The organism is Brevibacterium sp. LAARM2_SD2, assembly GCF_057364785.1.
Window position 1 is genome coordinate 1 of the sequence record NZ_JBNFOM010000029.1, and the last position, 52,614, is coordinate 52,614.

At 67.9% G+C, this 52,614-nt stretch carries 52 protein-coding genes, 3 tRNA genes and 1 pseudogene; 23 read left to right on the plus strand and 33 right to left on the minus strand.

What is annotated here, in order from left to right; translation table 11 throughout:
* The 4 genes from AC2W7K_RS15520 to AC2W7K_RS15535 all read left to right on the plus strand — a co-directional run.
* On the plus strand, positions 1–596 hold a 596-nt coding region (locus AC2W7K_RS15520; RefSeq protein ID WP_486006375.1), incomplete at its 5' end, for an ACP S-malonyltransferase.
* A gap of 8 nt (positions 597–604) precedes the next feature.
* Positions 605–1,606 (plus strand): beta-ketoacyl-ACP synthase III, encoded by a 1,002-nt coding sequence (locus tag AC2W7K_RS15525; RefSeq protein ID WP_137825492.1) that lies wholly within the window; start codon positions 605–607, stop codon positions 1,604–1,606.
* A 120-nt stretch (positions 1,607–1,726) separates the two neighbouring features.
* Positions 1,727–1,978, plus strand: a complete 252-nt coding sequence (locus tag AC2W7K_RS15530; RefSeq protein ID WP_137825491.1) for an acyl carrier protein — start codon at positions 1,727–1,729, stop codon at positions 1,976–1,978.
* 68 nt (positions 1,979–2,046) lie between these two features.
* Positions 2,047–3,288, plus strand: a complete 1,242-nt coding sequence (locus tag AC2W7K_RS15535; protein WP_344251616.1) for a beta-ketoacyl-[acyl-carrier-protein] synthase family protein — start codon at positions 2,047–2,049, stop codon at positions 3,286–3,288.
* Between the two features lie 167 nt (positions 3,289–3,455).
* Here AC2W7K_RS15535 and AC2W7K_RS15540 read toward each other — a convergent pair whose 3' ends face one another.
* Positions 3,456–3,947, minus strand: a complete 492-nt coding sequence (locus AC2W7K_RS15540) for a DUF3145 domain-containing protein (protein ID WP_344251625.1) — start codon at positions 3,945–3,947, stop codon at positions 3,456–3,458.
* Positions 3,948–4,079: 132 nt separating this feature from the next.
* Positions 4,080–4,379 carry a hypothetical protein gene (locus tag AC2W7K_RS15545; RefSeq protein WP_344251617.1) on the minus strand — a complete coding sequence of 100 codons (300 nt, stop codon included), beginning with the start codon at positions 4,377–4,379 and terminating at the stop codon, positions 4,080–4,082.
* Positions 4,380–4,529: 150 nt separating this feature from the next.
* Here AC2W7K_RS15545 and AC2W7K_RS15550 point away from each other — a divergent pair, with 150 nt between their 5' ends.
* Entirely contained in the window at positions 4,530–5,300 is a 771-nt protein-coding gene (locus AC2W7K_RS15550; RefSeq protein ID WP_344251618.1) for an ArsR/SmtB family transcription factor, read from the plus strand.
* Between the two features lie 85 nt (positions 5,301–5,385).
* On the opposite strand, the gene AC2W7K_RS15555 is transcribed toward AC2W7K_RS15550, so the two are convergent.
* The 3 genes from AC2W7K_RS15555 to AC2W7K_RS15565 form a co-directional block, all read right to left on the minus strand.
* A tRNA-Ile gene (locus AC2W7K_RS15555) sits at positions 5,386–5,459 on the minus strand.
* A 122-nt stretch (positions 5,460–5,581) separates the two neighbouring features.
* Positions 5,582–6,838, minus strand: a complete 1,257-nt coding sequence (locus AC2W7K_RS15560) for an EAL domain-containing protein (RefSeq protein ID WP_344251619.1) — start codon at positions 6,836–6,838, stop codon at positions 5,582–5,584.
* Between the two features lie 87 nt (positions 6,839–6,925).
* Positions 6,926–8,389 carry an MFS transporter gene (locus tag AC2W7K_RS15565; RefSeq protein ID WP_344251620.1) on the minus strand — a complete coding sequence of 488 codons (1,464 nt, stop codon included), beginning with the start codon at positions 8,387–8,389 and terminating at the stop codon, positions 6,926–6,928.
* A gap of 216 nt (positions 8,390–8,605) precedes the next feature.
* Between AC2W7K_RS15565 and AC2W7K_RS15570 the strand changes: the two genes are divergently transcribed.
* Both AC2W7K_RS15570 and AC2W7K_RS15575 read left to right on the plus strand, forming a co-directional pair.
* On the plus strand, positions 8,606–9,460 hold the full coding sequence (locus tag AC2W7K_RS15570; RefSeq protein WP_486006376.1) for a CPBP family intramembrane glutamic endopeptidase: 855 nt from the start codon (positions 8,606–8,608) through the stop codon (positions 9,458–9,460).
* Positions 9,461–9,492: 32 nt separating this feature from the next.
* The gene (locus AC2W7K_RS15575; RefSeq protein ID WP_344258183.1) at positions 9,493–10,440 is read left to right on the plus strand and encodes an NADP-dependent oxidoreductase; all 948 of its coding nucleotides are present in this window, start codon (positions 9,493–9,495) and stop codon (positions 10,438–10,440) included.
* A 54-nt stretch (positions 10,441–10,494) separates the two neighbouring features.
* On the opposite strand, the gene AC2W7K_RS15580 is transcribed toward AC2W7K_RS15575, so the two are convergent.
* Positions 10,495–11,547 carry an LLM class flavin-dependent oxidoreductase gene (locus tag AC2W7K_RS15580; RefSeq protein ID WP_486006382.1) on the minus strand — a complete coding sequence of 351 codons (1,053 nt, stop codon included), beginning with the start codon at positions 11,545–11,547 and terminating at the stop codon, positions 10,495–10,497.
* 159 nt (positions 11,548–11,706) lie between these two features.
* Positions 11,707–11,779: transfer RNA gene (locus AC2W7K_RS15585), tRNA-Asn, on the minus strand.
* 255 nt (positions 11,780–12,034) lie between these two features.
* Between AC2W7K_RS15585 and AC2W7K_RS15590 the strand changes: the two genes are divergently transcribed.
* Both AC2W7K_RS15590 and AC2W7K_RS15595 read left to right on the plus strand, forming a co-directional pair.
* Positions 12,035–12,946 (plus strand): DMT family transporter, encoded by a 912-nt coding sequence (locus tag AC2W7K_RS15590; RefSeq protein ID WP_249120863.1) that lies wholly within the window; start codon positions 12,035–12,037, stop codon positions 12,944–12,946.
* A gap of 33 nt (positions 12,947–12,979) precedes the next feature.
* Positions 12,980–14,164, plus strand: coding sequence for a glycosyltransferase (locus AC2W7K_RS15595; RefSeq protein ID WP_344249861.1), 1,185 nt, complete (start codon positions 12,980–12,982; stop codon positions 14,162–14,164).
* A 51-nt stretch (positions 14,165–14,215) separates the two neighbouring features.
* On the opposite strand, the gene gluQRS is transcribed toward AC2W7K_RS15595, so the two are convergent.
* From gluQRS to AC2W7K_RS15655, 12 genes are all read right to left on the minus strand, one after another.
* Positions 14,216–15,163 (minus strand): tRNA glutamyl-Q(34) synthetase GluQRS, encoded by a 948-nt coding sequence (gene gluQRS / locus AC2W7K_RS15600; protein WP_344249595.1) that lies wholly within the window; start codon positions 15,161–15,163, stop codon positions 14,216–14,218.
* A complete protein-coding gene (locus tag AC2W7K_RS15605; protein ID WP_198498688.1) occupies positions 15,160–15,477 on the minus strand; it encodes a GNAT family N-acetyltransferase in 318 nt (105 codons plus the stop codon). Before AC2W7K_RS15605 ends, gluQRS begins: the two co-directional genes overlap by 4 nt.
* 31 nt (positions 15,478–15,508) lie before the next feature.
* Positions 15,509–16,351: an amino acid ABC transporter permease gene (locus AC2W7K_RS15610; RefSeq protein ID WP_198498687.1), complete on the minus strand. Its 843-nt coding sequence runs from the start codon at positions 16,349–16,351 to the stop codon at positions 15,509–15,511.
* Positions 16,348–17,010 (minus strand): amino acid ABC transporter permease, encoded by a 663-nt coding sequence (locus tag AC2W7K_RS15615; RefSeq protein ID WP_211977658.1) that lies wholly within the window; start codon positions 17,008–17,010, stop codon positions 16,348–16,350. The genes AC2W7K_RS15610 and AC2W7K_RS15615 overlap by 4 nt, the downstream gene beginning before the upstream one ends.
* A gap of 92 nt (positions 17,011–17,102) precedes the next feature.
* On the minus strand, positions 17,103–17,999 hold the full coding sequence (locus tag AC2W7K_RS15620; protein WP_344249603.1) for a glutamate ABC transporter substrate-binding protein: 897 nt from the start codon (positions 17,997–17,999) through the stop codon (positions 17,103–17,105).
* Positions 18,000–18,050: 51 nt separating this feature from the next.
* Positions 18,051–18,779: an amino acid ABC transporter ATP-binding protein gene (locus AC2W7K_RS15625; RefSeq protein ID WP_211979286.1), complete on the minus strand. Its 729-nt coding sequence runs from the start codon at positions 18,777–18,779 to the stop codon at positions 18,051–18,053.
* Positions 18,780–18,889: 110 nt separating this feature from the next.
* On the minus strand, positions 18,890–20,584 hold the full coding sequence (locus tag AC2W7K_RS15630; RefSeq protein WP_344249605.1) for an AMP-binding protein: 1,695 nt from the start codon (positions 20,582–20,584) through the stop codon (positions 18,890–18,892).
* Positions 20,585–20,648: 64 nt separating this feature from the next.
* Complete coding sequence (locus tag AC2W7K_RS15635) at positions 20,649–22,442, minus strand: ABC transporter permease (protein WP_344249607.1); 1,794 nt, start codon at positions 22,440–22,442, stop codon at positions 20,649–20,651.
* Between the two features lie 99 nt (positions 22,443–22,541).
* Positions 22,542–22,943 carry a TOBE domain-containing protein gene (locus tag AC2W7K_RS15640; protein ID WP_198498682.1) on the minus strand — a complete coding sequence of 134 codons (402 nt, stop codon included), beginning with the start codon at positions 22,941–22,943 and terminating at the stop codon, positions 22,542–22,544.
* Positions 22,940–23,362, minus strand: coding sequence for a molybdenum cofactor biosynthesis protein MoaE (locus AC2W7K_RS15645; protein ID WP_344249609.1), 423 nt, complete (start codon positions 23,360–23,362; stop codon positions 22,940–22,942). The genes AC2W7K_RS15640 and AC2W7K_RS15645 overlap by 4 nt, the downstream gene beginning before the upstream one ends.
* Positions 23,359–23,790 carry a cyclic pyranopterin monophosphate synthase MoaC gene (moaC, locus tag AC2W7K_RS15650; protein ID WP_376871846.1) on the minus strand — a complete coding sequence of 144 codons (432 nt, stop codon included), beginning with the start codon at positions 23,788–23,790 and terminating at the stop codon, positions 23,359–23,361. The genes AC2W7K_RS15645 and moaC overlap by 4 nt, the downstream gene beginning before the upstream one ends.
* A gap of 35 nt (positions 23,791–23,825) precedes the next feature.
* Positions 23,826–25,040: a molybdopterin molybdotransferase MoeA gene (locus AC2W7K_RS15655; protein WP_344249613.1), complete on the minus strand. Its 1,215-nt coding sequence runs from the start codon at positions 25,038–25,040 to the stop codon at positions 23,826–23,828.
* Between the two features lie 45 nt (positions 25,041–25,085).
* Between AC2W7K_RS15655 and moaA the strand changes: the two genes are divergently transcribed.
* Positions 25,086–26,174: a GTP 3',8-cyclase MoaA gene (gene moaA, locus AC2W7K_RS15660; RefSeq protein WP_344249615.1), complete on the plus strand. Its 1,089-nt coding sequence runs from the start codon at positions 25,086–25,088 to the stop codon at positions 26,172–26,174.
* A gap of 8 nt (positions 26,175–26,182) precedes the next feature.
* The gene (locus tag AC2W7K_RS15665) at positions 26,183–26,461 is read left to right on the plus strand and encodes a MoaD/ThiS family protein (RefSeq protein WP_486006377.1); all 279 of its coding nucleotides are present in this window, start codon (positions 26,183–26,185) and stop codon (positions 26,459–26,461) included.
* 90 nt (positions 26,462–26,551) lie between these two features.
* Here the strand turns inward: AC2W7K_RS15665 and AC2W7K_RS15670 are convergent, their stop codons facing one another.
* Genes AC2W7K_RS15670 through AC2W7K_RS15680 form a run of 3 tightly spaced genes read right to left on the minus strand, consistent with a single transcriptional unit; the run spans position 26,552 to position 28,955 of the window.
* Positions 26,552–27,703 (minus strand): ThiF family adenylyltransferase, encoded by a 1,152-nt coding sequence (locus tag AC2W7K_RS15670; RefSeq protein ID WP_344249619.1) that lies wholly within the window; start codon positions 27,701–27,703, stop codon positions 26,552–26,554.
* 45 nt (positions 27,704–27,748) lie between these two features.
* Positions 27,749–28,681 carry a molybdopterin-binding protein gene (locus tag AC2W7K_RS15675; RefSeq protein ID WP_486006378.1) on the minus strand — a complete coding sequence of 311 codons (933 nt, stop codon included), beginning with the start codon at positions 28,679–28,681 and terminating at the stop codon, positions 27,749–27,751.
* Positions 28,596–28,955, minus strand: coding sequence for a hypothetical protein (locus AC2W7K_RS15680; protein WP_486006379.1), 360 nt, complete (start codon positions 28,953–28,955; stop codon positions 28,596–28,598). Before AC2W7K_RS15680 ends, AC2W7K_RS15675 begins: the two co-directional genes overlap by 86 nt.
* A 132-nt stretch (positions 28,956–29,087) precedes the next feature.
* Between AC2W7K_RS15680 and AC2W7K_RS15685 the strand changes: the two genes are divergently transcribed.
* On the plus strand, positions 29,088–29,927 hold the full coding sequence (locus tag AC2W7K_RS15685) for a CPBP family intramembrane glutamic endopeptidase (RefSeq protein WP_344249623.1): 840 nt from the start codon (positions 29,088–29,090) through the stop codon (positions 29,925–29,927).
* Positions 29,928–30,033: 106 nt separating this feature from the next.
* On the opposite strand, the gene AC2W7K_RS15690 is transcribed toward AC2W7K_RS15685, so the two are convergent.
* On the minus strand, positions 30,034–31,503 hold the full coding sequence (locus AC2W7K_RS15690; protein ID WP_198498673.1) for a peptide MFS transporter: 1,470 nt from the start codon (positions 31,501–31,503) through the stop codon (positions 30,034–30,036).
* 128 nt (positions 31,504–31,631) lie between these two features.
* Positions 31,632–32,900, minus strand: coding sequence for an MFS transporter (locus AC2W7K_RS15695; protein WP_344249626.1), 1,269 nt, complete (start codon positions 32,898–32,900; stop codon positions 31,632–31,634).
* Positions 32,901–33,171: 271 nt separating this feature from the next.
* Between AC2W7K_RS15695 and AC2W7K_RS15700 the strand changes: the two genes are divergently transcribed.
* Together AC2W7K_RS15700 and AC2W7K_RS15705 are read left to right on the plus strand one after the other, a co-directional pair.
* Entirely contained in the window at positions 33,172–33,585 is a 414-nt protein-coding gene (locus AC2W7K_RS15700) for a phage holin family protein (RefSeq protein ID WP_140955080.1), read from the plus strand.
* A 112-nt stretch (positions 33,586–33,697) separates the two neighbouring features.
* Positions 33,698–33,925, plus strand: a complete 228-nt coding sequence (locus AC2W7K_RS15705) for a hypothetical protein (RefSeq protein ID WP_344249631.1) — start codon at positions 33,698–33,700, stop codon at positions 33,923–33,925.
* A 66-nt stretch (positions 33,926–33,991) separates the two neighbouring features.
* Here the strand turns inward: AC2W7K_RS15705 and AC2W7K_RS15710 are convergent, their stop codons facing one another.
* Positions 33,992–34,762, minus strand: a complete 771-nt coding sequence (locus tag AC2W7K_RS15710) for an alpha/beta fold hydrolase (RefSeq protein ID WP_486006383.1) — start codon at positions 34,760–34,762, stop codon at positions 33,992–33,994.
* A gap of 95 nt (positions 34,763–34,857) precedes the next feature.
* On the minus strand, positions 34,858–35,499 hold the full coding sequence (locus AC2W7K_RS15715) for a universal stress protein (RefSeq protein ID WP_486006380.1): 642 nt from the start codon (positions 35,497–35,499) through the stop codon (positions 34,858–34,860).
* Between AC2W7K_RS15715 and AC2W7K_RS15720 the strand changes: the two genes are divergently transcribed.
* The 3 genes from AC2W7K_RS15720 (at position 35,435) to AC2W7K_RS15730 (ending at position 36,931) form a co-directional block, all read left to right on the plus strand.
* Positions 35,435–35,671 carry a hypothetical protein gene (locus AC2W7K_RS15720; RefSeq protein WP_486006385.1) on the plus strand — a complete coding sequence of 79 codons (237 nt, stop codon included), beginning with the start codon at positions 35,435–35,437 and terminating at the stop codon, positions 35,669–35,671. The genes AC2W7K_RS15715 and AC2W7K_RS15720 overlap by 65 nt on opposite strands.
* An 803-nt stretch (positions 35,672–36,474) precedes the next feature.
* Positions 36,475–36,702, plus strand: a complete 228-nt coding sequence (locus AC2W7K_RS15725; RefSeq protein ID WP_344249637.1) for a hypothetical protein — start codon at positions 36,475–36,477, stop codon at positions 36,700–36,702.
* Between the two features lie 156 nt (positions 36,703–36,858).
* A tRNA-Ala gene (locus tag AC2W7K_RS15730) sits at positions 36,859–36,931 on the plus strand.
* A gap of 424 nt (positions 36,932–37,355) precedes the next feature.
* Here AC2W7K_RS15730 and AC2W7K_RS15735 read toward each other — a convergent pair.
* Positions 37,356–37,883, minus strand: a pseudogene (locus tag AC2W7K_RS15735) (DDE-type integrase/transposase/recombinase); the annotation flags it as partial.
* A gap of 366 nt (positions 37,884–38,249) precedes the next feature.
* On the opposite strand from AC2W7K_RS15735, the gene AC2W7K_RS15740 reads away from it, so the two are divergent.
* Together AC2W7K_RS15740 and AC2W7K_RS15745 are read left to right on the plus strand one after the other, a co-directional pair.
* Entirely contained in the window at positions 38,250–39,134 is an 885-nt protein-coding gene (locus tag AC2W7K_RS15740; protein WP_344249639.1) for a HamA C-terminal domain-containing protein, read from the plus strand.
* Positions 39,110–41,251, plus strand: a complete 2,142-nt coding sequence (locus AC2W7K_RS15745) for a DEAD/DEAH box helicase (RefSeq protein ID WP_344249641.1) — start codon at positions 39,110–39,112, stop codon at positions 41,249–41,251. The genes AC2W7K_RS15740 and AC2W7K_RS15745 overlap by 25 nt, the downstream gene beginning before the upstream one ends.
* Positions 41,252–41,751: 500 nt before the next feature.
* On the opposite strand, the gene AC2W7K_RS15750 is transcribed toward AC2W7K_RS15745, so the two are convergent.
* The 4 genes from AC2W7K_RS15750 to yczR all read right to left on the minus strand — a co-directional run bounded on the left by AC2W7K_RS15750 (position 41,752) and on the right by yczR (position 46,270).
* A complete protein-coding gene (locus tag AC2W7K_RS15750; RefSeq protein ID WP_344249643.1) occupies positions 41,752–42,288 on the minus strand; it encodes a methylated-DNA--[protein]-cysteine S-methyltransferase in 537 nt (178 codons plus the stop codon).
* Positions 42,289–42,378: 90 nt separating this feature from the next.
* On the minus strand, positions 42,379–43,833 hold the full coding sequence (locus tag AC2W7K_RS15755) for a DNA-3-methyladenine glycosylase 2 family protein (protein WP_344249645.1): 1,455 nt from the start codon (positions 43,831–43,833) through the stop codon (positions 42,379–42,381).
* 32 nt (positions 43,834–43,865) lie between these two features.
* Positions 43,866–44,822 carry an arsenic resistance protein gene (locus tag AC2W7K_RS15760; RefSeq protein ID WP_344249647.1) on the minus strand — a complete coding sequence of 319 codons (957 nt, stop codon included), beginning with the start codon at positions 44,820–44,822 and terminating at the stop codon, positions 43,866–43,868.
* The gene (gene yczR / locus AC2W7K_RS15765) at positions 44,819–46,270 is read right to left on the minus strand and encodes a MocR-like transcription factor YczR (RefSeq protein ID WP_344249649.1); all 1,452 of its coding nucleotides are present in this window, start codon (positions 46,268–46,270) and stop codon (positions 44,819–44,821) included. The genes AC2W7K_RS15760 and yczR overlap by 4 nt, the downstream gene beginning before the upstream one ends.
* A gap of 112 nt (positions 46,271–46,382) precedes the next feature.
* On the opposite strand from yczR, the gene yczE reads away from it, so the two are divergent.
* Complete coding sequence (gene yczE / locus AC2W7K_RS15770; protein ID WP_344249651.1) at positions 46,383–47,054, plus strand: membrane protein YczE; 672 nt, start codon at positions 46,383–46,385, stop codon at positions 47,052–47,054.
* Positions 47,055–47,206: 152 nt separating this feature from the next.
* Here the strand turns inward: yczE and AC2W7K_RS15775 are convergent, their stop codons facing one another.
* Positions 47,207–48,580: a pyridoxal phosphate-dependent decarboxylase family protein gene (locus AC2W7K_RS15775; protein WP_486006381.1), complete on the minus strand. Its 1,374-nt coding sequence runs from the start codon at positions 48,578–48,580 to the stop codon at positions 47,207–47,209.
* Positions 48,581–48,856: 276 nt separating this feature from the next.
* Between AC2W7K_RS15775 and AC2W7K_RS15780 the strand changes: the two genes are divergently transcribed.
* Genes AC2W7K_RS15780 through AC2W7K_RS15790 form a run of 3 tightly spaced genes read left to right on the plus strand, consistent with a single transcriptional unit; the run spans position 48,857 to position 52,121 of the window.
* Positions 48,857–49,711: a TetR family transcriptional regulator gene (locus tag AC2W7K_RS15780; protein ID WP_344249654.1), complete on the plus strand. Its 855-nt coding sequence runs from the start codon at positions 48,857–48,859 to the stop codon at positions 49,709–49,711.
* On the plus strand, positions 49,708–50,619 hold the full coding sequence (locus AC2W7K_RS15785; protein ID WP_198498662.1) for a beta-keto acid cleavage family enzyme: 912 nt from the start codon (positions 49,708–49,710) through the stop codon (positions 50,617–50,619). The genes AC2W7K_RS15780 and AC2W7K_RS15785 overlap by 4 nt, the downstream gene beginning before the upstream one ends.
* Positions 50,616–52,121 carry a 3-hydroxyacyl-CoA dehydrogenase NAD-binding domain-containing protein gene (locus tag AC2W7K_RS15790; protein ID WP_344249656.1) on the plus strand — a complete coding sequence of 502 codons (1,506 nt, stop codon included), beginning with the start codon at positions 50,616–50,618 and terminating at the stop codon, positions 52,119–52,121. The genes AC2W7K_RS15785 and AC2W7K_RS15790 overlap by 4 nt, the downstream gene beginning before the upstream one ends.
* 1 nt (position 52,122) lies before the next feature.
* On the opposite strand, the gene bioD is transcribed toward AC2W7K_RS15790, so the two are convergent.
* Entirely contained in the window at positions 52,123–52,557 is a 435-nt protein-coding gene (gene bioD / locus AC2W7K_RS15795; RefSeq protein ID WP_486006384.1) for an ATP-dependent dethiobiotin synthetase BioD, read from the minus strand.
* Positions 52,558–52,614: the final 57 nt, after the last annotated feature.

Genomic DNA, 52,614 nt, shown 5'->3' on the forward strand with positions numbered 1-52,614 from the left:
ATGGCCAGGCCGCAGCCGCCACGCCGACCGGCATGTCCGCCGTCGTCGGCGGGGAGCCCGCGGACGTCCTCGCCGCGATCGACGCCGCCGGTGCGGCACCGGCCAACGTCAACGGCGGCGGCCAGACCGTGGCCGCCGGTGCACTGCCGAACCTCGAGGCCCTCGCGGAGAACCCGCCCGAGCGCGCCCGGGTCATCCCGCTGCCCGTCGCCGGAGCCTTCCACACCGAGTACATGGCGCCGGCCGTGCCGACGCTGACGGAGACCGCGGCCGAGCTCACCGTGACCGATCCGAGCCTGCCGATCCTCACGAACTCCGACGGCAGCGTCGTCGACAGCGGCGCCGCCTACGTCGACCTCCTCGTCTCCCAGGTGACCAACCCGGTGCGCTGGGACCTCTGCCAGGAGACGCTGCAGCGCCTCGGCGTCACCGGGCTCATCGAGCTCGTCCCCGGCGGCACGCTCACCGGCATCGCCCGCCGGGCGCTCAAGGGCGTCGAGACCTACCCGATCAAGTCAGCCGCCGACCTCGACGGTGCGCGTGAGTTCGCGGCCGCCCATGCAGGCGCCGCGGCCAACGCCGGAGAAGAAGGATGACCACCGCCATGCCCACACTCAACACCGCACAGACCGGCCGGTTCTCGAAGATCGCCGGGATCGGCGCCTACCGCGCCGAGAACCTCGTGACCAACGACGAGATCGCCGGTCCGATCAACTCCTCGGACGAGTGGATCCGGCAGCGCACCGGCATCGTCACCCGCCGCCGGGCCAGCAAGGACGTCGGCGTGCTCGAGATGTGCGAAGAGGCGGCCCTCGAGGCGATCGCCTCGGCGGGACTCAAGCCCGAGGACATCGGCGGCGTCATCATCTCCACGGTGACCTTCCCCTACTTCACGCCCTCGGCTGCCGCTGCGCTCACCGACCGCATCGGCACCGGACCGGTGCCCGCCTGGGACATCAGCGCCGCGTGCGCCGGCTACTGCTACGGCATCGCCCAGGCCGATGCGCTCGTGCGCGCCGGCACGATGGACAACGTCCTCGTCATCGGCGCCGAGAAGCTCTCCGACGTCATCGATCCCACCGACCGGTCGATCTCCTTCATCCTCGGCGACGGGGCCGGCGCAGTCGTCGTCACCTCGGCCGATGAGCCGGGCATCTCGAAGACCGTGTGGGGGTCGAAGGGCGAGAACTGGTCGACGATCCGGATGACCGAATCGCTCATGGACGTCCGCGACGACCGCGACCTGCCGTTCCCCACCCTGCGCCAGGACGGGCCCACCGTCTTCCGCTGGGCGGTGTGGGACGGCGCCGAGGTGGCCAAGAAGGCCCTCGAGGAATCGGGGGTCGAGGCCTCCGACCTCGCCGCCTTCATCCCCCACCAGGCGAACATGCGCATCATCGACGAACTCGCCAAGCAGCTGGGACTGCCCGAGTCCGTCGTCATCGCCCGTGACATCGCCGACAACGGCAACACCTCGGCGGCCTCGATCCCGCTGGCCACCGAGCGTCTCCTGCGCGAACAGCCCGAACTCAGCGGCGGACTCGCCCTGCAGATGGGATTCGGCGCCGGACTCGTCTACGGCGCCCAGGTCGTTCGCCTGCCCTGAGCGCCCGTGGCGCGGGCGAAATCACCGCGCGAATGACCTAAGATATTCGGCGGGACACTCGTCGATACCGTTCCAATCCGACCGGGGACATCTCGGTTGTCACTAGAAAGTAGGAAAGAAATGGCATTCACCGAAGCTGAAGTCCTCTCCGGACTGGCAGAGATCGTCAACGAAGAGACCGGCCTGGCCGTCGAGGCCGTCGAGCCCTCCAAGTCGTTCACCGACGATCTCGACATCGACTCGATCTCCATGATGACGATCGTCGTCAACGCCGAGAAGAAGTTCGGCGTGAAGATCCCGGACGACGACGTCAAGGACCTCGTCACCGTCCAGGATGCCGTCGACTACATCAACAAGGCCCAAGAAGCCTGAACATCTGAGGACGCACACGGCCCGTCCACCGACGGGCCGTGTCCCACACTATCGACGAGGTTTTCACCATGACACCAAAAGTTGTCGTCACCGGGATTGGTGCGGTGACCCCCTTGGGCGCCACTGCCGATGAGACCTGGCAGGCCCTGCTGGCCGGTCAGTCCGGCGTGTCCACGCTCGACAACGACTGGGCCGAGAAGTACGGCCTGACCGTCGACTTCGCTGCGACGGTCGACCCCGAGGTCGTGCCCGAGAAGCTCAAGCGGGTGCAGGCCAAGCGCCTCGACCCCTCGAGCCAGTTCGCTCTCATCTCCGCCCGTGAGGCCATGGCCGACGCCGGTCTCGAGGAGACCGATCCCGAACGCACCGCGGTCTCCTGGGCCACCGGCATCGGCGGCGTGTGGACGCTGCTCGACGCCTGGGACACGCTCAAGGACGAAGGTCCGCGCAGCGTCATGCCCCTGACCGTGCCGATGCTCATGCCCAACGGCCCGGCTGCCGCGATCGGCATGGAGTTCAAGGCCCGTGCCGGTGTGCAGACGATGGTCTCGGCCTGTGCGTCGTCGACCGAGAGCCTCGGTCACGCCTTCGACCTCATCGCGAACGGCGACGCCGACATCGTCATCGCCGGCGGATCCGAAGCCGCGATCCACCCGATCACCCTGGCGGCGTTCAATTCGATGCAGGCGCTCTCGCGTCGCACGGATTCCCCCGAGACCGCTTCCCGGCCCTACGACGTCGACCGTGACGGCTTCGTCATGGGCGAGGGCGCAGGCGCGCTCATCCTCGAGACCGAGGAGCATGCGAAGGCCCGCGGGGCGAAGATCTACGCCGAGGTGGCCAGCTGGGGCATCTCGAACGACGCCTACCACATCACCGGCAACGAGCCCGAGGGCAAGTACGCGCTCAAGGCGATGGAGGATGCGCTCGAGGCCGGCGGCCTCACCCCCGCCGACATCAAGCACGTCAACGCGCATGCGACGTCGACGCCGGTCGGTGACATCCCCGAGTCCGTGGCGATCGCCGAGCTCCTCGGCGACTCCGTCGACGACACGCTCGTCAGCGGCACGAAGTCGATGACGGGCCACCTCCTCGGCGGTGCCGGGGCGGTCGAGGCGATCTTCACGGTCAAGGCGCTCGAGACGCGGACCGCTCCCCCGACGATGAACATCACCGAGGTCGATCCCAAAGTGAAGATCAACATCGTCCGGGACACTCCCGCCCAGCTGCCCGACGGTGACATCGCCGCCCTGTCGAACTCCTTCGGGTTCGGCGGACACAACGCGGTCGTCGCCTTCAAGTCGGTGTGATCGACTGACACACGTTCTGTCACACGACGAAGGGCCCCAGCTTCGGCTGGGGCCCTTCGTCGTGTCGCAGAGGAGGCGCAGGACCGGAGGGCACGTCGGAGGCAGTGACGCGCCCACGCGGCGTCGGGTGCGTGAGCAGCGCAGGAAGCGCTGCCGGTGTGCCGGAGTCAGCCGACCTTGGTCAGCCAGCGGACGGGGGCGCCCTCACCGGCGTGGCGGAACGCGTCGAGTTCTTCGTCCCACGCTTCACCGAGGGCGAGGCCCATCTCATGGGCGAGCTGCGCGGGATCTCCGCCGGCACGCTCCATGACGGAGCGGATGCGGTCTTCGGGCACGAGGATGTTGCCGACGGTGTCGGTCACGGCGTGGTAGATGCCGAGGTCAGGAGTGTGGCTCCACCGTCCGCCGTCGACACCGGCAGAGGGTTCCTCGGTGACTTCGTAGCGCAGTGAATCCCAACCGCGGAGCGCGGATGCGATGCGAGAACCCGAGCCTGCGGGCGCGCGCCAGCAGACTTCGGCACGCACGAGGCCCGGTGCTGCCGGCTGGGGTGTCCAGTCGAAGCGTGCCTGTGCGCCGATCGCCCCGCCCGCTGCCCATTCGATGTGCGGGCAGAGCGCGCGAGGTGCTGAGTGGACGAAGAGTACGCCCTGTGTCATATCCATGTGTGCCTCCTACCTCGGATACGTCTTCCCCTACGATCCGAAAGGAGGTACTCCGCTCATGATAGTCGACAAACAGACGTGAGCCAAGTAGCGAAATGCCTGATGACACGTGGTTCTTCTCGTCGGTCAGGAGCGGCGGCGATGCATCTGCTCGGTCATCGTCTCCAGCCGCGAGAGGCCGCTGACGGCAGCCCAGCCGCGCACGGCGGTGACCACCCATCCGTCGAGGCCGAGGTCCTGCCACGCGAGTCGTTCGGCAGCGGGGCACACGGCCCGACCGATGACGAGGAGAACACCGATCATCATCCCGACCACAATCAGCAGCACCATCATCACCAACTCCTCCCACGTGCGCAGCGACTTTCGCTCCCTTTCAGCATGAACCTCTGCGCCCTCAATGAAAAGCAAATCATTGTGAATGATCATCAGGCAGAGATTTAATGATCGAGCTCTCTCCTGGGGACTGATTGCCTTCGCGGTTCCCCGGGCTGGGGTCGTGGCCGACGTCGTTGCCCGGCGAATCGGGTCCATGCCGGTTCTAGACAGGTGACTCATAAGTCACCTATTGTTGCGTTCGTGGCCACTTCCGATGACGACGCGGTTCTCCTGGCGCTCTCCCATCCGAGTCGACGGGCGCTTCTCGACGCCCTCCATGACCGGGACGGGCAGAGCGTGAGCGAGCTCGGGCAGGTCCTGCCCGCTCTCGGGCGCCATGCCGTCCTCAAGCATGTGGGCGTGCTCGAGGACGCAGGATTGGTCACCTCGCACAAAGCCGGGCGCATCCGCCTCTGCTATCTCAATGCCTCGCCGCTGGTCGCGCTGGCCCACCGCTGGCTCGACGACTACGCGCTCGGGTGGGGGCAGGCACTCAACCGACTGAAGAACACGTCCGAACGGAGACCGCAGATCATGAGCAGCACCGCACCCCTGCACCGCCACGCCATCGTCATCGACGCCTCACCCGAGCGGGTCTGGACCGCACTCACCGAGGAGACCTCCTCGTGGTACTTCACCACGACGCTGAACTCGTCGCTGGAGCCCGGCAGCGCATTCACCTACACCTACCCTGAAGGCCGAACTGCCGCCGAGGGCACAATCATCGCAGCCGACCCCGGTCAACGACTGGAGATGACCTTCTCGCCGGCCTGGGACGACGCCGTGGCCCCGGAGGCCCCCTTCCGCCTCGTGTGGTCCTTCGCATCCCGCGGCGAGTCCACGCTGGTGACGATCGAGCACTTCGACCTCGACCCGTCCACGGAGACCGCCCGCCAGGTCGACCACGGCAGCCTGGTCCTCATCTCCAACCTCAAGACCTGGATCGAGACCGGTGCGCCCATGCACGCCTGAGGTCTCCTATCACTGGCGGTGTCCGGCGATGACGAAGCCCCGCATCTCTCACCGCGGTGAGAGATGCGGGGCGATCGCACAGGGGTGCCCCCGGCCGGACTTGAACCGGCGACCAAAGAATTATGAGTTCCCTGCTCTGACCAGCTGAGCTACGGGGGCGAGCCGTGACCAGATTAGCACCAGAAGGCCGGCAGCTCCCATTTCGCGCGGATCGTGAGAGAGCGTCGACCCAGAGCCCACAGAGCACGCTCGACGGTGGGGCGAACTGCGCGGCAGACGAGTCAGTGCGCCGAGGTGCTCGGGGAGATCCGAGTGAGCACGCTGCGGGCGGCGTCGACGCAGGTGTAGCGCTCAGTGGTGATGTAGACATCGTACTCGACCTGTCCGTCGCTGCCGGGATCGTTCCGGCGGGCGGCGGCGACGAGGCCCGACCAGTCGGGTCCGACGACGACGACTCCGTGCTCCTTGCGCATCGGATCAGAGGCGTCGACGACTCCCCCGCGCACCCCGGGCACCGGCGGAGTCGTGAAACCGCCGGAGAACATCGCCGTGAGACCGACCGTGTCGCGGATCCGCTCATACCGGTCATAGGTCGCCTGGGAGAACGACTCCTCGTCCCCGAAGACGCCGAGCGTGATCGTCGCCGCACCGGAGGCCAGAGCCCGCTCCTCGAGGGCGGCGATCTGGGCGATGAGCAGCTCGCGGTTCATCACGAGAGGCTCCCGTCGCAGCCCCTGCGCTATCGAGTACGGGGTGCCGAGCGCCGGGAGGTTGCGCGAATGGTGATCGGCGAGAGCGTCTTCGACCGGCGGGGCGAACGGCTCGGGCTCACGGGTCGAGCGACCGAAGTACGGACCCGACATGAAGCGTGCGCCAAGTGCCTGCACCCGGTCGAGATCGTCCTCGCTCGAGACGCCCTCGGCGAGGATGACCGCGCCGGTCCGCTCGAGGTGGGCGTGGAGGAGCCGATTGAGCTCGGCCAGCTGCGCACTGCATTCGATGGTGAGGACGTCGGGATGGAGGCCGACGACCGAGGGGTTGACGAGCGGCACGAACGACGTGCTGCGCAGGTCGGGTCCGACCGAGGACATTCCCACGCCCCAGCCCATCGACCGGGCCTGGCGCACCGAGCGGAGGACGGAGGCCGGGGAGGAGGAGACGCGGTCGGCGTCGAGCTGGAGGATGCACGAGCGATCGGGTTCGGCTGTCCGATCCTCGAGCGTGGCGAAGGACTCCTCCTCGGCGTGGAGGAAGAGGCGGTTGGAGTTCGGCAGTCCAGCCGCCTCGGCGGTGCGCAGGGCGGTCGCCCGCATCGAGGCGTCGATGTCGCCGATCATCGCTGAGGCGTGCATCGCCTGGCGCAGGTTCTCCGACTCGGCGTGGCCGAGAGCGGGATCGCCGATCGGCGCTTGGAGGATCTGGTAGCCCACGGTATCGAAGGTGAAGGAGTCGACCACGGGTGCGAAGAAGGTCTCGATCCCTCCCGACCGCACCAGCTCCTCGAGGGCCAGGTCCTGATCGTTCGCCGTGCCTACCACCGTCTGTCCTTCCCTGTGAAAACCTGCGTACACAGTCTTCCACAGTCGTGTCCGGTCAACGGTTTGGATTCGATAACATTATTCCGCTCACAGCTGAGGTCGCCGCGTGCGCCTGACCTCGGCGATCCCGACGATGCCGGCGATGATGACGACAACGGCGATTGCCAGGAATGCGACGATGAGCCCGAGGTCCCAGTCGCTGACCGCGACGACGGCGAACGCGACCGCGGTGAGGATCGCCAGCCCCATCGAGGTGCCGATCCGCTGACCCGTCTGCAGCACTCCCCCGGCCGATCCGGCGTACTTCAGCGGCACCTCGTTGAGCGTGAGCGTCTGGTTCGGGCTGATGACCATGCCCTGCGCGATCCCGACGAAGCTGAGGGTGAGCAGCAGCCACCATTCGCTGCCGATGCCCTGCGCGAGGAGGGCGACGACGAGGACCGAGGAGAGCAGACCGAAGAGGCAGGTGACGATGCCCCAGACGACGAGGCGGCGCCCGGCCTGGAAGACGTAGCGGCCGGAGATGTCGGCCGACAGCGCCGAGAGCAGCGCGGCGGGCAGTCCGATGAGCCCTGAGGCCAGCGCGGTGTGGCCGAGGCCCTGCTGCATGAACATCGCGACGATCACCCACACACTCGTCACCCCCATGAAGTAGAGGGCGATGATGATCGAGCCGTTGCTGAAGCTCTTGATCACGAAGAGGTCGAGTTCGACCATCGGGGTCCGGCCACGGGACTCATACCGTCGCTCCCACTTCGTCCACGCCCAGATGACGACGAGCCCGAGCGGCAGGGCGAACCACACGAACCAGCCGACGGAGGATTCGACGAACGGCAGGAGGACGAGGAGGACGCCGAGTCCGAGGAGGACGACGCCGACGGGGTCGAGATCGTGCCGGTGCCGACGCTGGGCCGGGGGCACCGCCTCGTCGATGGGGTCGGTCTGGTCGACAGCCGGGCCCCACGCGGACTTCGGCAGCCAGACGATCGCGAAGATCACGGCGAGGATGGCGAACGGGACGTTGACGAGGAACGCCGCCCGCCACCCGAGGGCATTGCCGAAGATCGCGATGAGGACGCCGCCGAGCACCGGTCCGATCGCCACCGACAGACCGACGATCGTGCCCATGAGGCCGAAGGCACGACCTCGGCGCGGTCCTTCGAAGTACTGCTGGAGGAGACCGACGACCTGCGGGTTGAGCAGTCCCGAGCCCAGGCCCATGACGACGCGGGCGATGTTGAGGGTGATCGGGTCCGGGGCGAGGCCCGACACGAGCGAGGAGATGCCGAAAAGGCTGACTCCGGCGATGAAGAGCTGGGCACGGCCGAAGACGTCGCCGGCGCGACCGGCCGCGACGAGGACGACGCCGAAGGAGAGCGCATACCCGGTGAGCACCCACTGGAGGGCGGAGGTCGAGGCGCCGAGGTCGCGCTCGATCGCCGGGAGGACGACGTTGATGATCGACACCGACAGCAGGGACATGAACAGCGGGACGAGAGCGACGAGGAGGATCCTCTTCTGCACCTGAGTCATTCCGCCGCCAGCAGCCATTCCACACCTTTCGACCATTCTCGACAGCCGACGTCACCGTCGACCGTCCTCCCGCTGGTGATCCTATCCCCTTGCCCGCCGGCCGGCGCGGTGGGACCACCCGTTGACACCGGCCCATGAGCGTGTGACGGTAGGGCGACCTCCCCTCCCACCGCGACGATCGGAGCATGATGAACCGGAACGGGAACCCAGCTGCGTCCATGACGTTCCCGCGGGATGGGGCAGGCACAGCGGCCGACGGGTCCGCTCCTCGGCATCGTCATCGCCACCGTGATCTTCTTCGTCGCCCAGCTCGCGGCGCTGCCGGCCGGCATGCCGAGCGAGGGAGCCGGACTCACCTTCGTCCAACAGGCGGTGCTCACCGGCAGCTTCGGGGTCGGGGCGGTCCTCCTCCTGCTCTGGGTCCGGTTCAAGGAGCGCCGGCCGATCCGCTCGCTCGGCTTCGCCGCGCCCGGGGCAGGAGCGAAGATCCTCCGCGGCGCGCTCATCGGCCTCGTCATGATCTCCGCGGTCGCCCTCATCACCGTCGCCTCCGGTCAGGGGACCCTCGGCCCACCGAACTGGAGTGCGCTGCTTCCCGCGCTCATCCTCCTCGTCGGCTTCACGATCCAGGGCAGCACCGAGGAGCTCTTCGCCCGCGGCTACCTCGTCCAAGCCGTGTCGTGGAAGTGGGGACTGCTGGCGGCCTTCGTCGTCCAGACCGTGTGGTTCACCCTCCTCCACGGCGCCAACGGCGGCATCACAGTCGTGTCCGTGCTCAACCTCGTCCTCGTCGCGGTGTTCCTCGGCTTCTGGTCACTCGCCGAGGAGGGGCTGTGGGGCGTCTGCGCGTTCCACGCCGTGTGGAACTGGGGTCAGGGCAACCTCTGGGGCGCCCATGTCTCGAACATGGACGTCGAGACCTCGGTCCTCTCCTTCCGCCCGACCCCCGGTGCCGGCGACCTGATCTCGGGCGGATCGTTCGGCTTCGAGGGCAGTATCGTGTCCTCGCTCATGCTCGCTCTCGGCACGGTCGTCGCCGTCGTCATGGTCCGCCGACGGCGGCGTGCGGCGACGGCCGATCGGGGCTGAGAGGACACAGCCGGGCAGGGGACAATGGTGTCATGACGAATGACACGATGAGAGCCGCCACCCAGCACAGTCTCGGAGGCCCGGAGGTCCTCGAGGTCGTCGACCTGCCGCGTCCGCAGCCGCGGACCAACGAGGTGCTCGTGCGCGTCCGCGCCGCCGGGCTCAACCCGACCGATTGGAAGCACCGCGCGGCCGGGCGCTTCCTCGGTCAGCCGCCGTTCGTCCTCGGCTGGGACGTCTCCGGAGTCGTCGAAGCCGTCGGCGTCGGGGTCGCGCGCTTCGCAGTCGGCGATGAGGTGTTCGGCATGCTCTCCTACCCATACGGTCACGGCTCGCATGCCGAGTACGTCGCGGCACCGGCGCGGGTGTTCGCGAAGAAGCCGGCGGGACTCGACCACGTCGAGGCCGCCGCCCTGCCGCTGGTGTCGCTCACGGCGTGGCAGATGCTCATCGACTACGCGCAGCTGACACCGGGCCAGCGCGTCCTCATCCATGCCGCCGCCGGCGGAGTCGGCCACGTCGCCGTGCAGATCGCCAAGGCCCACGGCGCCCACGTCATCGGCACGGCCAGTGGGAAGAAGCATGATCTCCTCCGCCGCCTCGGCGCCGATGAGATGATCGACTACCGCACGGAGGACTTCACGGAGACCGCCACCGACATCGACGTCGTCCTCGACACCCTCGGCGGGGACACCGCGATGCGGTCGCTGCGCACCCTCACCCCCGGCGGGATCGCGGTCTCCACCGTGCCGGTCGGCCCCGACGACTTCACCACCGAGGCGACGCGTCTGGGCGTCAGGGCGCTGCGGATGCTCGTCGACTCCTCCCATGCCGACCTCACCGCGATCGCCGGGCTCGTCGACGCGGGTCGGCTCAGGCCCGAGATCGCCGCGACCTTCCCGCTCGAGGAGATCGCTGCCGCGCACCGCCTCGGCGAGACCGGGCGCACCACCGGCAAGATCGTCATCACGATGTCCTGACACGCCTCAGGGCCCGGCGCACGGGGTGTGCGCCGGGCCCTGAGGCGGAGCGGCTCAGATCGGGTAGCCGGTGACCGGACCCTCCCAGTTCGGCTTCCAGCCGAGTGCCGGGGCGACGTGCTCGGCGAAGGACTGGAGGACGTGGAGGTTGTAGTCGACGCCGATCTGGCTGGGGATCGTCAGCATGACCGTGTCGGCGGCCTCGATCGCCGGGTCGTCCTTGAGCTGCTCGATGAGGACGTCCGGAGCGGCCGCATAGGTCTTGCCGAACGTCGAGCGCATGTCATCGATGATGCCGATCTGGTCGCCGTCCTCATGGGAGCGGCGTCCGAAGTAGAGGTCGTCGAGATCGGTGGTGATCGGGAAGATGCTGCGGCTCACCGACACGCGCGGGGTCCAGTCGTGACCGGCCTCCTTCCACGCTTCGCGGAACTTGTCGATCTGCTCGCGCTGGAGGTCGGCGAACGAGTCACCGGTCGCCTCGGTGAGCAAGGTCGAACTCATGAGGTTGACGCCCTGTTCGGCCGCCCACTCCCCTGTCGCGCGGGTCGCCGCACCCCACCAGATGCGGCGGTCGAGGCCGGGGGCGTGCGGTTCGATGGAGAGCCGGGCACCGGGACCGAACTGCTTCGGGTCGGCCGGAGCCATCTTCTCGCCCTTGACGGCGGCCATGAACTTCCCGAACTTCGCGCGGGCGATGTTCGCGCCCTTGGCGTCTTCGGCGTCGAGATAGCCGAAGGCCTCCCACCCGCGCTCGGCCGGCTCCGGTGATCCGCGGCTGACGCCGAGGGCCACGCGGCCGTCGGCGAGGATGTCGAGCGCTGCGGCCTCCTCGGCGAGGTAGAGCGGGTTCTCATACCGCATGTCGATGACGCCGGTGCCGACCTCGATGTGCTTCGTCTTCGCGGCGATCGCGCTGAGGACGGGGATCGGCGACGCCGCCTGTCTGGCGAAGTGGTGGACGCGGAAGTACGCTCCGTTGACGCCGATCTCGTCGGCGCCGACGCCGATCTCGACAGCCTGCTTCAGGGCTTCCTTCGCGCCGTACTCCCCTGGGGCCGCGCCGGGTCCGTAATGGCCGAAACTCAAGAATCCGAATGCCTTCATATCCATGCCAACCTGGTTGAGGTTTCAATTATTCCGGCCGGTCGCAGGCGGTGCGCGGCTTCCTGCTGGCTGCACGGGCCCCGCATACCCATGTGGGTGTGCGTGCGGGCATTCAGGGAACGACAAAGGCCCCGTCGGGAACGACGGGGCCTTGCTCTGCTCCCCCGGCTGGGCTCGAACCAGCGACCCTTCGATTAACAGTCGAATGCTCTGCCAACTGAGCTACGGAGGAATGTGGCAGTGACCTGCGCACGAGAAATCAGCATAGCAAAGGTGAGCCGACCTCGCCAAAGCGGCGCCCAGTGCGTTAGGTCACACCCGCCCCGCTCGCCCTGGGCCAGCGGTGCCCGAGGCGGACAGCTCCGGTTTCCCCCACCTCGGGGAGACGGGGAACCGGACAATTCCCCCGCGCGCACGACGCTCGCGCGTACTGCACTGTAACATCGGGGGTGACCCTTGCGAGCCATCCCCGACGGAAGCAGAACACGTGACCATTGTGGCCATCGCCTTAGCCGTTCTGGCAGCTGTGGCCCTCGCGTTCGGGGCCCTCTACCAGCACGACGCCGTCGCCGATCAGGACAACTCCCATGACGGTCTGAGCTGGGCGCACTTCAAGGAGCTGCTGGGGAACCGGAAATGGCTGCTCGGGCTCTTCATCCTCGGCCTCGGCACCCTGGGGAACTTCCTCGCCCTCGCCCTCGCCCCCGTCATGGTCGTCCAGCCGATCGGGGCGTTCTCCCTCATCGTCTCCGTCCTCCTCGGCGTGAGGTACCGCGGGCTCAAGGTCAACCGCCGCCTCGTCCAGGCCGTCGTGTGGTGCACCGTCGGCGTCACGGTCTTCGTCGCCCTGTCGGCCACGACTGCGCGGACGTCGGTCCACCTCGGCGCCGATGCCCTTCCGCTCGTGTGGATCACCGGCGTCATCGTCGCCGCCGGGCTCATCGTCATGCTCTTCTTCCGCCACGCCCCGCAGCTCGTCCTCATCACCGCGGCGGGCCTGCTCTTCGCGTGCGTGGCGACGAACGCCCATCTCGTCAGCGTGCAGTTCCTCCGCGCCGGCATCGAGAACGTCACGTGGCTCAACGTCGCAGCCCTCATCGTCGCCGCAGCCCTGGGCTCCTGGTTCGTGCAGAACTCGTACGCCGCCGGTCCCCCGGAGATGGTCATCGCCGGGCTCACCGTCGTCGATCCCATCGCCGCGGTCATCCTCGGCTCCGTCGTCCTCGGTGAGGCCCACGCCGCTCCCCCGTGGCTCGTCGTTGTCATCACGATCACAGGATTGGTCGCGTGTCTCGGGGTCGTTGTATTGTCTCGGTATCATCCCGATGTCAAGGATCGCGAGGACGAACGCCGCGACGCCCGCCAGAACGATCAGTTGACCGACACCGAGGAGAGTTGAGCTCTGTCCGCACAATCGACCCGTCGCATCCTCATCCCCACCGAGACCTACGCCCCCGAGGTCAACGGAGCGGCGAAGTTCGCCGAACGCCTGGCAGCGGGACTCGCCGCCCGCGGACATGACGTCCACGTCGCCTGCCCCTCGGCGACCGGCACCCCCTCGGTGAGCGTGGAGAACGGCGTCACCGTCCACCGCCTCACCTCCCACCGCTGGATGCTCCACCCCACGTGGACGATCTGCATGCCGTGGGAGACGAAACCGGAGATCGCCCGCCTCCTCGACACCCTCAAGCCCGACGTCGTCCACACGCAGGCGCACTTCGTCATCGGCCGCTACGCGTTCTCCGAATCGCACAAGCGCGGCATCCCCGTCGTCGCGACGAACCACTTCATGCCCGAGAACGTCCGCCCCTACCTCCGCGTGCCCAAGCCGCTCGTCGACGGCGGCACCGCGCTTGCCTGGTGGGATCTGCGCCGGAAGTTCCAGTCCGCCGAGTTCATCACCGTCCCCACGCAGCTCGCCGCCGACCTGCTCACGCAGAACGGCTTCAGCTCCCCCATCCGCGCGGTCTCCTGCGGCATCGACCTCGACCGGTTCTCCCACCTCAAGCAGCCCGTGACCGGCGGGAAGGGCTCCTCGTCGGGCACCGAGGCGGCCGCCCCGCGGGTGCTCTTCGTCGGTCGGCTCTCGGCGGAGAAGCACGCCGAGGACATCGTCCGCGCCGTCGCACTCACCGACCCGGCACTCGGCCTCGAGGCCGACATCGTCGGGGGCGGCGATCAGGAGGAGCCGCTCAAGTCGCTCGCCGCGGAACTCGGCATCGCCGAGCGCATCCACGTGCTCGGCAAGATCAGCGACTCCGCGCTCATGGACGCCTACGCCCGGTGCACGTTCTTCTGCATGCCCTCGACGGCCGAGCTCCAGTCGATCGCCACACTCGAGGCCCTGGCCTCGCGCAAACCCGTCGTCCTCGCCGACGCCGTCGCCCTGCCCCATCTCGTCCGCGACGGCGTCAACGGCTACCTGTTCCCACCGCGGGACATCGAGGCCCTCGCCGATCGCTTCACCCGCATCTGCACGCAGACGCCCCCGCAGTACGAGGCGATGTCCCGGGCCTCCCTCGACGTCGTCGCCACCCATGACATCGAGTACACGCTCGACACGTTCGAGTCGATCTACGCCGACGTCATCGCCGGATACGTCGACACCGCGGCCTGAGACCGACTGCCTGAAACGGCCTGAGACGGACCGCCTGAAACGGCCCGCCGCTCAGGCCGCGTCGTCGGCCGGCGGGACGAACACCGTCGGCTCCGACCCCAGCCGCGCGACGTCGAGCCCGGCGATGACGTCCTCGATCGACCGCCACCGGGCACTGCCTCCGGTGGCAGACGTCGGATCGGCCCCGCCGAGGGACTCCCAGATCCATCCGTAGACATCGGCGACCGTCCAGCCGCGGGCGCGCAGCTGCTCGTACGTCACGGCGCCGTCGCGCTTGGCCAGCCGGGACCCCGACTCGTTGAGCACGAGCGGCACGTGCAGCCACGCCTGCTCGGGCAGGTCGAGGAGTTCGGCAAGACGGGCCTGCCGCGGGGCCGAGGAGGCGAGGTCGTCCCCGCGGACCACCTCGGTGATCCCACTGGCCGCATCGTCGACGACGACGGTAAGGTTGTAGGCGAACACGCCGTCACCGCGCCGGAGCACGACGTCGTCGACCGGTGCCGTGATCGTGCCGAGCAGAGCGTCGGCCACGGTGACCTCCCGGTTCTCCGAGCGCAGCCGCAGGGCCGGTCTCCGGCCCGCGGCGGCCAGGGCGGTCCGCGCCTCGGTGCGCTGCTCCTCGGAGAGGTCGCGGCACGTGCCCGGATACGCCCCCGGTGGGGCGTGCGGGGCGGAGGGGGCCTGCTGGATGTCCTTGCGCGAGCAGTAGCATTCGTAGACGAGTCCCGCCTCATCGAGACGGGCGATCGCCTCAGCGTAGACGTCGAGACGCGCGGACTGGACGAGGGGGTCGTCGTCGGGCACGATCCCGAGGTCGGCGAACACCGCCCGTTGGGACTCCGCCGCGCCCGGCCGGACCCGGTCGAGGTCCTCGACGCGCCAGAGGAAGCGCTGGCCCTGCTGCCGGGCGCGCGCATACGCGAGCACCCCGGTGCGGATGTTGCCGATGTGGAGGTCGCCGCTGGGGCTCGGGGCGTACCGACCGGCTCCCGCCCTCACCTGTCGGCGACGAGATCGGCGTACTGCGGGAACCGCTGCAGGTAGTCCTGGACGTAGGTGCACAGCGGGACGATCGTCTCCCCGTTCGCCCGGATCTCGTCGAGGGCGTGCGTGACGAGGGTGCGGGCGAATCCGCGCCGGGAGAAGCCCTCGGAGATGATCGTGTGCTGGAGTTCGAGGGTGCTGTCGCCGATCCGCTGGTAGGCGAGGAACCCGACGAACGCCTCGGGATCGTCGGTGGTGAAGAGTTCGAAGCGCTCCCGGTCACGGTTGTGGCGCATCGTCACCGGGGTGGCGCTGAGTTCGGGTTCCATCCTCACGTCCCTTTCATCGTCGGTGAGCTGCTCAGCGCACCGGTGCCGTCGTCAGCCCTTCGCCCTCGACGTCGGCGGTGGTCTTGCGCTGCAGTCGCCTCTCGAGCCACCGCGCGAAGCTCGCGACGATCATGTTGATGATGATGAAGAGCGCGGCACCGACGATGAACGTCGGCAGAAGGTTATTGTACTCGCGGCCGATGAGGTTGACCTGGTAGAGAAGGTCCTGGTAGGTGACGATGAAGCCGAGCGCCGAGTCCTTGAGGAGGACGACGATCTGCGCGACGATCGTCGGCATCATCGCCCGCAGCGCCTGCGGCATGAGGACGAGGCTCATCACCTGTCCCGGTCGCAGGCCGATCGCCATCGCCGCTTCCCGCTGGCCCTTCGGCACGGCGAGGATGCCGGCCCGGATGATCTCGGCGAGCACCATGCCGTTGTAGAGGGTGAGGCCGATGACGACGGACCAGAACGGGCCGATCGTGTTCCCGAAGAGGAGGAACGTCGCGAAGATGAGGAGGAGGACGGGCACGCCGCGGAAGAACTCGAGGACGATCGTCGCGGGCACGGAGATGATCCGCTTCGACGACAGCCGCAGGAGGGCGAAGACGACGCCGACGGCCAGCGCCAGCACCGAGGCGACGGCGGCGACCTTGAGGGTCGCGAGCATGCCGTCGAGGAGGACGAGCTGGATCTGGGCGAATGTGAACGGATACCACTTCTCGGGTTCGAGCTGTCCGGCGTCGGCGAACTTCCAGATGATCCATGCGATGAGCCCGGCGAGCACGATCGTCGAGACGATCGAGAGGATGACGTTGTTGCGGCGGGCCTTCGGGCCCGGGGCGTCGAAGAGAACCTCTGTCGGTGCGCTCATCGGAGGATCACCAGCTTCCGCTCGAGGTAGGAGAAGATGCGCCCGAGGATGAGCGCGAGGATGAGGTAGGCGACGGCGGTGCCGAAGAGGATCGGGATGACGAGGTCGCCGCGGAGCTCGATCGCGTTGCGCATCGCGGAGATGAGTTCGCGGTTGTTGAACGCCGAGGCGATCGACGTGTTCTTGAGCATCGCGATGATGACGCTGCCGAGCGGCGGGATGACCGTCCGGAAGGCCTGCGGCAGGATGACCTCCGTCAGCGTCTGGTTGAACGTCAGCCCGATGGCCCGGGCGGCCTCGGCCTGGCCGACGGGGATCGTCGCGATGCCCGCCTTGAGGGTCTCGGCGACGAAGCACGCGGTGTAGGCGGTGAGCGCGAGCGTCGCGTAGACGAAGGAGTTGAACGAACTCGAGTCGCCGAAGCGGATGTCGAGGAAGGGCAGTCCGAAGGCGCAGAAGAACATCACGAGCGTCAGCGGGGTGTTGCGGACGATGTTGATGTACGCCGAGGCGGCGATCCGCAGCACCGGGGTCGGTGAGACCCGCATGGCGGCGAGGATCGTGCCGAGCACCAGCGATCCGACGAGGGTGACGGTGAAGAGCTTGACCGTGCCCCAAATGCCGGAGCCGAAGAGCTCGAGCAGGGCGAGAAAGTCCATCCCGGGTTCCTTAATCGATGCGAGGGCACCGGTCGGTGCCCTCGCATCAGGTCAGTGAGGCAGCCGGTGGGCGGCCTCGGTGCGGCAAGCGGTCAGTAGCGGTCGATCTCCGGCATCTTCACGCCCTCGGCCGATCCGAGCGTGTACTCGAAGGCCTCGGTCCACTGCCCGTCGTCCATGCTCGTCTGCACCGCGTCGTTGACCGCGTTGCGCAGGGCCGTGTCGTCCTTGGGCAGGCCGATGCCGTAGGGCTCTTCGCTGAAGGGCTTGCCGACGACCTTGAGCTCGCCCTCGTTCTGCGCCGCGTACCCGCGGAGGATCGCGTCATCGGTCGTCACCGCGTCGACGGCACCGGACTGGAGGTCGGTCACGCACTTCGAGTACGTGTCGTAGGTGACGAGTTCGGCGTCTCCGTACTCGTCCTGGATCCGCTGCGCCGGGGTCGAGCCGTCGACCGAGCAGACCTTGCGGCCGGCGAGGTCCTCGGGACCGGCGATGTCGGAGTCGGACTTCACGAGCAGGTCCTGACCGGCGACGTAGTAGGGGCCGGCGAAGTCGACGACCTGCTTGCGCTCGTCGTTGATCGTGTAGGTCGCAACGACCATGTCGACGGTGCCCTGCTGGAGGAAGGGCTCGCGGTTGGCCGAGACGGTCTCGACGAAGTCGATCTGGTCAGGGGCGAAGCCGAGCTGCGCGCCAACCATCTTCGCGATCTCGATGTCGAAGCCCTCCGGGTTCTCGGAGCCGGTGGTGACGTTGCCGAGACCCGGCTGGTCGAACTTCACGCCGACCTTGAGCTGACCGGCGTCCTTCGCCGCCTGCCAGGTCTTCGAGTCGGCGACGTCGGCGCTCTCGTTGACCGGGTACTCCGGGGCCGCGGCCTGCGAACCGCCGTCGGCCGGGTTGTCGGGGGTGCCGCCCTGCCCGCATCCGCTGAGGGCGAGGAGTCCGACCGCGACCGAGGCGATCGCGACGCTGAGCTTCTTCATGGTTTCTCCTTGGTGGTGTCGAACGGAACAGAGGGTCGAATCGGGGGTGGGTCAGTTCGTGAGGATCTTCGAGAGGAAGTCCTGGGCGCGCCCGCTCTGCGGGTTCGTGAAGAACTCCTCCGGACCGTTGACTTCGACGATCTCCCCGTCGGCCATGAAGACCACGCGATTGCCGGCCTTGCGGGCGAACCCCATCTCGTGGGTGACGACGACCATCGTCATCCCCTCCTTCGCGAGTTCGACCATGACGTCGAGGACTTCGTTGATCATCTCCGGGTCGAGCGCCGAGGTGGGCTCGTCGAAGAGCATGACCTTCGGCTTCATCGCCAGCGCCCGGGCGATCGCGACGCGCTGCTGCTGCCCGCCGGAGAGCTGAGCGGGGTACTTGTCGGCCTGGTGGGCGACCCCGACGCGTTCGAGCAGCGCCATCGCCTGCTTGTCCGCGTCGGCCTTCTTCAGCTTCCGCACCTTGATCGGGCCCAGGGTGACGTTCTCGAGGATCGTCTTGTGGGCGAACAGGTTGAACGACTGGAAGACCATGCCGACGTCCGAGCGCAGCTGCGCGAGCGCCGCACCTTCGGCCGGCAGCTCCTTGCCGTCGATCGTGATCGATCCCGAGGTGATCGTCTCCAACCGGTTGATCGTCCGGCACAGGGTCGATTTGCCCGAGCCGGAGGGACCGATGACGACGACGACCTCACCCTCGTGGATGTCGAGATCGATGTGCTTGAGCGCGTGGAAGTCACCGTAGTGCTTCTCGACGTCGGTCATCGAGACCAGCGGTTGTGATTCAACTCTCATGACCACTGATCTTAGTGAATGACCTGCTCACATGAAAAACGTCACGTGTTCCCAGGACAACTGCAATGAACTTGTGACCTGAGCGACATTCACACGCTGCTGCCTGCGTGAACGATCCTCTCGCCCTCTTCGCGCAACTCGACTTTCCGGATCTTTCCGGACACCGTCATCGGGAACGAGTCGCGGACCTCGACGTACCTGGGGATCTTGAAATGGGCGAGGCGGCCCTCGGCGAACTCCCTGACGTCGGCGGCGGTCAGCGTGTCGTAGCCGTCCTTGAGGATGACCCAGGCCATGAGCTCCTCGCCGTACTTCTCGTCGGGGACGCCGATGACCTGGACGTCGCTGATCGCCGGATGCTGGTAGAGGAACTCCTCGATCTCCCGCGGGTAGACGTTCTCTCCCCCGCGGATGACCATGTCCTTGATCCGGCCGGAGATGTCGACGTACCCGTCGTCGTCCATGATCGCGAGATCGCCGGTGTGCATCCAGCGGGCCGCATCGATCGCCTCGGCGGTCTTGTCCGGCTCCTCCCAGTACCCGAGCATCACCGAGTACCCGCGGGTGCACAGTTCGCCCTTCTGCCCGCGGGGCATCGTCTGGCCCGTCACCGGGTCGACGATCTTCACCTCGACGTGGGGCATGACCCGGCCCACCGTCTGCGTTCGGGCCTCGAGGGAGTCGTCGGCGCGGGTCATCGTCGACACCGGCGAGGTCTCGGTCATCCCGTAGCAGATGGCGACCTCGGACATGTTCATGTCGTCGATGACGTGGCGCATCACCTCGACCGGGCACGGGGACCCGGCCATCACCCCGGTGCGCAGGGTCGACAGGTCGTAGTCGGCGAAGTCGGGCAGGCCGAGTTCGGCGATGAACATCGTCGGCACCCCGTAGAGGGAGGTCGCCCTTTCCTCGGCGACGGCGGTGAGGCTCGCCGCCGGGTCGAAGCCCGGGGACGGGAGGATGACCGAGGCCCCGTGGCTGAGCGCCGCGAGATTGCCGATGACCATGCCGAAGCAGTGGTAGTAGGGCACGGGGAGGACGACGGAGTCGGCGGGCGAGTACGAGAGGAGCTCGCCGATGAAGTAGCCGTTGTTGAGGATGTTGTGGTGGGACAGCGTCACGCCCTTGGGGAAGCCCGTCGTCCCGGAGGTGTACTGGATGTTGATGGGATCGTCGGCGGAGAGTTCGGCCGCCGCCTGTTCGAGGCGCACCGCGTACTTCGCTCCGGGGTCGGCGAGCAGCTCCCGGCCCTGGGTCAGCAGGTGGGCGAACGATTCGCGCTCCCCGATCGTCGCCGTTCCGGTCAGAGCGTCCGGGACGGTGTCGAGGAAGACGAGATCGAGACCCGGCACCGAGGCGGCCACCTCGGTGGCCAGGGCGTGGAAGTCCGAATGGGGCGGGGCGGCGATCTGCGAGATGAGCATCGTCATCCCCGACTGGCCCACGACGAATTCGAGTTCGTGGGCGCGGTAGGCGGGGTTGACGTTGACGAGGATCGCCCCGATCTTCGCCGTCGCGTACTGGACGAGCGCCCATTCCCCGACGTTCTGCGCCCAGATCCCGATGCGATCGCCATTGCCGAGGCCGCGTTCGAGCAGGGCACCGGCCAGCGCGTCGGTGTCGGCGTCGAACTCGGCATACGTCCAGCGTCGGTCGGAGCCGCGGTCGATGAGGGCGATCGCGTCCGGGTGGGCGGCGGCGGTGCGCCGGAAGTTCGCCGGAATCGTCTCCCCGCGCAGGGGTTCGGTCGACGGTCCGGAGGAGTAGGAGAGGTCAGCCACGTCGTTGTCGCCCTTCGTATCCCGTCAGCGGTCACTGACAGCGTGCGGTGTGATCGCCTTCACACTATTCCGGTTCGGTCCGACTCGCAAAGGCCGGGGTGCTCCTGTCGTCGGCCTCCCTGCCGAGGCGGGTGGGGGTGGTGGCGCGGAAGCTGCGGACGAAGTCGTCGTCGCTCCCGGGCCCGGCCTGTCCGTCGGCCTCGACGAGACGCGCGCGACCGGCGTCGATGAGGACGAGCGCGCGGCTGAGTGCCGCGACGTCGGCGGCGTCATGGGTGATGAGCAGGGCGCTGCGTCCGCGCAGCACGTCGGCGAGGACGGCGCGGGTGCTGATCTTCACGTCGACGTCGAGGGCGGCGAGGGGCTCGTCGAGGAGGAGGAGCGTGGGGTCGATGACGAGCGCCCGGGCGAGGGCGATGCGCGCTGCCTGCCCGCCGGAGACCTCGTCGGGGCGGCGGTCGCTGCAGTGGCCGACGCCGAGGCGGTCGAGCATCGCCTGGGCGGTGGTGCGGGCCTCGGCGCTCCGGTGTCCGTGGGCGCGGAGTCCGAACGCGACGTTGTCGAGGACGCTGAGGTGCGGGAAGAGCAGCGGGTTCTGGGCGAGGTGGACGACCCCGCGAGCGTGGATGGGCGGCCAGTGGCCGGCGTCGATGTCGAAGATCGTGCGGTCGCCGAGCCGCAGCGCCCCGGATTCGGCGGGCAGGGCGCCGGTGATGATCTGGAAGAGACTCGACTTCCCGGCCCCGTTGCGGCCGATGAGCGCCGTCGTCTGCCCGGCGGACACGTCGAGGGCGATGTCGAGTCCGCGGGTGGGCAGCTGGGCGCTCAGGCTCAGTCGCCCGTCGCCGGCCCCGGCGGCGGGACTGGTGGCGGCTCCGGCGACGGCGCCCGTGGCGGCTCCGCGGCCGATCTCCGAGGTGACGCCCCTGCAAGCGGCATGGGGTTCCGGTTGGGCCTCCGCCACCGGGAGGACAGCATCGGTGTCGTCCGGCCGGGAGGCGGGTGCGCCCGTGCGCGCGATGGTGGCGCCGGGAGCCGAAGCGCGCGGGCCGAAGCGGCGCAGACGCGGGGCGTGGGGCGAGCGGTACGCGAGGACGATGATGATGAGCGCGGTGACGACGAGGAGCAGGGAGAGGGCGATCGCCGACTGCGGGTCGGACTCGCGGACGAGGTAGATCTGCAGCGGCATCGTCCGGGTCACGCCCGACAGGGAGCCGGCGAAGGTGAGGGTCGCCCCGAATTCGCCGAGGGATCTGGCGAAGCAGAGGACGGCGCCGGTGAGGATGCCTGCCCGCAGCATGGGGAGGGTGACCGTGGCGAACACGCGCATCGGGGTCGCCCCGAGTTCGGCGGCGGCGATCTCGTAGCGCTGCCCGCGCGCGGCGACCGCGGTCTCGACCGACATCACCATGAACGGGAGGGAGACGAAGATCTGGGCGACGACGACGGCCGCCGTCGTGTACGCGAGCCCGAGACCGGCCTCGGTGAGCAGGGACCCGAGATACGCCGAGCGCCCCCACGTGTAGAGGAGCGCGAGGCCGCTGACGACCGGCGGCAGGACGAGCGGGAGGAGGATGAGGGTGCGCACGAGCCGCTGTCCCGGGAACGTCGTCGTGGCGAGCAGATAGCCGAGCGGGAAGCCGAGGACGACGCTGACGAGCGCGGAGATCGTCGACGTGAGCAGGGACAGTCCCATCGCCAGCTGCGACTCGGGGGCCCCGATGACCTCGCCGAGGTGGCCGAGGTCGATGCGGGTGACCATCCCGATGATGGGGACGAGGAGGAACGCGACGGCGAGGACAGCGGGAATCCACAGCCACCTCGGCGCCGTCGCATGCCTCCGGGCACGCCCCGTCACGGATGGTCTCCCGGTGTGGAATCACAGATCATCCACCCATTATCACCCGCAGATGCGGAGTTTCAGAGCATCTGCGTCAGCATCTGAGACTGGTAAGGGTCAGTCGCCGCCAGCGGTGTCGATCCACACCATCGTCGCCTTGACGGCCGCGGTGGCGAGGCTGCCGGGTTCGAGTTCGAGCTGACGGCACGCCTCGGCGGACATCAGGGACACGACCCGGAACGGCCCGCACTGGAGGCTGACCTGCGCCATCACCCCGTCGATGACGACGTCGGTTACGAGCCCGGTGAAGCGGTTGCGCGCCGAGCTGCGGACGTGCGTCGGGTCGTCGAGGGAACCGGCGCCGTCCTGGGCGAGCACGGCGAGTTCGGCCCCGTCGACGACGGACCGGTTCGAGGCGTCCTTGTGCTGCGCGAGCCGGCCGTCGCTGATCCAGCGACGGATCGTGTCGTCGCTGACGCCGAGGAACCGGGCGGCCTCGCTGATGCGCAGCTGAGTCATTCGAGCGCTCCCACCCATTCGTCGTCGCCGTCGGTGAAGAACTGGTGCTTCCAGATCGCCACCTTCTCCTTGACCTCGTCGACGAGCTCGCCGCACGCGACGAAGGACTCCCGGCGGTGCGGTGAGGCGACGACGGCGGCCAGCGCCACATCGCCGACGGTCAGCTCTCCGACCCGGTGGACGACGGAGAGGCGGACCGCGGGATGCCGGGCGGCCACCGCGGCGGCCACCTCGGCGATCTGCGCGGGCGCCAGCGGGTGGGATTCGTAGACGAGCCGGGTGACACCGCGGCCCGAATCGTGGTCGCGGATGATCCCGGAGAAGGTCACGGCGGCCCCGCATTCGGCGGTGACGACCTCGGGTTCGAGGTCGGTCACGCTGATCGGGGACTCGGTGATGCCGGTGGTGATGACGGTCATGACTCCCGCTTCCAGTCCCCGCTCTTGCCGCCGGTCTTCTCGAGGACCTTGATGTCCCCGATGACCGCGCGGTTGTCGACGGCCTTGATCATGTCGAAGATCGTCAGCGCGGCGACGGAGACGGCGGTGAGGGCCTCCATCTCGACACCGGTCACCGACACCGTCTTCACGGCCGCGGTCACCGTGACGGCGGAGTCCGTGAGGGTGAAGTCGACGTCGACGCCGGTCAGCGGCAGCGGATGGCAGAGCGGGATGAGGTCGCTCGTGCGCTTGGCGCCCATCACCGCGGCAATCCGCGCCACCGGCAGGGCATCGCCCTTGGGCAGGCCCGCCTGACCGATGAGGGAGATGACCTCCGGGGTCGTCGTGATCGTGGCCGTGGCCACGGCCCGCCGCCGGGTGGTGCTCTTGTCGCCGACGTCGACCATCCGGGCGGCTCCGGACTCGTCGAGGTGTGTGAGGCTCACGCGATTGTCCACGTTCTCAGCCTATCCCCCGCGGCCGCGAACGGGTCGTCAGGGTCGTCGGTGGGCGGGATGAAGACGAGGTGGGTGCTCTCGGCGTAGCTGTGGAGCAGATGCGACCGGGAGCCGCCGACGAAGGTGATGCCGTCGTCGTCGACGATCGCCCGCCGCACCTGGAGCTTGCCGGCAGGCGGGGTCTCGTCGAGGTCGGCGGCCAGCGGGTGGAAGCCGACGGGGCGGGCATCGAGGCCGGGGTCGATGCCGAGGAGGGCGGGGCGGATGAAGAGCTCAACGCTGATGAGGGCGCTCACGGGATTGCCCGGCAGGGCCACCCAGGGGTGACCGGCGAGCGTGCCCACGCCCTGCGGTCCGCCGGGCTGCATGGCGATGGGTTCGAAGAGCATGTCCGCGCCCGGGTCGAGGGTCGCGGCGAGTTTGACGACCTCGCGAGCGCCCTTCGAGATGCCGCCGGTGGACACGACGAGGTCGGTGTCGACGGCGCGCACTCGGCGCAGCAGCTCCTCCGGGTCGTCGGGCACCCGCAGCTGGGTGACCTCGGCGCCGAGGCGGGTGAGGCTCGCGGTCAGGGTGATGCCGTTGGAATCCTCGATGCCGGCGTCGGCGTCCCCGGCGATCTCGTCTCCGGTGCTGAGGACGAGGATCCGCGGGAGGGTGACGACGTCGAGGTCGACGACTCCGCAGGCGGTGGCGACGCCGAGGCGGGCGGGAGTGAGCAGCGCACCGGCGCGGAGCACGGTGGTCCCGGCGGTGACGTCGCTGCCGCGGGCGCGGACGAACGCGCCGGCTGCGGGTGCGTCCTCGACGGTGATCTCCGTCGCCCCGAAGGTGCCCGGTTCGGTGGCCTCGATGGGGATGATCGTGTCAGCACCCTCGGGCACCGGGGCTCCGGTCATGATCTCGACGACGGTGCCGGGGTCCACGGCAGCGCCCCGGGCTCCGGCGGCGACCTGCCCGACGACGGGCAGCGGGCCGAGGCGGGACCCGTCCCGCGGTGCGGTCGTCAGGGTCTGTGCGGCGACGGCGAACCCGTCCATGCTCGAGTTGTCGAAGGCGGGGACGTCGACGGCGGAGACGACATCGGCGGCCAGCTGCCTGGGCACCTGAAGAAGGGCGGTCAGGGGCATGCGCGCCGAGCCGCGCAGCGGACTGATCGTCTCGAATACCCGACGACGATGCGTGAAGGCGCTGGTCATGGGACGATGATAGCGAAGAGCTTTCGTCAAGGGAGGAGAACGGACATGGGGACGATCGGCCTGCCGACCCCGATGGTGAGGACTCCGACTCTCGACCCGGGCACGTCGTTCACCGCGCACAGCGAGGAGTCGCTCCTCGACACGTTCGGACGGCGGGCGCGGGACCTGCGGATCTCGCTGACGGATTTCTGCAACCTGCGCTGCAGCTACTGCATGCCCGCCGAGGGTGTCGAGTTCATGCCCCGCGATGCGGCGATGAGCGCCGAGGAGATCATCCGCTTCGCCCGCATCGGCGTCGAGCGGTTCGGCGTCGACCAGATCCGGTTCACCGGCGGAGAGCCGCTGACCCGCCACGACATCACCGACATCATCGCGGGCGTCGCCGCCCTGACCCCGCGGCCGAACATCGCCCTGACGACGAACGCGATCGGTCTCGACAAGCGCGCGGCGAAGCTCAAGGAGGCCGGTCTCGACCGGATCAACGTCTCCCTCGACACGGTCGATGCCGACACGTTCGCCGAGATCACCCGGCGTCCGTTCCTCCAGCGCGTCCTCGACGGCATCCAGGGGTCGAAGGACGCCGGTCTCGACCCGGTGAAGATCAACGCCGTGCTCCTGCCGGGGGTCAACGACACGCAGGCACCCGACCTCCTCCAGTGGTGCCTCGGCCACGGACTGTCGCTGCGGTTCATCGAGCAGATGCCCCTCGACGCGGGGCACTCGTGGGATCGCGGGACGATGATCACCGCCGCTGACGTCTTCGCGCTGCTCGAACCCCGCTTCGTCCTCACGCCGGACGAGGCCCCGCGCGGTGGGGCGCCGGCGGAGAAGTTCCGGGTGGCGAGCCGTGAGGATCCGGACACCGACCTCGGCGACGTCGGCATCATCGCCTCGGTCACGCGCCCGTTCTGCGCCGACTGCACCCGCACCCGGCTGACCGCCGAGGGCCGGGTGCGCACGTGCCTGTTCTCCCGCACCGAGGTCGATCTGCTCGTCGCGCTGCGCTCGGGTGCCACGGATGAGGAGATCGCGAACCTGTGGAAGGGCGCGCACTGGGCGAAGCTCGCCGGGCACGGCATGGACTCCGCCGACTTCACCCAGCCGCAGCGACCGATGAGCGCCATCGGAGGATGAGAGAGACCGTGTCGACCACCGCAGCCTCGCATGCCGCCGCACCCGCGACCGTCACCGTGCGCTTCTTCGCCGCCGCCCGGGAGGCGTTCGGCACGAAGGAGTCGACCGCCGAGGCGGCCACTCTCGCCGATCTCATCGCCGTCCTCACTGCTGAGGCCGACACCGAGGCGGTCACGGTCCTTGAGCGGTCGAGCTTCCTCGTCAACGCCCGGGCGCGCACCGACCGGCAAGCGCCCTTGGCCGCCGGAGACACCGTCGACGTCCTCCCGCCCTTCGCCGGGGGGTGAGCGGGACGAAGCGCTGTGTGAGCGCGGGTCCACATTTCGAGGGGTGACCGCCCGCTGGGGTGTGACCCCGTTTTGGGGTGCGACCGTCGGTCAGAACGCGGCGTCGATGCTGCCGCGGGAGAGGTGAGCGAGGTAGCCGCCGGAGATCGACACGGCGTCGATCCCTGCCCGGCGCAGAGCGCTGACCGTCCGGGCCGAGCGCACCCCTGACCGGCAGTAGAGGGCGAAGCGCGCCGACTCCCCCACGACCGTCGCACCGTCGGTCGCCGTGAGCAGCCCGGGATCGGCGAGGAGTCGGTCCATGGGAATGTGGGCGGCTCCGGCGACGCTGCCCGCCGACACCTCGTCGTCGTCCCTGATGTCGACGAGCACGTCGTCGCGGGTGAGGCCCTCCCACGTGATGACCGGGATGGCCTCGTCGGCAGATGGGGTCGCCGAGGCGGCAGGCGCGTTTGCCGCGGCGGGGGCGACGGCTGGCCCCGGTGCACCGCCGCTGCGGTGGTCCTCGAGGCTCGTCACGGGCCGGCGTTCGGGGTCGCGGGCGACGGGGATCGTCTCCCAGCTCGCATCGAGGCTGCTGTGGATCGAGACGGCGTCGCGCAGGGGCGTGCCGATGCCGGCGAGCACCTTGATCGTCTCCATCGCCATCGCCGAGCCGATGCTGCCGCACAGGGCGCCGATGACCCCGGCGGTCGCACAGTTGGGCACGGACCCGGGCGCGGGCATCTCGGGGTGGAGGTCGCGCAGCGTCGACCCGGTGCGGGCGTCGAAGACGGCGAGCTGTCCGTCGAAGCCGAGGATCGTGCCCCACACGAGGGGGATCCCGAGCAGCTCGCACGCATCGTTGACGAGGTAGCGGGTCTCGAAGTTGTCGCTGCCGTCGACGACGATGTCGGTCCCGGTCAGCAGCTCTTCGGCGTTGTCGGCGGTGAGCAGCACCGGGTGCGTGATGATCTCGATGTCGGAGTTGAGTCCGGCCAGCCGCCGGGCCGCGGAGTCGACCTTGCGGTTGCCGACCTCCTCCTCGGCGTGGAGGAACTGCCGGTGGAGGTTGCTCAGCTCGACGACGTCGGGGTCGATGACGCTGATGGTGCCGACCCCGGCGGCGGCGAGATAGGTGAGCACGGGCGCCCCGAGGCCCCCGGCGCCGATGACGACGACATGGGAGGCGAGCAGTCTCTCCTGGGCTTCTGCGCCGAATCCGCGGAGGCGGATCTGGCGGGTGTAGCGGGCAAGGTCCATGGTTCTCAGTCTAGGACCGGTGCGCGCACGCGCGCTCGCCGCCCGCTACCCCGCGAGGCCGGTGGCCGGCAGCGGGAGCACCTGAACGAGGTCGCCGGCGGAGATCGCCGCCGGTGCGGCGGGCACGCGGAGGATCGCGTCGGCACCGGCGAAGTCGCGCAGCCGGGCGCGTTCGGCCGGGACGACGGTGCCCTCGACGGAGACGGTGACGGGGACGAAGGACACGCCCTTGACGTGTCCGGCGAGGTCGGGGCCGGCATAGACGGCCCGCTGCCAGCGTGCGGCGAGGTCGGTCCCCGACAGCAGGGTGAGCGCGAAGAGATGGAAAGACAGGAGCGCGCCGGACGGGGTGCCCGGGAAGTGGAGCAGGGGCACGCCGCCGCGGCGCCCGTGCCCCTGCGGACCCCCGGGACGCTGGCGCACCCGGACGAACTCGGAGTCGGTGCCCTCGAGGCTCGCCCGCACGACCTCGAAGGCCCCGGCGCTGATCCCGCCGGTCGTGATGACGAGGTCGACGTCGGGGAGGAGACCGTCGAGCACGGCGAGGAACTCGGCCGGATCGTCGCTGCTCGTGCCCAGGTGCGGGATCGCCCCGGCGGTGACGATGGCGGCTGAGAGCATCGGCAGGTTCGAGTTCGGGATGATCGGCGCGGTCGCCGTCGCAGCCCCCGGGGCGGCGGCGAGTTCGTCGCCGGTGACGATGAGTCCGACGCGCAGCCGCCGTCGCACCTCGACGGTGGTCTCCCCGAGCATCGCGAGCGACCCGATCGCCGCGGCCCCCAGGCGCTGACCGCCGAGGACGACGATGTCGCCGACCGCGGTGTCCTCACCGACGTCGCGGATGTTCCACCGGCCGACGATCGTCTCCGGCAGGCCGGCGACGGTGATCGTCTCAGGGATCTCTCCGGTCCGAGCGGCATCGGTGAATTCGACGGGGACGACGGCCACGGCACCGGCCGGGACGGCGGCACCCGTCATCACCCGCACCGCTGTGCCGGCGGCGATGTCGACCGGGCGGTGAGCCGGCGGGCACGTCGCCGACCACGGAGACGGGGGCGCCCGTGCGGGCCCGGGCGAGGGCGCGGGCGTCGAGGGCGTAGCCGTCCATCGCCGAGGTGGCGAAGGCCGGGATCGGATCCCGGGCGACGACGTCGTGGGCGAGGATCCGACCGACCGCCTCGGCGAGGGGCACGCTCTCACTGCCGACCGGCAGAGCTCCGGCGATGATCCGGGAATAGGCCTCGGGGTCCACGCACGTCCTTTCGCTGCGTCGGGCCGGAGGAGTCGCGGTGAGTCGTCCGGTCGGGGATGTCTCCGTCGATCCTAGGACGTGGGCGCCGCTCTTCACCAATGCGCCCTGCCCGTCTCGATTAGAGTGGGTGACGTGGAGGAACAGACCGAACCGAGAAGATGGAGCGTCGTCTCACGTCCCGGGCTCGCCGCGGTCCTCCTCGCCGCCTCGGCGGTGATCCTCTTCGGGATCGGCACGGAGTTCCGGGCCGTCAAGGTGTGGGGCTATGCGCCGATGGCCGCGTCCCTCATCCTCGCGTGGACGACCGCGGACCGGAGCTTCGCCCGGGATCTCAGCGTCATCGCCGGGGCTCTCGCGCTCATCTCCGCGATCTCCGTCGAAGCCGACATCTCGTGGACGAACATCCTGCGGATGGGGATCGTGCTCAGCGCCGTCGTCATCGGGCCCTTCCTCGTCACCCGGTACTGGTTCAAGGAGAAGAGCATCGTCTACCCGCGCCGGCACGGTCAGCCGTGGTCGAAGCTCGAGTGGGGTTGGCTGATCTTCGTCGTCGTCGTCGCCTGGCTCGTCCTCCCCCAGTACTTCTTCCGCACCGGGGTCTACCTCAACTGGCCGGCGGTGACCGAATGGCATGAGATCCTCAGGCTCTTCATCGGCGTCAACGCCGTCGGCCTCTGGGACGAGCTGTTCTTCATCTGCACGGTCTTCGCCCTGCTGCGCCGGCACTTCGACTTCTGGACGGCGAACGTGCTCACGACGATCATCTTCGTCTCGTTCCTCTGGGAGCTCGGCTACCGGTCGATCGGTCCGCTGCTGACGATTCCCTTCGCCGTCGTCCAGGCGGTGATCTTCACGAAGACGAAGTCCCTGCCCTACACCGTCACGGTCCATCTCATCTTCGACGCGATCGTCTTCCTCACGATCGTCGCCGCCCACCATCCGCAGGCGCTGCCGATCTTCATCGGGGTCTGACTCCGACAGGAGAACCGCCCTGTCCGGGAAGTTCCGGACAGGGCGGTTCCCTGCGGTCTGGTCACCCGCGGTGACGGGTGTCAGACATACGGGTGTCAGAGGCGGATCAGCGCACGCCCTTGAGCATCTTGAGCATCGGCTTCGTCAGCGTCAGCGCGAGGAGCCCGAGGACGATCGAGGTGCCGCCGATCGACGTCCAGTACGGGGTCTGGTTCGCCGGATCGAAGTAGCCGCCGAGCACACCCGAGAGTGCGGTTCCCACACCGGAGGCGAGGAAGAACACGGCGATCATCTGCGACTGGAACACCTTCGGGGCGACCTTCGTCGAGAACGACAGGCCGACCGGGGAGATGAGCAGCTCGCCGAAGACGAAGATGGCGAGGATGAGGCAGACCCACAGCAGCGGCGTCGAGTTCGCCGGCGCGGTCGCATACGGCAGGAACATGAGGAATCCGAGGCCGATGAAGACGAGCGAGAGGCCCGCCTTGACCGGGGTCGAGATCTGCTTGGGACCGAGCTTCATCCACATCGTCGCGAACAGCGGCGCGAAGATGATGACGAACGCGGCGGGGATGAGCTGGATCCAGTTGATCGGCATCTCCCACCCGAAGATCGACCGGTTGAGCTGACCGTCGGAGTAGACGGTGAGGACACCGAAGATCTGCTGGTACATCGACCAGAAGACGACGCTCGTGATGAAGAACGGAATGAACGCGAGCACCCGGGAGCGTTCGGTGGCGTTCGTCTGCGGCGAGGTGTACATGACGATGAAGTAGCACGCTGCGGCTGCCGCGGAGATGCCGGCGATCCACCAGTCGAGGTTCTCGGGGTTGACGAGACCGGTCATCCACAGCACGGTGGCGAGGACGACGACGGCGACGACCGCGACGATGAAGAGGTAGAGCTTCGACTTCGGCAGCGGGTTGACCGCGGTGCGCGATTCGGCGGGCAGCTTCTTCCGGCCGCTGCCGTAGATGACGAGGCCGAGCGCCATGCCGACGGCGGCGGCGCCGAAGCCGTAGTGGAAGCCGATGTTCTGCTGGAGCAGACCGGTGATGAGCGGGCCGAAGAGGGCTCCGATGTTGACGCCCATGTAGAAGATCGTGAAGCCCGCGTCGCGGCGGGGATCCTTCTCCTCGTAGAGCTCACCGACGAGCGCGGAGGCGTTGGCCTTGAGGCCGCCGGACCCGAGGGCCACGAGGATGAGGCCGGCGGCGACTCCGCCGAATCCCGGCACGAGCGCCAGCGCGATGTGGCCGGCCATGATGATGATCGCCGAGTAGAAGAGGACCTTCTCCGCGCCGAGGATGCGGTCGGCGACCCAGGCGCCGAGGATGGTGGCGAGGAAGACGGCACCGCCGTAGGCGCCGACGATCCCGACCGCTGTGGCCTGCGGGAGTCCGAGTCCGCCGTCTGTGACCTGGAAGTACAGGTAGAGGGCGAGGATGCCGTTCATGCCGTAGTAGGAGAAGCGCTCCCACAGTTCGAGGCTGAAGAGCTGGAAGAGCGGAAGCGGGTGTCCGAAGAACCGCGTATCGCTCTTGACGACCTCGGTCGTCGAGGTGCTGGTAGACATATCGTGCTTTCCGTTGTGTCGTGCGATCGCGCGATGTAGGAGCGCGAACAACCGGTTACTCTACTCCCACGACATGGCACACAGCACATTTTCGGTGGAATGGGAAGAGGTGTCCCAGATCGCGGAATCTACGTGTGAACCACGTCTCGTTTCCGCTGGCGGAAGCGCACGAGGACGTTGAGGAGGGCGGCGAGGACGACGACGATCGCGGCCCCGATCGGAACGGCGATGGCCGTGGACGTCCCGACCTCCTCGGCGAGGATGCCGCCGAGCGCCGAGGCCACGGACTGTCCGACGATGATCGCCGATCCCGCCATCGACATCACGGTGGCCGAGCGTCCGCGGGGGCTGCGTTCGGCGGCGAGGCTGAAGAGGGTGACGAGCGACGGCCCGATCGCCGTGCCCATGAGGAGGAGCCCGATGACGACCCCGGGCATCGCAGAGGCGGTCGCGAGCACGATGGTGCCGGCGAGCAGCAGCGGGGCGAAGCACAGCAGCCTCGCCCAGAGGGCGAAGCGCGGGGAGAAGAGGGCGACGGAGATCGCGAGGATCGCCGAGCCGATGCCGAGGACACCGTAGACGAGCCCGGCCTGTTCGGGGTGGCCGAGGTCATTCATCAGCGAGGTCAGGGCCGTCAGCGTCGAACCGAAGACGAGCCCGATGCCGAAGACGCCGAGGACGACGACGAAGATCCGTCCGGTGAAGAGGTCGCGCACCGGTCCCTTGACGACGGCGGCGGCTGCGCCCGACGTCGCGATGCGACCGCTGCGGTGGAGGGCGAAGGCGGTGACGAAGATGAGCGTCATGGCGACGGCACCGATGATCGGGGCGACGGGTGAGAACCATGTGGCGAGCAGCCCGACGATGAAGGGGCCGAAGACGAAGACGACCTCGTCGGCGGCGGACTCGTAGGCCATCGTGCCGTTGAGCACCTTCGACTGCCGGGTGCCGGGCAGCACTGAGAGGATGACGTCGACGAGGCGGGAGCGCGACATCGGGGAGACCTGCGGGGCGCTCGCTCCGATGAGGAAGGACGCGAGGAGGACGACGACGTCGGGCAGCGGGGAGAAGACGACCCAGGCGAGGAAGAGCAGAGCCGCGCTGTTGATCGCCCCGACGACGAGGAGGACGGGACGCTGTCCCCAGCGGTCGGCGGCGGCGCCGATGAAGGAGCCGAAGATCGCCGTGCCGAGCCCGACCATCGCGGAGTTGAGGCCGCCGAGGCTGAGCGAGTCGCGGCCGGCGACGACGAGCGTGAGGACGCCGACGACGACCATCGCATAGGGCATGCGGGCGAGGAAGGCAATGGGGAAATAGCTGAGACCGACGGCGCGGAGCAGGCCGGGTTCGGCGGTCGGGGGCTCGGTGTGCGGTGTCCTCTGATCGGGGTGCTGCATGGCGTTCTTCGTTTCTGCCTCGCAATGCGCTGCGAGGATTCGGTGCCGCCGTGGTGAACTGCTCTGCACTCGGTAGATGCACATCGGTGGGATGGGAACTCTGCCCCCAGCCTACCTGCCGAGCGCCCGCGCCAGGCGGTGTCATCGGTCACGATCGCATCAGGCACCCTGTCTCATCGGCACAGGTCAGGGATCAGCGGACGGGGTCGCGGACACGGCTTTCCCATCCCTGACTCAGTGGACCCGCAGACGGGAGTGAAAGGATATGACCATGAACTTCCTCTTCCGAGTCGGCATCAACGCCTTCGCCATCTGGGTGGCCGTGTGGCTGCTGCCCGGCGTGAGCATCGCCGGCAATGAGCTCATCGAGGAACAGGTCGGTCCGGTCTTCGCGATGGTCGTCTCCTACCTCGTCATCGGTCTGATCTTCGGGTTGGCCAATGCCTTCATCAAACCGATCATCAGCGTGCTGTCGGCACCGATCACCTGTCTGACGCTCGGTCTGTTCTCGATCGTCATCAACGCCGCGATGCTCGCGCTGACGAGCTGGCTGAGCGGGTTCACGCCGTTCGTCTTCACGATCGACTCGTTCTTCTTCCAGGCGATCCTCGCCGCGATCATCGTCTCCGTGGTCTCCGCGCTGCTCGGCTGGCTCGCCCCGGAGCGCTCGTACGACCGGGACTGACCTCGCACGCCCGGGACTGACACGGCCCCCGCCGGAATGCCCGTGTCGTTCTCTACGGCATGTAGACTGATGGCTGATCATCGCCGTATCGCCGCAAGTCTCGGAGGAGAACATGTCCAACCCCGCCGCGCAGAGAACGCAGAACTCCGCGAACTTCGCTGACGTCGTCGTCTTCGTCGTCTGCTTCGCGCTCTTCATCTTCTCGATCTACCTCTTCGGCGCGGCGTTCTCCTCCCCCGCCGGCACCGAGTTCTGGGTGTTCTGGGCCGGCCTCGTCGTCGCCTCGATCGCCTTCATGCTGCCGATGATCTACCACGCGATCGTCGATCGTCGCTCCTGATCCTCATGTCGGGTCACCGCTGACCTGAGACATCGCTGACCGCGTCGCAGAGCATCTGCGGCGCGGTCAGTCGCGTGTGCGGGAGAACTCCTCGATCGCCGAGGCGGCCGCCTCGGGCCGCTCGTAGTGGACGAGGTGCCCCACCCCGGAGAGTTCGACGAACCTGACGTCGTCGAGTCCGCGCACGACGGAGCGCGTGACGTCGATCGGGGCGATCGCATCCCGGTCCCCCGCGATGACGAGGAGGGGCATCGTCAGGTCGGGGGCCACCTCGGTGACGGTGTGGGCGACGGACACGTCGAAGGCCTGCGCGAGGGAGCGCCGGTCGCTGAAGGTCGAGAAGTAGCGGGCGTGCTGGTCGTGGATGTAGCGGCGCAGCCCGGGATCCTTCGTCGTCGCCATCACCTCGCTCATCAGCCGGACGATGACGGGACTCGAGAGCAGGGCCCGGCCGGGTCGCTCCGGCAGGCGGGCGCCGAGTTCGTAGTAGACCCGGGTCAGTGCCGTGAGGACGCGTGCCGAGCCCTCGAGGGCGGGCGTGGTGATCGGGTTGATGAGGACGAGTTCGGGCATCGCGGCAGGATCGTCTGCGGCGAGGTGCGAGACGAGGATCGACCCGAAGGAGTGGCCGACGAGGATCGGCACGGCCTCCCACTGAGCGGTCACCTCGGCGATGAGCAGGCGGAGATGATCGAGGTAGGCGGCCAGACTCAGACCGCCGGTCAGGGGCGCCGCCTCACCGAAGCCCGGCAGGTCGGGGACGATGACGGTGCGATCGCGCATCGCGTGGGCGATCCGGTCGAGACCGTGGTGGTCGCCCCGGAAGCCGTGGATCATGAGCACCGGTCGCCCGGGCCTGCGTCCGGGGTGGACCCACACCGGGGTGGGATGCCCGGCGACGCTGAGGTCGCGGCGCTCTGGCTCCCCCACGCTCAGCTGTCGTCGGCCGCGGTGGCCGCCTCGGCGGTGTCGGAGGCCTCCGCAGGGGCGGCGCCGGACAGGGTGCGACGCGGGATGACGACGCGGGCACCGGGGAGCACGCGCAGGAGGCGGCGGGCCCGGGCGACGCAGTGAACACGCGCCCGTGACCGAGCCGCTCGAGCCGATGAAGGCGAGCTCACCGGAGATCCATTCGACGCTCTCGGCGGCCTCCTCGATGTCGGCGCCGGCCTCCGAGACGACGGTGGCCCGGCCGGAGGCGAAGAGGTCGGAGGCGCGACCGGCGAGCATCGCTCCGCCGAACTCCTCGGCGAACTCGGTGACCTCAGCGACCTCGTCCTCGGCCATGCCGTCGTTCTCGATGAGCGCGAGCAGACGGAGGGGCACGTCGAAGGCGGTTGCGGCTTCGATCGCCGACCCGACGAGGGCGGCAGCACCGGGACGGGCGCCGAAGAGCGCAGTAATGCGCGAGACCGGGCCGATGTCCGAGCGCCGGCCGGGGCGAGGACGACGGGGACCTCGGAGGAGTGGAGCAGCGAGGTGGCGACCGTGCCGATGCGGAACTGGCGCATGAGCGTCGTCGCACGCGCACCGATGACGATGGCGACGGCGTCCTCGTCGGAGGCGACCTCCATGAGTCCCTTCGACTCGTTCGTCGCGGTGTGGATGACACCGCGGGCGGCGATGTCGTCGGGGATGAGCGCGAGGGCCTCCTCGAGCCAGTCGTCGAGCTGCTGGGCGACGATTCCCGTCCCGTCCTTGGGGATCGACCCGGCAGCGTGGAACGTCGAGGTCTCGGCCGGATGATCGTGACGACGAGTTCGACGGCGACGGAGCGGGCGATCGAGATCGCCAGGGAGATGGCGTCGCGTCCGCGGTCGGTGGCGATGTAGCCGACGACGAGGCGCGGCAGAGAGGCAGCGGATTCTGACATGGAGGACTCCTGGCTGGTAGCGGTTCTCTCAGCGATTCTACGTGGGCGCAGGCGGTCCGCGCTGGGCATTCCGCACATGGTGACATGTGGGTCTGCGCACAATGCCGACGCCACGGGAAATGACCGGCGGAGAGATAAAGTTCAGCAATTCTGACCAGAAGTCCCACAACACTGTAAGACTGTGATAACTTCGTGAGTGCAATTACGGATTCGCAACCATAAACAATTGCATTGTTCCCCATGAGCACTGACGCCGCTCATCGACGATCCACGACCATGAAAGGAGTGCAGCTGAGATGAATATCTTCGACATCTTCCACCCCGTCTTTCCGGACTCCGACATCCGTCCGACGACGCTCGCTGCCTGCTCGGTCGGCGGACTGGGACTCGACGGCTGATCCTTCCAGCCTGACTCGTCTTCTTCCGCCGGCACTCTGAACGCCGGCGATTCCACTGCGCCTCGCGCATCGAACGCCCCCGTGGCCCTCACACCCGGACTGTGATCCTCACGTCCTCCCTGTGATCGTCACGCGGCACGGTGCCGGTGTCTCGGAATTCTGTTCAGCGAGCATTTCACCTCATTGCTTCTCGTGCATTGCCGCACGGTCGAACCAGTGAGTTTCACTCAACACTCTTCTGGGGATTCCCCCTGCCCGAAAACAATTGAGGACTAATCGTGTCGACAACATTTGCATTCACCTTTCCCAGACGGGTCGCCCTGTCCGCGGGTCTGCGCCTGGTCCGGTGGGCTCGGCGTCCGCACGTCGCGTCAGCCGCGGTCACGCAGCGCGACGTCGACCGTCGCATCGCCGAGGTCAGCAGACTGGCCGCCCGGGAGGAACTGGCCCGGCGCCGCGAACGCGACATCGCGCGCTACCTCTGGCACGTCCGCCCGTTCGTCTGAGCGGTCCCGGGCCCGCGGCAGGTCGGACCCTGGTCGCGGGCCCGGTGTCACAGCCTGCCATCGGCGTCACCAGCGCCTTTCCGCGGGATGTGCCGAGCGTCACGCACCGCCGATTTGGCGCACAGCCCGCGCCTGAGTAATATTGATCAGGCAAGCGGGGGTATGGCGCAGTTGGTAGCGCGTCTCCATGGCATGGAGAAGGTCAGGGGTTCGAATCCCCTTACCTCCACCGCTGTGATGTGTCGCGACATCGTTCCTACGATGTCGCGGCACATTTCTCTTTTCTGACCCGGGTATGTCTCACGGCATCGTTCCGGTCTCAGCCGTGGCTGATAGTTCTTCTGCGCATCGATGAGGTGTTCGACGATGATCTCACCAGCCCTGCGGTCGATGACCATCGTCTTCGCTCCGTGGATGAGGAGGATGACTCGGGTCCCGGCGTGGGCGCGACCGATCCCTAAGTACCACAGTCTGCCGGCGTAGCGGACTGAGACCTTCCCGTCGCGGTCGACGCGGTCATAGCGGATGCGCCAGACCTGGGAGTCGACCTCGATGACGGGTTCGGCTTTCGGGGTCGCGAAATACACCTCGGCGGGAGTGGACCGCCCGATCGCCCGGTGGGGTCTTAGCGTGTTGTAGACGTGGGTGAAGCGCTGCAGTTGAGTGTTCAGGTCGGCGAGGGTCTCGGCGGGTCCGGCCGCGGCCAGCCAGCGTTTGAGGGTCTGGTGGAAGCGTTCGATCTTGCCCTGCGTCGTCGGATGGTTCGGTGCCCCGTTGCGTTGGTCGATGTGCAGATCGGCCAGGAGCTGTTCGAACCCGTTGGGCTGCCGGGCCCGTCCGTCCTTTCCCTGCGCGAACCGGGTCGTGTAGACCATCCCGTTGTCGGTCAGTGTCGCCGCTGGCAGCCCGTGCTCGTCCATCGTGGTGATGAAGGTGTCGATGACGATGGGTCCGGTGACTCTCGGGTGGGCGCTGGTGTCGAGGAGTGTGCGGGAGTGGTCATCGAGCCAGGAGATGATCTCGACATCGGTGCCATCGGCCAGGGGCCAATGGGTGAAGTCGGATTGCCAGCATTCGTTAGGGGCCGCGGCTTGAAAGCGGTGCCAGGAGGAGCGGGGGCGTTTCTGGGGTTGGGCGGTGATCTGGTTGTGGCGTTTGAGGATCCGCCAGATCGTGGACACGCTGGGGCGGGTCTGTGGGGGCAGGTGGTCCCAGATGGGACTGCTGAAGGTTTGGTTGACTCCGGGGTTTATGCCGCCAGGGCCAAGACCTCAGTACGAGGCAAGCCGCTGACTGACCGCGAGTTGCGTTTGTAGTGGCGGCAACGTCGAGCGGCGATGCTGCTGGAGCCGATGGCTTGCGCTTGCCAGGCTGGGCCGGCATGTCGGCGCTGAATCTCGCGGTTGAGCGGCCCTGCCGCGATAGACTCAGCCCTAAACGATCGAACCAGCACGCGGTCGGCGATGTGCGCATGACCTCGAAGGAGAGAACCGATGAACGAAGTTTGCAACTATCGGGTTCGATCCTGAAGTTATCAGCTGATCGATATGACAAGCACCGGCTCAGTACCCGAGACCATTCTCGAACTCGTAGTTGAGCACACTGACGAGTTGTTGCCAACCTCTGTGTTTTGTGCAGGCTTCGAGGATGGAGCATGGCGTTCAGAGGACTTGAGCTACGATCTCATCGCTTGGGCAGCTGACTGGATTCTTCCCCCGGAAGAGCTAAGCGGGTATAACCACGCGAATGGCGTCGCTCTGCTCGGAAAAGCATTGAGTCGGGTGTACAAGACAATCGACTACGAGAAGCGAGGTGAGATTGGTGAGTTGCTTCTCCACATTATCCTGCGGAAGTTCTTCCTAAGTTCGAGACTGATTTCGAGAATCTATTTCAAGGATGCCGCGAACGATACAGTAAAAGGTTTCGACTGTGCCCACATTGTCGAGTCGTCTGACGGCTCCGAGATTGAGCTTTGGCTTGGGGAGTCCAAGCTCTATCAAGACAGTTACAGTGCAGCGACGGCAATCTATGACGAACTTAAGCTGCACCTGAGTCGGGACTATCTAAAGTACGAGTTCGCGGCCATTTCTGACAAGATTCCTCAAGATCATCCACAGCGGCAGAAGCTAACAAAACTCCTTGCGCGCGAAACATCTTTGGATCAAACCTTCAAGAGTGTCGTTGTCCCAATCTTCATTTCGTACGACAGCAACGCGGCGGGCAGCCATTTGGAGAGCACGGAAAAGTATATTTCTGACCTCCAAGCGGAAGTGCTAGCCAACTGGGACAGCCTGAGTGGGAGATATGGAAAGTGGACGCTTCCACGGAAAATCCGAGCGCACGTAATTTACTTTCCGATGAGTACTAAAGCTGCACTCACATCCGCATTCGATGGAAGGCTAAAGGCGTGGCAGTCAACTACCAAGATTTAGTCGACCGTCTACACGAAACAACTGAGGAGCCTTTCCACCTGATCGCGGATATCGCCTCATTCACCGCGTTGCATGGTGTCGGAGGCGAGAGTACTGAACTGGTCATACGTGCGCTGGAGTACTTCGATCGCGACGGGGATTATGGCGAGATGCTGCGGAGCCTGATGATCCAGCACGGGCTTTACCCCTACATCGTCGGCCATGAGGGTGGAGTCGCGCTCAGGGACGCGGTCGTGATGGAGATGAATCGGCCGAATGCTACTCAGGAGACGATTTTCCATCGCATCCAATCCCAGGTCTTCCATCGGCTAGTCGAGGGGGAGAATGTTATTCTCTCGGCTCCGACGAGCTTTGGGAAAAGCGTAGTAGTTGATGCGCTAATCGAGACTGGGAACTACAGTAATGTTGTCGTAATCGTTCCTACCATTGCGCTCCTGGATGAGACTCGACGCAGATTGTCTCGTTACGTCGGATACAAGATTATTACGCATCCAAATCAGGAATTCGGGGAGCGAAACATCTGTGTAATGACGCAGGAGAGACTTCTCGCAGTCCCTGTCCTTCCCAGCATCGACCTATTCTTCATCGACGAGTTCTATAAGCTTGCCGATGAGAAGGACGGTCTCTTGGATCAAAGATCTTCAATTCTCAACCAAGCTTTTCTAAGACTCGCCCGAACAGGAGCTCAGTTCTACTTTGCCGGTCCGGTCGTTGAAGGGTTGTCGGAACTGCTGCCTGAGAATTTTCGAGCTTCGTTCATTCGTACTAACTTCTCAACTGTCGCTGCCGACACTATACGGCTTGATGCCTCCAATGATGCCGAGCGCATTGCACGTACGGTGGAGCTGGTTGGTGTTGCGTGTGAACCGACCCTTGTCTACTGCCAATCACCCCAAAAGACGCGCAAGGTTCTTGAGGAACTCATCTCTGTTAGAAGCGAAAGAGCGCAGGATTCGCCGGGGTTGCCTGACGCGGCATCATGGATAGAGGAGAACTACCACCCTGATTGGATAGTGGCGAAAGCGCTTCGCCTCGGAATTGGAGTACATCACGGTAGGTTGCCTCGGTGGCTGGCTCAGCGCGTTGTCCAAGGATTTGAGTCGGGCGATCTCGATGTGTTGGTTTGTACCAACTCCCTTATAGAGGGCGTCAATACGCGCGCCAAGCGCATCATTATCCTCGATCGAAACATCGCGAACAGAGCCTATAATTACTTCACTTTTGCCAACATTAAAGGGCGCGTCGGACGCATGTTCAAACACTTCGTCGGGCAGATTTATCTCTTCCACGACGAGCCGCGCCGTGAACTACCCAATATTGATATTCCGGGGGTAACGCAGAGCGACTCTGCTCCGGGTTCGCTTCTCGTGCAGATCGAGGAAGACGACTGGAGCGAACAGACAAGAGAACGCCTGACGCCCGTACTGGAGGATGCAGGGCTCGGAATGGCAGTTCTGCGACAGGTCAGGGGTGTAGAACCAGAGTCGGTAGCCCAGCTCGCCAACCACTTGAGAGCGCTTCCAGTAGCCAGACTTCGGGGCCTTCAGTGGTCCACGTTGTATCCCAATTGGCAGGAACTGAGTCTCGCCTGTCAACTGATTTGGGACTTCATAGCGCCGGACTACCACGTAGGTCACGGAGCTTACAGTGCGAGCCAGCTTGCATTCAGAATCAACCAGGCGGCACTTGCTGAGGGCCGCATGAAAGATATCCTTGTGAGCTTCGTGGATGACTCAAATGATGGCCGCGGAACGGTAGACGACCGCATTGAGGCAGCGTTTGATTTCGTAAGGTACTGGCTCGACCACAACTTTCCTGCGTCCCTGCGCGCACTAGGTGTGATCTCCGGCGCAGTTTTAAGCGAGCGGGGTCTGGATGCTGGGTCTTTTGACGGTTTCGCTGCCCGAGTGGAAAGTATGTTCTCTGCGCCTCACCTCGCAACTATCGAGGAATATGGCCTCCCTCTTGAGGTGTCGCGACAGCTTCTTCGAAATGTTGGTGGCGCTCGGACGCTAGACGAGATGTTGAGTGCCATCGCCTCAGTCGCAACGCGAGACGTTTCGTCCTTGTCGGTCTTTGAGCGGTCACTGCTAGATGACTTCGTAGCGTCACTGTAACTGCGCGCTCCCTTGTCGGCAGCTCGGTACGGTCAAGCCACGGCTCTACGAATGTCCCTTGTGTGCGTCCAAACCGTCATCCGGTGGATGCCGAACCACCGACAGATGGAGACCACGCTCTCGCCGTTCGCACGGGCAGTTCGGATAGCGTCCACTTGAGTCTCTGTCAGGGGTGTTCTAGCTCGTCTCCTAGGGTTTGCTACGACTCCGGGCTCGTTCTCTGCGGCACCCGGCGGCTCGTCGCGAAGACCGAGTTTCGCCTGTTCCCACGCGGTGTCTCGCCGCTCGAACATCTGCCAGGAGTTCGGTTTGAGTCCACCCGCGTCCACCGCAAGGCGAAGGCCCCGGACGAATGAGTCCGGGGCCTTCGTCGTATGCCGCCTCAGCGTGGTATCTCGCTCGATCAAGGGGCAGTGCGGATGCGGGGCCGGGCACGCGCCCGTATCCGCGCTCCCGCTTGATGACGCGAAGAAGGCGAGATCGGCCGCCCGTGGCGATGTTCAGGGTCGGCTGAGCGCTGCACCGTGCTCGAGGTCGAGCAGCGTCTGCTTCCTCTCCTCGCCCCACGCATATCCGGTGAGCGCACCGCCGGCGCCGATGACCCGGTGGCAGGGGACGATGATGCTGATCGGGTTCTTCCCGTTGGCCGCCCCGACGGCACGCGCCGCGGTCGGGCGCTCGATCCATCCCGCGAGTTCGCCGTAGCCGGCGGTCTGACCGAAGGGAATCGTCGTCAGGGCCTCCCATACCTGCAGCTGGAAGTCGGTGCCGAGGGGGGCCAGCGGCAGGGTGAACTCTGTCCGCTCCCCCGCGAAGTACTCCCCCAGCTGCGCTCGCGTCGCGACGAGGACGTCGAGGTCGGGATCCTCAACCGGATCGGCGCCGGTGCGCACCGCGAGGCGGTCGAGGACCTCGGCGAATCCGTCGAGGTAGGCACCGGTGAGGCTGGTCCCGTCCGAGGTGAGCAGGATCTGCCCGACGGGTGAGTCGATGATCGAGTAGATGAGGACGTCGGTCCTCGGAGTCGTGAAGGTCATGGTCGTTCCTCTCAGTGGGATGGATGGTGTGGTCGACGGTGCCCTGCCGTCATGGCAGCGGGGTCGTCTGCGGTGAGGACTGCTCTGCGGTCAGGGACCCGGCGCGACTGATCGGGCGTGGAGGGCCCAGAGCAGATGGGTGAGATACGACCGCCACGGACGGGCCCGGTCGAGGTCGGGCAGCCCCCGCGCTCCGGCGTCGGCGGTGAGATCCTCGAGCGCCTTCCGCACCCCGAGGTCGGAGCCGAGGAGGACATCGGGATCGCCGAGGGCGCGCATCCGGATGTAGCCGACGCTCCACGGCCCGACGCCGGGCAGCGCGAGCAGTCTTGCCGCGGCCTCCTCCCGGTCGCAGCCGGGACCGAGGTCGATGTCGCGCCGTGCGAGCGCCTCGGCGAGGGTGCGCAGTGTGGCGATGCGCTTGGCCGGCAGCGCCCACGCGTCATCGGGCAGCTCCGCGATCGCCTCGGCGCTCGGGAACACCCGATCGACGGCACCCGTGCGCATCTCGGTGGGAAGCATCTCACCGGTGGACTCGACGAGGCGGGTGAGATGGGTCTGGGCGGCGCGGATCGAGATCTGCTGGCCGAGCACGGTGCGGACGGAGAGCTCGACCGGATCGCCGTGCCCCGGTGAGCGGATTCCCGGCACGAGGGCGGCAAGGTCGCTCAGCCCCGCCTCGGCGAGGGTCCCGTGGACGGCGGCGGGATCCGCGTCGAGATCGAGGATTCGGCGTGCCCGCGCCACTGCCGCCCCGAGGTCGCGGGTGTCGGCGAGGTGGAGGCGGCAGCTGACGAAGGCCCCGGTCCCGGCGGCGAGCGAGATCACGGCGGGCCCGTGGGCGAGTCGCAGCGACCGGGTGTAGCGCCCGTCCCCGACCTCTTCGATGCCCGGCACGCTACGGGCGGCGAGATAGGCGACGAGATGGTCGAAGTCGAACGGGGACCGGTACGCGAGCCGGACGACGAGGTCGTCGCCGCGCGGCACCCGCGAACCGGTGCGCAGCCGCCCGGGGGCCAGACCGTACGTGTCCCTGAACGTGTCGTTGAACTGACGGATGCTCGAGAATCCCGAGGCGAAGGCGATCTCGCTCATCGTCAGCGTCGTCGATTCGACGAGGGTGCGCGCGGTGCGGACCCGCTCGCTGCGGGCCAGCGCCAAGGGCCCGGCCCCGAGTTCGGCGTGGAGGACCCGGCCGAGCTGGCGGCTGCTGTAGCCGAGTGCCGCGGCCAGTCCCGAGACGCCCGACCGGTCGACGAGGCCGTCGCGGATGAGCCGCACCGCGCGTGCGCTGACATCGGCGCGGACATCCCAGTCGGGGGACCCGGGACTGACATCGGGTCGGCACCGCTTGCACGCCCGATAGCCGGCCTCGACGGCAGCGGCAGCGGTGGGATAGAACGTGACGTTCTCCCGCATCGGCGTGCGCGCCGGGCACGAGGGGCGGCAGAAGATCCGCGTCGTCGACACGGCGGTGAAGAACATGCCGTCGAAGCGCCGGTCGCGGCCGGCGACTGCCTGATAGCACTGATCCGTGGAGAGCATATGACCATTCTGCTCCCCTGCACGGTACGGTGCTAGCGGTTTTCGGACATCGCAGTGCGGGGAACGATCCGCGGCACGAGCCACACGAGGGCGACCATCGTGACGAGTTCGATGAGTGTCTGGGTGACGACGGCCGCGGTGCCCAGGCCGTCCGGATCGACAGCGCGGACGAGAGGCAGCATGACGAGCGAGTTCCTCGTCACTCCGGTGAAGATCAGGGCCCGCCGCTCCCCCGGCCCGGACAGACTCGTCCGGCCGACGAGCCAGCCGATGCCCGTCATCACCACGGCGAAGACGATGAAGGAAAGGGCCGCGGGACCGAGGTCGGAGAGATGGGGAAGGACGACGGCCGCCTCGGCGGCGGCGACGATCGCAAGGGTGAGGAGCATGAGCGGCGTCATCGCCGCGGTCGCTCCCGTGAGCACGCGCGCGGCCCCGGCCGACCGGGCTGCCGCGACCTGGAGGAGCGCCGCGGCGAGGAGCGGGACGATGATGAAGACGACGAGCGCCCAGAGGAAGGGGCCGGGGGTGAGGGCCGCGGTCGCGTCCTCGCCGAGGATGACCCGCAGCCACACCGGGAGCAGGAGGATCTGGGCGAGCATGAGGACGGGGGTGAGCGCGAGCAGCCTGTCCGCGGCCCCGCCGGCCAGCCCGGTGAAGACGATGACGTAGTCGATGCACGGGGTGAGCAGGACGATGAGCACCGGGACGACGACGGGGCCCGGCAGGGGCACAGCGAGGTGGATTCCCGCGACGACGAGAGGGACGACGAGGAAGTTGAGTCCGAGGACCGTGAGCGCGAAGCGCGGCCTTCCGAATGCGCGTGCCGCCCCGGGCAGCGGGATGGTGGCGAACGTCGAGAAGAGCAGCAAAACGAGCACTGGGGTGACGAGCTGTCCGGCGAGGTCCCCGGCACCGGGGATGAGGATGCCGGCGATGATGCCGACGGCCACGGCACCGAGGCAGCCGAGCGTCTGCCAGCCGGTCACGCGACGATCCGCGCACGTTCGTCGGGGAGGGGACCGGGCATCCGCAGGGCGTCCTCCCACGCCGCGGCCAGGCGCGGGGCGACCTCGGCCAGTTCCGCCTCGGCGACGGTGTAGGGCAGGCGGATCCACCGGTCGAGTCCGCCGATCGGGGCGAAGTTCGGACCCGATGCCAGGGTGACGCCGTGCGCCCGGGCGGCGGAGACGAGCGCCCCGGAGCGCTCCTCGGGGAGCCGCGCCCACAGCGCCATGCCGCCGTCGGGCACGGCGACCTGCCAACTCGGAAGGTGGGTGCGCACGTCGGCGACGAGGCGGTCACGGGCCGCGGCGAGCCGGGCTCGCATCTGCGCGACGAGCTCATCGTGGTTGCGCAGCAGTTCGACGGCGACGAGCTGCTCGAGGACGGGCGCCCCCAGGTCGAGGGTGAGGCGGACGGCGGCGGCTTCCTCCATCCGGGCGGCCGGCACCCGCATCCAGCCGACCCGCAGTCCGCCCCAGAAGATCTTGCTCGTGCTCCCCACGGCGATCGAATCGGGGGCGAACACCGACAGCGGCGTCTGTCCCGGCGTGCCGTTGAGGCCGAGCTCGACAAGCGACTCGTCGACGACGGGAACGACTCCGGATCTCCCGAGCTCCGCAGCCAGCGCTGCGCGGTCGGCATCGGGCAGGAGCGCCCCGGTGGGATTGTGGAAGTCGGGGATGAGGTAGGCGGCGCGCACGCGGTTCTCGCGCATCGTCTGTCCCATCGCCCTGACGTCCCAGCGGTGGCGGCCGTCGTCGTCGACCTCGAGCGGGTAGGCGACGATGCGGGCACCGGCGCCCTCGATCGTCGCGATCGCGTTCGGGTAGCTCGGGCTCTCGACGAGGACGCCGCCGGACCCGCCGAGCAGGGCGCGGATGCCGATCGCCGCGCCGCCCAGGGCGCCGGAGGTGATGAGGATGTCGTCGGGGCGGGTCGGCAGCCCGCGCTGCGTGTAGCGGTCGGCGACGAGTTCGCGCAGCGCCGGGATGCCCGAGGGATAGTAGCCGGTGCCCGGCAGATACGCGTGGACCTGCGAGACCGCGCGCTCATAGGCGTCGACGAGCCCGAGCGGTGCGACCGTGGCCGTGCACGTGAGATCGATCGAGCCCGCCGTCGGCTCCGTCGGGGAGAGCAGGTGGTCGATGCGACCGCCGGGCACCTCGGGAAGCTCGACGAGGCTGCCCGACCCCCGCCGCGTGCGGACGAACCCGAGTTCCCGCAGCCGGGCGTACGCCCGCGACGACGTCGTCCGGGACAGGTCGAGGGCGGTCGCGAGTTCGCGTTCGCTCGGCAGGCGGACGCCGACGGGGATGCGGCCATCGGAGACCGCGTGGGCGATCGCCCCGGCAAGCGACTCATAGGCCGGCGGCGCGAACGGGCCGGTGCCGATGATCCGGGCCAGCCGGCGGGCTCCCATCGCAGTCGTCATGGAACCACTTTGTCGCAATTGGCTATTTTCCGCAATGCCAATTCGCGTCATCATGGTCAGACACCGCACTCCCGTGCGGTCCTCCGCCGAAGACCGACCGAAAGTCCACGCCATGGCCTCGACTCCCCCACCGCGCCGCGAACTCGCCAACGTCGGACCGCTCCAGCAGCTGTCCGGAGGACGGCTCCCCCGCCGTCTCGTCCAGCTGCTCGTCGGCCTCTACCTCTACGGTGCGTCGATGGCGATGGTCGTCGTCGCCGGCCTCGGCATGATCCCGTGGGACGTGCTCCATTCGGGCATCCTCAGGCATGTTCCGCTGACGTTCGGCACGATCATCACGATCACCTCGGTGCTCGTCCTCCTCGCGTGGATCCCGCTCAGGCAGATGCCGGGCCTGGGCACGATGCTCAATGCCCTGCTCATCGGTCCGGCCCTCGACGTCACCCTGCTCTTCCTGCCGCGGCCCGAGGACCTGGGGTGGCGGATCGTCCTCCTCGTCTCCGGCGTCGTCCTCAACGGGGTCGCCTCGGCGATGTACATCGGCTCGCAGTTCGGTCCGGGGCCGCGCGATGGCCTGATGACGGGGCTCTCCCGGGTCACCGGACGCTCGATCCGGCTCGTGCGCACGCTCATCGAGGTCACCGTCGTCGCCGTCGGGTGGGCGCTCGGCGGGGTCATCGGGATCGGCACCGCGCTCTACGCGCTGAGCATCGGACCGATCACGCAGGCGCTCCTGCCTGTCTTCACCGTCGAGCTGCGGCCCCGCGGGACCGACCGGGCCTGATCGGGCCTGACGGCACAGGGCCCGGCACCACCGGGCCCGACAACGCCGGGCCTGACGACACTTCACCCGGAAAAACGTCGACTTCACCCTGAGAACGCCGACGGCGCCGCTCTCCCTGCATCGGGAGAGCGGCGCCGTCGGATGAGGCGGGCTCACTCCATGGTGTCGAGGATGTCGACGAGGTCGTCGAAGGTCGTGAGCGGATTGACGATCGCGAACCGCGCGTTCGGACGACCGTCGTGGGAGCTGGGGACGACGAAGGCCCTCTGCTCCTCGAGCAGCTTGTCCGACCAGGCGTCGTAGTCCTCGCGCTCCCAGCCGACGCGTTCGAAGACGACCACGGAGAGCTCGGGGTCGCGCACGAGGCGGAGGTTCGGCCGCTTCTTGATCTCCGTGCTGATCTGCCGGGCGAGATCGATCGAATAGCTGATCGCGTCGCGATAGGTCTGCGCACCGTAGGTCGCGAGCGAGAACCACAGGGGCAGGCCGCGCGGGCGGCGCGTGAGCTGGATGGCGTAGTCCGAGGGACTCCACTCATCGGACTCGGTGAGGGTGTCGAGGTACTCCGCCTTCTGCGTGTGGGCGCGCCGGCCGTTGCGGGGATCGCGGTAGATGAGCGCACACGCGTCGAAGGGAGCGAAGAGCCACTTGTGCGGGTCGACGATGACGGAGTCGGCCCGTTCGACACCGGCGAACTTGTGCTTGGCGAGCGGTGAGAGCATCGCGGCGAGCCCGTACGCGCCGTCGATGTGGAGCCAGAAGTCGAAGTCGTCCTTGAGCGCGGCGATTCCGGCGATGTCGTCGATCGTCCCGAAGTTCGTCGTCCCCGAGGTGGCGACGACGGCGATGACGGCATCGCCGTGCTCCTCGAGCGCCTCCCGGACGCCCTCGGGTCGGAGGATTCCGGACTCATCGGTGGGCACGGGGGCGATGTCGACGTCCATGACGTCGGCAGCGGACTTCACCGAGGAGTGCGCCTCGGCGCTGCAGACGATGACCCACCGGCCCGGTCGCGTGTCGCCGAGTTTCGCCTTCTGCGCCTCCCGGGCCGCGACGAGCGCGGAGAGGTTGCCGATCGTGCCGCCCTGGACGAACACCCCACCGGCGGTCTTCGGGAGGCCGAACTCCGAGGCGAGCCACGACAGCACCTCGTTCTCGGCGTGGACGACTCCGGCGCCTTCGAGCCACGACCCTCCGTAGAGGGCGCTGGCGGAGACGACGAGGTCGAAGGCCACGGCGGCCTTCGTCGGGGCGCTGGGGATGAAGGAGAGGTACTTCGGGTGGTCGGTCGTGATGCACGCGGGGGCGAAGATGTGTTCGAAGATCGCGAGTGCACGGGCCGATCCGAGGCCCTCCTCGCTGATCGTCGGCCCGGCCAGCCGCGTCAGCTCGGAGTCCTTCATCGGGTGGTCGAGCGGGGTGTCGACGGCGAGGGTGCGCCGCCGTGAGTAGTCGAGCACGAGGTTGACGAGATTGCGGGTCTCATCGGAGACGACGTGCATGCGGTCGTGGGGAGTGTCGGTCATCGGGGCCTCCGAGAGAAAGTGCGGGTGTTCATTCGTCCGAGGATATCGGTTCGCCGCGGGTTTCCCGACCCCGCCCAGGCCACGGGCCGCACCGCGGAGCGGTCGGCGGCATCCGCGTGACGGTCGGCGGCATCCGCGCGGCCCGCCGATCACCAACGACGGTGACCGCTGACCACACGCTGCTCTCCCGCTGCGCCCACGCCACCGGAATCGCAAACACTGATTGATCATCATATTTCCTTGCGATTGCCGCAGACGCTGTCGTAGGCTCGAGGCATGGCCACCAGCATCGCCGCCCGCGCCCGGGAGACCGTCGCCGGCAGCGGCCTGTCCCAGCGCAGCCTCGCCCGGGCGATCGGCATCGACGAGACCAAACTGTCGAAGTCGCTCTCGGGCCGGCGCAAGTTCACCGCCGAGGAGCTCCTCGGCCTCGCGACGGCGACCGGCGTGACCGTGCGGTGGCTGCTCGGCGACGAGTCGACGGTCTCGGCGGTCCCCGCCGGACTGCGCACCGCCTCGGCGCTCGACGAGGCCGATCAGTCCTCGCCGCGCCGTCTCATCGTCGAGACCGCCTGGGACCTCTTCGCCCGCCACGGCTACGATGCCGTCCGCATCGCCGACATCGCCGAGGCCGCCGGCGTCTCGAGCGCGGCCGTGCACTACCACTTCGCCGGAAAGTCGGAGCTCTTCGACGCCACCCTCGAGTTCTCCGTCAAGCTCGCCTTCGACCGTCAGGTCGCGTGGCTCGACGAGATCGTCTCGCCGCGCCGGCGCCTCGAGCGCCTCCTCGAACTCCAGTCGCCCATCGGCCCCGACGCGCGTCGGGAATGGTCGATCTGGATTCAGACGTGGAGTCGCCTCGCCGTCGAGGACCCGGCGGAGTCCGCGTATCCCGCCGGATACGACCGGTGGTCGCGGACGGTGCGCGCCACCCTCGAAGACGGTCAGGCCAGCGGCGTCTTCCGGCCCGGCGATGCGACGGAGATGACCGACGAGCTCACCTCCGTCGTCGACGGCCTCGGCATCAAAGTCGTCACCGGAATCATGGACGTGCCGACGTTCCGTCACCGCCTCGACCGCTACCTGCGGCGAGCGATCATCACCCCCGAACCTGATGAGGAGTCATCATGAATCGCAAAGTCATTCTCACCTGTGCCGTCACCGGTGCCGGCGATACCGCGGGCAAGAGCGAGCACGTGCCCGTCACCCCGGAGGAGATCGCCGCCGACGCGATCGCCGCCGCCCGGGCCGGCGCCTCGGTCGTCCACATCCACGTCCGCGATCTCGAGACCACGCTCGGCTCCCGGGAGGTCGCCTACTACCGCGAGGTCGTCCGCCTCATCCGCGCCTCCGACGTCGACCCCGTCATCAACCTCACCGCAGGCATGGGCGGCGACCTCGTCATCGACCCCCAGGATCCGACGACGCAGATGCCGGGCACCGACCTCGTCAACGCCCTCGAGCGCCTCCCCCACGTCGAGGAGCTCCTGCCGGAGATCTGCACGCTCGACTGCGGATCCCTCAACTTCGGCGAGGGGTCGAACATCTACGTCTCGACCCCGGACATGCTGCGCGAGGGGTCGAAGAAGATCCAGACCCTGGGGGTGCGACCCGAACTCGAGATCTTCGACACCGGCAACCTGTGGTTCGCCAACGTCCTCGTCGAAGAGGGGCTCATCGACCCGCCGCCGCTCTACCAGCTGTGCATGGGCATCCCCTACGGCGCCCCCGTCGACGCCGGTCTCCTCCAGGCCATGGTCCACCTCCTGCCCAAGGGCGCGGAGTTCACCTCGTTCGCGATCGGCCGCAACCAGCTGCCGTGGGTCGCGCAGTCGGTGCTCGCCGGCGGCCACGCCCGCGTCGGCCTCGAGGACAACCTCTACATCTCCAAGGGGGTCAAGGCGACGAACGCCGGCCTGACCGACCGCGCCGTGTCGATCATCGAGGACCTCGGCGCCGAGGTGGCCACCCCCGACGAAGCCCGCGAGATCCTCGATCTGCGCGTGCAGACCGCCACCGCGATGGGAGCCGACCTGTGACCGCACCTTCCTCCTTCCCCGCCCCCGAGTCCGTGCGGACGATCACCTGCATCGGCGCGGGAACGATCGGCGGCGGCTGGGCAGCGTACTTCCTCGCCCGCGGGTACACGGTCAAGGTCTGGGACCCCGATCCCACGGCCGGTGAGCGCCTCACCCGCCTCATCGACGCCGCCTGGCCCGCCCTCGCCGAACTCGACATGGTCCCCGGTGCCGACCGCACCGCCTGGACGATCCACACCGACCTCGCCGAGGCGCTGGACGGCACCGATTTCGTCCAGGAGTCCGCGCCGGAGAACCTCGACCTCAAGCGCCGCCTCTTCGCCGACATCGACGTGCTCACCCCCGCCTCGGTGATCATCGGGTCATCGACGTCGGGGTACTCGATGACGGAGATGGCCACCGAGGTGACCCGCCCCGAGCGCTTCGTCGTCGGGCACCCGTTCAACCCGCCCTACCTCATCCCCCTCGTCGAGGTCGTCGGCGGCGAGGCCACCGACCCGGCCGCCGTGGACTGGGCCGCGGACTTCTACGCCCGCATCGGGAAGTCCGTCATCCGCATGGACCGCGAGGTCCCCGGGTTCATCGCCAACCGCCTCCAGGAGGCGCAGTGGCGCGAGGCCCTGCACATGGTCGAGACGGGCGAGGCCACCGTCGAGCAGATCGACCGGTCGATCACAGACGGTCCGGGCCTGCGCTGGCCGTTCCAGGGGCCGATGCTCACCTTCCACCTCGCCGGGGGTGAGGGCGGCATGGCCCACATGCTCGACCACTTCGGTCCCTCGCTGAAGTCTCCGTGGACGCGACTCGACGCCCCCGAGCTGACGCCTGCGCTGCGCGATGCCGTCGTCGTCGGCTGTGAGGACGAGAGTGCGGGGCGCTCGATCGCCGACCTCGTCTCCGCCCGCGATGCCGGCATCGTCGCCCTGCGCAGGCTCACCGCCGACCTCGCCTCGGGCGGGAGTGCCACTGCTGCGGCGACCCCGGCTGCGACTCAGCCTGACGCCGCCGCGACAGACGATGGCGCCGGCCCAGGCGCTGCCGACCCGGACGCGTCCGGCACCGGGCGTCGACTCAGCGAGTACCGCACCGCTGTCCGGGAGGAGTGGATCGACTACAACGGGCACCTCTCCGAGGCGTTCTACGTCCTCGTCTTCGGGTTCGCCACCGATGCGATCATGGACGAGCTCGGCCTCGATGCGGCGTATCGGGAGGCCACCGGATGCTCCCTCTACACGGTGGAGTCCCACGTCCGGTACCTCGACGAGGTCTCGCTCGGGTCGACGCTCATCGTCCGTCCGCAGCTCGTCGCCGCCGGGGCGAAGAAGCTCCATCTCGCCTACGAGATGATCGTCGACGGCCGCGTCGTCGCGACCGAGGAGATCCTCGCCCTCCACGTCGATCAGACCGCGGATGCCGTCACGGAGTTCCCCGCGGAGATCGCAGCAACGATCGCCGAGGTGGCCCGCAGCACCCCTGAATGGTCCGGTCGCCGCGTGGGCTGAGTCAGGCGAGGCTCGTCCAGCTGCCTGCCGCGGCGCGGAAGGCGGCTGGGCGCAGCTGTCCGGCGCCGGCGGGGACGGCGCCGAGCACCGGAGCGCTGTCGCCGAGGCGGCGACGGTTGTCGACGGCGACCGGAGCGGGATCGGTGGGCCACGAGCCGAGGACGATTCCGCCGATGGGAAGCCCGCGGGCCCGCAGGGCCTCACAGGTCAGTGCCGTGTGGTTGAGGGTTCCGAGGCCCGCCCGGCTGACGATGACGAATTCGACCCGGACCGCGGGATCGAGCTCGATGAGCGCGGAAGCGATGTCGGCCAGCGTGTGACCGTCGCCGAAGTCGACGAGGAGACCCCCGGCCCCCTCGACGATGACCGCGGCGGGGTCGGCCGTATCCCGACCGCACGCGAGGATCGCCTCGGCGTGGTCACGGGGCGTCGGCAGCGAGACTCCGGCCGCAACGGCGCGCGCCGTGCAGTCGCATCGTCAGTCTCGACCGGC

What these genes read in the sequence shown, in the direction of transcription:
- AC2W7K_RS15525 (WP_137825492.1), top strand. Translation starts at nt 605, where the DNA reads ATGCCCACACTCAACACCGCACAGACCGGCCGGTTCTCGAAGATCGCC.
- AC2W7K_RS15530 (WP_137825491.1), top strand. Translation starts at nt 1,727, where the DNA reads ATGGCATTCACCGAAGCTGAAGTCCTCTCCGGACTGGCAGAGATCGTC.
- AC2W7K_RS15535 (WP_344251616.1), top strand. Translation starts at nt 2,047, where the DNA reads ATGACACCAAAAGTTGTCGTCACCGGGATTGGTGCGGTGACCCCCTTG.
- AC2W7K_RS15540 (WP_344251625.1), bottom strand. Translation starts at nt 3,947, where the DNA reads ATGACACAGGGCGTACTCTTCGTCCACTCAGCACCTCGCGCGCTCTGC.
- AC2W7K_RS15545 (WP_344251617.1), bottom strand. Translation starts at nt 4,379, where the DNA reads ATGATCATTCACAATGATTTGCTTTTCATTGAGGGCGCAGAGGTTCAT.
- AC2W7K_RS15565 (WP_344251620.1), bottom strand. Translation starts at nt 8,389, where the DNA reads ATGGCTGCTGGCGGCGGAATGACTCAGGTGCAGAAGAGGATCCTCCTC.
- AC2W7K_RS15570 (WP_486006376.1), top strand. Translation starts at nt 8,606, where the DNA reads ATGGGGCAGGCACAGCGGCCGACGGGTCCGCTCCTCGGCATCGTCATC.
- AC2W7K_RS15575 (WP_344258183.1), top strand. Translation starts at nt 9,493, where the DNA reads ATGACGAATGACACGATGAGAGCCGCCACCCAGCACAGTCTCGGAGGC.
- AC2W7K_RS15580 (WP_486006382.1), bottom strand. Translation starts at nt 11,547, where the DNA reads ATGAAGGCATTCGGATTCTTGAGTTTCGGCCATTACGGACCCGGCGCG.
- AC2W7K_RS15605 (WP_198498688.1), bottom strand. Translation starts at nt 15,477, where the DNA reads ATGGAACCCGAACTCAGCGCCACCCCGGTGACGATGCGCCACAACCGT.
- AC2W7K_RS15610 (WP_198498687.1), bottom strand. Translation starts at nt 16,351, where the DNA reads ATGAGCGCACCGACAGAGGTTCTCTTCGACGCCCCGGGCCCGAAGGCC.
- AC2W7K_RS15615 (WP_211977658.1), bottom strand. Translation starts at nt 17,010, where the DNA reads ATGGACTTTCTCGCCCTGCTCGAGCTCTTCGGCTCCGGCATTTGGGGC.
- AC2W7K_RS15620 (WP_344249603.1), bottom strand. Translation starts at nt 17,999, where the DNA reads ATGAAGAAGCTCAGCGTCGCGATCGCCTCGGTCGCGGTCGGACTCCTC.
- AC2W7K_RS15640 (WP_198498682.1), bottom strand. Translation starts at nt 22,943, where the DNA reads ATGACTCAGCTGCGCATCAGCGAGGCCGCCCGGTTCCTCGGCGTCAGC.
- AC2W7K_RS15645 (WP_344249609.1), bottom strand. Translation starts at nt 23,362, where the DNA reads ATGACCGTCATCACCACCGGCATCACCGAGTCCCCGATCAGCGTGACC.
- moaC (WP_376871846.1), bottom strand. Translation starts at nt 23,790, where the DNA reads ATGGTCGACGTCGGCGACAAGAGCACCACCCGGCGGCGGGCCGTGGCC.
- AC2W7K_RS15655 (WP_344249613.1), bottom strand. Translation starts at nt 25,040, where the DNA reads ATGACCAGCGCCTTCACGCATCGTCGTCGGGTATTCGAGACGATCAGT.
- moaA (WP_344249615.1), top strand. Translation starts at nt 25,086, where the DNA reads ATGGGGACGATCGGCCTGCCGACCCCGATGGTGAGGACTCCGACTCTC.
- AC2W7K_RS15670 (WP_344249619.1), bottom strand. Translation starts at nt 27,703, where the DNA reads ATGGACCTTGCCCGCTACACCCGCCAGATCCGCCTCCGCGGATTCGGC.
- AC2W7K_RS15675 (WP_486006378.1), bottom strand. Translation starts at nt 28,681, where the DNA reads ATGACGGGTGCCGCCGTCCCGGCCGGTGCCGTGGCCGTCGTCCCCGTC.
- AC2W7K_RS15690 (WP_198498673.1), bottom strand. Translation starts at nt 31,503, where the DNA reads ATGTCTACCAGCACCTCGACGACCGAGGTCGTCAAGAGCGATACGCGG.
- AC2W7K_RS15695 (WP_344249626.1), bottom strand. Translation starts at nt 32,900, where the DNA reads ATGCAGCACCCCGATCAGAGGACACCGCACACCGAGCCCCCGACCGCC.
- AC2W7K_RS15700 (WP_140955080.1), top strand. Translation starts at nt 33,172, where the DNA reads ATGAACTTCCTCTTCCGAGTCGGCATCAACGCCTTCGCCATCTGGGTG.
- AC2W7K_RS15705 (WP_344249631.1), top strand. Translation starts at nt 33,698, where the DNA reads ATGTCCAACCCCGCCGCGCAGAGAACGCAGAACTCCGCGAACTTCGCT.
- AC2W7K_RS15710 (WP_486006383.1), bottom strand. Translation starts at nt 34,762, where the DNA reads ATGATCCACGGCTTCCGGGGCGACCACCACGGTCTCGACCGGATCGCC.
- AC2W7K_RS15720 (WP_486006385.1), top strand. Translation starts at nt 35,435, where the DNA reads ATGAGCGTCGTCGCACGCGCACCGATGACGATGGCGACGGCGTCCTCG.
- AC2W7K_RS15715 (WP_486006380.1), bottom strand. Translation starts at nt 35,499, where the DNA reads ATGGAGGTCGCCTCCGACGAGGACGCCGTCGCCATCGTCATCGGTGCG.
- AC2W7K_RS15740 (WP_344249639.1), top strand. Translation starts at nt 38,250, where the DNA reads ATGACAAGCACCGGCTCAGTACCCGAGACCATTCTCGAACTCGTAGTT.
- AC2W7K_RS15750 (WP_344249643.1), bottom strand. Translation starts at nt 42,288, where the DNA reads ATGACCTTCACGACTCCGAGGACCGACGTCCTCATCTACTCGATCATC.
- AC2W7K_RS15755 (WP_344249645.1), bottom strand. Translation starts at nt 43,833, where the DNA reads ATGCTCTCCACGGATCAGTGCTATCAGGCAGTCGCCGGCCGCGACCGG.
- yczR (WP_344249649.1), bottom strand. Translation starts at nt 46,270, where the DNA reads ATGACGACTGCGATGGGAGCCCGCCGGCTGGCCCGGATCATCGGCACC.
- yczE (WP_344249651.1), top strand. Translation starts at nt 46,383, where the DNA reads ATGGCCTCGACTCCCCCACCGCGCCGCGAACTCGCCAACGTCGGACCG.
- AC2W7K_RS15775 (WP_486006381.1), bottom strand. Translation starts at nt 48,580, where the DNA reads ATGACCGACACTCCCCACGACCGCATGCACGTCGTCTCCGATGAGACC.
- AC2W7K_RS15780 (WP_344249654.1), top strand. Translation starts at nt 48,857, where the DNA reads ATGGCCACCAGCATCGCCGCCCGCGCCCGGGAGACCGTCGCCGGCAGC.
- AC2W7K_RS15785 (WP_198498662.1), top strand. Translation starts at nt 49,708, where the DNA reads ATGAATCGCAAAGTCATTCTCACCTGTGCCGTCACCGGTGCCGGCGAT.